At 62.7% G+C, this 50292-nt stretch carries 48 protein-coding genes; 19 read left to right on the top strand and 29 right to left on the bottom strand.

Annotated features, from left to right (window positions below):
- On the bottom strand, window positions 1–653 hold a 653-nt coding region (locus BMW76_RS35990), incomplete at its 3' end, for a CoA transferase (protein WP_177200596.1).
- Between the two features lie 317 nt (window positions 654–970).
- Here BMW76_RS35990 and sucC point away from each other — a divergent pair.
- Both sucC and sucD read left to right on the top strand, forming a co-directional pair.
- The gene (gene sucC / locus BMW76_RS35985; RefSeq protein WP_090873573.1) at window positions 971–2194 is read left to right on the top strand and encodes an ADP-forming succinate--CoA ligase subunit beta; all 1224 of its coding nucleotides are present in this window, start codon (window positions 971–973) and stop codon (window positions 2192–2194) included.
- A gap of 1 nt (window position 2195) precedes the next feature.
- Window positions 2196–3068: a succinate--CoA ligase subunit alpha gene (gene sucD / locus BMW76_RS35980; RefSeq protein ID WP_090873572.1), complete on the top strand. Its 873-nt coding sequence runs from the start codon at window positions 2196–2198 to the stop codon at window positions 3066–3068.
- 84 nt (window positions 3069–3152) lie between these two features.
- On the opposite strand, the gene BMW76_RS35975 is transcribed toward sucD, so the two are convergent.
- Complete coding sequence (locus BMW76_RS35975) at window positions 3153–3854, bottom strand: GntR family transcriptional regulator (protein WP_407669073.1); 702 nt, start codon at window positions 3852–3854, stop codon at window positions 3153–3155.
- Between the two features lie 3 nt (window positions 3855–3857).
- On the bottom strand, window positions 3858–4073 hold the full coding sequence (locus BMW76_RS35970) for a hypothetical protein (RefSeq protein WP_090873571.1): 216 nt from the start codon (window positions 4071–4073) through the stop codon (window positions 3858–3860).
- Between the two features lie 592 nt (window positions 4074–4665).
- On the opposite strand from BMW76_RS35970, the gene BMW76_RS35965 reads away from it, so the two are divergent.
- Complete coding sequence (locus tag BMW76_RS35965) at window positions 4666–6069, top strand: L-lactate MFS transporter (protein WP_090873570.1); 1404 nt, start codon at window positions 4666–4668, stop codon at window positions 6067–6069.
- Between the two features lie 22 nt (window positions 6070–6091).
- The gene (locus BMW76_RS35960; RefSeq protein WP_090873569.1) at window positions 6092–6217 is read left to right on the top strand and encodes an MFS transporter small subunit; all 126 of its coding nucleotides are present in this window, start codon (window positions 6092–6094) and stop codon (window positions 6215–6217) included.
- 114 nt (window positions 6218–6331) lie between these two features.
- Here the strand turns inward: BMW76_RS35960 and BMW76_RS35955 are convergent, their stop codons facing one another.
- The 14 genes from BMW76_RS35955 to BMW76_RS35890 form a co-directional block, all read right to left on the bottom strand.
- Window positions 6332–7093, bottom strand: coding sequence for an ABC transporter permease (locus BMW76_RS35955; RefSeq protein WP_090873568.1), 762 nt, complete (start codon window positions 7091–7093; stop codon window positions 6332–6334).
- Complete coding sequence (locus BMW76_RS35950; protein ID WP_090873567.1) at window positions 7093–8034, bottom strand: ABC transporter ATP-binding protein; 942 nt, start codon at window positions 8032–8034, stop codon at window positions 7093–7095. The genes BMW76_RS35955 and BMW76_RS35950 overlap by 1 nt, the downstream gene beginning before the upstream one ends.
- 85 nt (window positions 8035–8119) lie before the next feature.
- On the bottom strand, window positions 8120–8485 hold the full coding sequence (locus tag BMW76_RS35945; protein WP_177200597.1) for a Rieske (2Fe-2S) protein: 366 nt from the start codon (window positions 8483–8485) through the stop codon (window positions 8120–8122).
- Complete coding sequence (locus BMW76_RS35940) at window positions 8485–9390, bottom strand: intradiol ring-cleavage dioxygenase (protein WP_090873565.1); 906 nt, start codon at window positions 9388–9390, stop codon at window positions 8485–8487. Before BMW76_RS35940 ends, BMW76_RS35945 begins: the two co-directional genes overlap by 1 nt.
- Window positions 9391–9397: 7 nt before the next feature.
- Entirely contained in the window at window positions 9398–10492 is a 1095-nt protein-coding gene (locus BMW76_RS35935) for a branched-chain amino acid ABC transporter permease (protein ID WP_245763533.1), read from the bottom strand.
- A 10-nt stretch (window positions 10493–10502) separates the two neighbouring features.
- Entirely contained in the window at window positions 10503–11366 is an 864-nt protein-coding gene (locus BMW76_RS35930) for a branched-chain amino acid ABC transporter permease (RefSeq protein WP_090873564.1), read from the bottom strand.
- A complete protein-coding gene (locus tag BMW76_RS35925) occupies window positions 11363–12070 on the bottom strand; it encodes an ABC transporter ATP-binding protein (protein ID WP_090873563.1) in 708 nt (235 codons plus the stop codon). The genes BMW76_RS35930 and BMW76_RS35925 overlap by 4 nt, the downstream gene beginning before the upstream one ends.
- A 1-nt stretch (window position 12071) precedes the next feature.
- The gene (locus tag BMW76_RS35920; protein ID WP_090873562.1) at window positions 12072–12794 is read right to left on the bottom strand and encodes an ABC transporter ATP-binding protein; all 723 of its coding nucleotides are present in this window, start codon (window positions 12792–12794) and stop codon (window positions 12072–12074) included.
- Between the two features lie 33 nt (window positions 12795–12827).
- Window positions 12828–14117: an ABC transporter substrate-binding protein gene (locus BMW76_RS35915; RefSeq protein ID WP_245763532.1), complete on the bottom strand. Its 1290-nt coding sequence runs from the start codon at window positions 14115–14117 to the stop codon at window positions 12828–12830.
- A 62-nt stretch (window positions 14118–14179) separates the two neighbouring features.
- Window positions 14180–15238: a maleylacetate reductase gene (locus BMW76_RS35910; RefSeq protein ID WP_090873561.1), complete on the bottom strand. Its 1059-nt coding sequence runs from the start codon at window positions 15236–15238 to the stop codon at window positions 14180–14182.
- A 23-nt stretch (window positions 15239–15261) separates the two neighbouring features.
- Entirely contained in the window at window positions 15262–16725 is a 1464-nt protein-coding gene (locus BMW76_RS35905) for an aldehyde dehydrogenase family protein (protein ID WP_090873560.1), read from the bottom strand.
- Between the two features lie 96 nt (window positions 16726–16821).
- Window positions 16822–17817 (bottom strand): hydroxyquinol 1,2-dioxygenase, encoded by a 996-nt coding sequence (locus tag BMW76_RS35900; RefSeq protein ID WP_090873559.1) that lies wholly within the window; start codon window positions 17815–17817, stop codon window positions 16822–16824.
- 32 nt (window positions 17818–17849) lie between these two features.
- Window positions 17850–18341: a cupin domain-containing protein gene (locus tag BMW76_RS35895; protein WP_090873558.1), complete on the bottom strand. Its 492-nt coding sequence runs from the start codon at window positions 18339–18341 to the stop codon at window positions 17850–17852.
- Window positions 18342–18511: 170 nt separating this feature from the next.
- The gene (locus BMW76_RS35890) at window positions 18512–19477 is read right to left on the bottom strand and encodes a LysR family transcriptional regulator (protein WP_090873557.1); all 966 of its coding nucleotides are present in this window, start codon (window positions 19475–19477) and stop codon (window positions 18512–18514) included.
- Window positions 19478–19781: 304 nt separating this feature from the next.
- Here BMW76_RS35890 and BMW76_RS35885 point away from each other — a divergent pair, with 304 nt between their 5' ends.
- On the top strand, window positions 19782–20129 hold the full coding sequence (locus tag BMW76_RS35885; RefSeq protein ID WP_090873556.1) for a DUF3564 family protein: 348 nt from the start codon (window positions 19782–19784) through the stop codon (window positions 20127–20129).
- A gap of 138 nt (window positions 20130–20267) precedes the next feature.
- Here the strand turns inward: BMW76_RS35885 and katE are convergent, their stop codons facing one another.
- A complete protein-coding gene (gene katE, locus BMW76_RS35880) occupies window positions 20268–22376 on the bottom strand; it encodes a catalase HPII (RefSeq protein ID WP_090873578.1) in 2109 nt (702 codons plus the stop codon).
- A 339-nt stretch (window positions 22377–22715) separates the two neighbouring features.
- Between katE and BMW76_RS35875 the strand changes: the two genes are divergently transcribed.
- The 4 genes from BMW76_RS35875 to BMW76_RS35860 all read left to right on the top strand — a co-directional run bounded on the left by BMW76_RS35875 (window position 22716) and on the right by BMW76_RS35860 (window position 26840).
- The gene (locus BMW76_RS35875; protein ID WP_090873555.1) at window positions 22716–23111 is read left to right on the top strand and encodes a hypothetical protein; all 396 of its coding nucleotides are present in this window, start codon (window positions 22716–22718) and stop codon (window positions 23109–23111) included.
- 265 nt (window positions 23112–23376) lie between these two features.
- Window positions 23377–24480 carry a ligase-associated DNA damage response exonuclease gene (locus BMW76_RS35870; protein ID WP_090873554.1) on the top strand — a complete coding sequence of 368 codons (1104 nt, stop codon included), beginning with the start codon at window positions 23377–23379 and terminating at the stop codon, window positions 24478–24480.
- A complete protein-coding gene (locus tag BMW76_RS35865) occupies window positions 24477–26156 on the top strand; it encodes an ATP-dependent DNA ligase (protein ID WP_090873553.1) in 1680 nt (559 codons plus the stop codon). The genes BMW76_RS35870 and BMW76_RS35865 overlap by 4 nt, the downstream gene beginning before the upstream one ends.
- 102 nt (window positions 26157–26258) lie before the next feature.
- The gene (locus BMW76_RS35860; protein ID WP_090873552.1) at window positions 26259–26840 is read left to right on the top strand and encodes a TetR/AcrR family transcriptional regulator; all 582 of its coding nucleotides are present in this window, start codon (window positions 26259–26261) and stop codon (window positions 26838–26840) included.
- Between the two features lie 75 nt (window positions 26841–26915).
- Here BMW76_RS35860 and BMW76_RS35855 read toward each other — a convergent pair whose 3' ends face one another.
- A complete protein-coding gene (locus tag BMW76_RS35855) occupies window positions 26916–27290 on the bottom strand; it encodes a hypothetical protein (protein ID WP_245763531.1) in 375 nt (124 codons plus the stop codon).
- A gap of 218 nt (window positions 27291–27508) precedes the next feature.
- Between BMW76_RS35855 and BMW76_RS35850 the strand changes: the two genes are divergently transcribed.
- On the top strand, window positions 27509–27835 hold the full coding sequence (locus BMW76_RS35850; protein WP_090873551.1) for a DUF190 domain-containing protein: 327 nt from the start codon (window positions 27509–27511) through the stop codon (window positions 27833–27835).
- A 151-nt stretch (window positions 27836–27986) separates the two neighbouring features.
- Window positions 27987–28376, top strand: a complete 390-nt coding sequence (locus tag BMW76_RS35845) for a hypothetical protein (RefSeq protein ID WP_090873577.1) — start codon at window positions 27987–27989, stop codon at window positions 28374–28376.
- A 78-nt stretch (window positions 28377–28454) separates the two neighbouring features.
- Here the strand turns inward: BMW76_RS35845 and BMW76_RS35840 are convergent, their stop codons facing one another.
- Window positions 28455–28760: a hypothetical protein gene (locus BMW76_RS35840; RefSeq protein ID WP_322789342.1), complete on the bottom strand. Its 306-nt coding sequence runs from the start codon at window positions 28758–28760 to the stop codon at window positions 28455–28457.
- A 234-nt stretch (window positions 28761–28994) separates the two neighbouring features.
- Between BMW76_RS35840 and BMW76_RS35835 the strand changes: the two genes are divergently transcribed.
- A complete protein-coding gene (locus tag BMW76_RS35835) occupies window positions 28995–29807 on the top strand; it encodes an SDR family oxidoreductase (RefSeq protein ID WP_090873550.1) in 813 nt (270 codons plus the stop codon).
- Between the two features lie 84 nt (window positions 29808–29891).
- A complete protein-coding gene (locus tag BMW76_RS35830; protein WP_090873549.1) occupies window positions 29892–31307 on the top strand; it encodes an MFS transporter in 1416 nt (471 codons plus the stop codon).
- Window positions 31308–32082: 775 nt separating this feature from the next.
- On the opposite strand, the gene BMW76_RS35825 is transcribed toward BMW76_RS35830, so the two are convergent.
- From BMW76_RS35825 to BMW76_RS35820, 3 genes are all read right to left on the bottom strand, one after another.
- Window positions 32083–32889: a hypothetical protein gene (locus tag BMW76_RS35825; protein ID WP_143062410.1), complete on the bottom strand. Its 807-nt coding sequence runs from the start codon at window positions 32887–32889 to the stop codon at window positions 32083–32085.
- Between the two features lie 240 nt (window positions 32890–33129).
- Window positions 33130–33789 carry a hypothetical protein gene (locus BMW76_RS40740; RefSeq protein WP_143062409.1) on the bottom strand — a complete coding sequence of 220 codons (660 nt, stop codon included), beginning with the start codon at window positions 33787–33789 and terminating at the stop codon, window positions 33130–33132.
- Entirely contained in the window at window positions 33786–36647 is a 2862-nt protein-coding gene (locus tag BMW76_RS35820) for a glycoside hydrolase family 108 protein (protein ID WP_090873575.1), read from the bottom strand. Before BMW76_RS35820 ends, BMW76_RS40740 begins: the two co-directional genes overlap by 4 nt.
- A 417-nt stretch (window positions 36648–37064) precedes the next feature.
- On the opposite strand from BMW76_RS35820, the gene BMW76_RS35815 reads away from it, so the two are divergent.
- A complete protein-coding gene (locus BMW76_RS35815) occupies window positions 37065–37649 on the top strand; it encodes a peroxidase-related enzyme (RefSeq protein ID WP_090873547.1) in 585 nt (194 codons plus the stop codon).
- Between the two features lie 7 nt (window positions 37650–37656).
- Here the strand turns inward: BMW76_RS35815 and BMW76_RS35810 are convergent, their stop codons facing one another.
- Window positions 37657–40491: a sensor domain-containing phosphodiesterase gene (locus BMW76_RS35810; protein WP_090873546.1), complete on the bottom strand. Its 2835-nt coding sequence runs from the start codon at window positions 40489–40491 to the stop codon at window positions 37657–37659.
- Window positions 40492–40795: 304 nt separating this feature from the next.
- On the opposite strand from BMW76_RS35810, the gene BMW76_RS35805 reads away from it, so the two are divergent.
- The 4 genes from BMW76_RS35805 (at window position 40796) to BMW76_RS35790 (ending at window position 44333) form a co-directional block, all read left to right on the top strand.
- Window positions 40796–41332: a cupin domain-containing protein gene (locus BMW76_RS35805; RefSeq protein ID WP_090873545.1), complete on the top strand. Its 537-nt coding sequence runs from the start codon at window positions 40796–40798 to the stop codon at window positions 41330–41332.
- A gap of 362 nt (window positions 41333–41694) precedes the next feature.
- Window positions 41695–42141: a hypothetical protein gene (locus BMW76_RS35800; RefSeq protein WP_090873544.1), complete on the top strand. Its 447-nt coding sequence runs from the start codon at window positions 41695–41697 to the stop codon at window positions 42139–42141.
- Between the two features lie 272 nt (window positions 42142–42413).
- Window positions 42414–43565 carry a porin gene (locus BMW76_RS35795; RefSeq protein WP_090873543.1) on the top strand — a complete coding sequence of 384 codons (1152 nt, stop codon included), beginning with the start codon at window positions 42414–42416 and terminating at the stop codon, window positions 43563–43565.
- A gap of 390 nt (window positions 43566–43955) precedes the next feature.
- A complete protein-coding gene (locus BMW76_RS35790) occupies window positions 43956–44333 on the top strand; it encodes a hypothetical protein (protein ID WP_090873542.1) in 378 nt (125 codons plus the stop codon).
- Between the two features lies 1 nt (window position 44334).
- On the opposite strand, the gene BMW76_RS35785 is transcribed toward BMW76_RS35790, so the two are convergent.
- Entirely contained in the window at window positions 44335–45156 is an 822-nt protein-coding gene (locus BMW76_RS35785; protein ID WP_090873541.1) for a DUF72 domain-containing protein, read from the bottom strand.
- 18 nt (window positions 45157–45174) lie between these two features.
- On the bottom strand, window positions 45175–45963 hold the full coding sequence (locus tag BMW76_RS35780) for an SDR family NAD(P)-dependent oxidoreductase (protein ID WP_090873574.1): 789 nt from the start codon (window positions 45961–45963) through the stop codon (window positions 45175–45177).
- A 374-nt stretch (window positions 45964–46337) separates the two neighbouring features.
- Between BMW76_RS35780 and BMW76_RS35775 the strand changes: the two genes are divergently transcribed.
- Window positions 46338–47450 carry a porin gene (locus BMW76_RS35775; protein WP_090873540.1) on the top strand — a complete coding sequence of 371 codons (1113 nt, stop codon included), beginning with the start codon at window positions 46338–46340 and terminating at the stop codon, window positions 47448–47450.
- Between the two features lie 67 nt (window positions 47451–47517).
- On the opposite strand, the gene BMW76_RS35770 is transcribed toward BMW76_RS35775, so the two are convergent.
- From BMW76_RS35770 to BMW76_RS35760, 3 genes are all read right to left on the bottom strand, one after another.
- On the bottom strand, window positions 47518–48540 hold the full coding sequence (locus BMW76_RS35770) for a 2-dehydropantoate 2-reductase (RefSeq protein WP_090873539.1): 1023 nt from the start codon (window positions 48538–48540) through the stop codon (window positions 47518–47520).
- Window positions 48541–48707: 167 nt separating this feature from the next.
- Entirely contained in the window at window positions 48708–49508 is an 801-nt protein-coding gene (locus tag BMW76_RS35765; protein ID WP_090873538.1) for a fumarylacetoacetate hydrolase family protein, read from the bottom strand.
- A 94-nt stretch (window positions 49509–49602) separates the two neighbouring features.
- The coding region (locus BMW76_RS35760; RefSeq protein ID WP_177200595.1) for a CoA transferase at window positions 49603–50292 on the bottom strand (690 nt) is incomplete at its 5' end.

Genomic DNA, 50292 nt, shown 5'->3' with positions numbered 1-50292 from the left:
TCGAGGCGCTGCTGGTCGCGCAGCTTCACGCGGCACAGGTTCAGCACGCCGTCCTGCATCGCCGCGAGCACCTTCTGGCCGCGGCCCGTCATCGTCCGTTGATAGAGCGCCGTGACGATGCCCAGCGCCAGATGCAGGCCCGTGCCGCTGTCGCCGATCTGTGCGCCCGTCACCACGGGCGGACCGTCGTCGAAGCCCGTCGTCGACGCCGCGCCGCCCACGCACTGCGCGACGTTCTCGTACACCTTGCAGTCCTCGTACGGCCCCGGACCGAAGCCCTTCACCGACGCGACGATCATCCGCGGATTGAGCTCCTGGATGCGCTCCCACGTGAAGCCCATGCGGTCGAGCGCGCCCGGCGCGAAGTTCTCCACCAGCACGTCGCACTTCTGGATCAGCGCTTCGAGCACGAGCTTGCCTTCGGGATTCTTCGTGTCGATCGTCACCGAGCGCTTGTTGTGGTTGAGCATCGTGAAGTACAGGCTGTCGGCGCCCGGCACGTCACGCAGCTGCTCACGCGTGATGTCGCCCGCGCCGGCACGCTCCACCTTGATCACATCCGCGCCGAACCACGCCAGCAGCTGCGTACACGTCGGCCCCGACTGCACATGCGTGAAATCGAGAATGCGCACACCGTCGAGTGCTTTGCCCATGTTGTCCCCTCCGAGCAATTCGCCTGACTATCTGTTGCAAGTCCGGTTTGGTTCATCTGTGTTCAATACGGTATGTGATATATCAAAACGCCGCAAGCGCTTTCAGCCGCGTAAGGATAATCCCCGAGAAGCACCGTAAGCCTTTAAAAACAAGACTCTTAGCGTGGACAGCGAAACCGGCGCGTATTTCACAAAGGGAAAACCCCGATCAATTTAGTCGCTTGAGAATCTCTGATATATCACATACCATATTTCCACCCTGAGCCGACCGCCACTTTTGCGCCGTCAGGCGCCGAATTCAACCAGCGAGGAGACAGGTGAATATTCACGAATATCAGGCGAAAGAGCTGCTGAAGGGCTACGGCGTCGCCGTGCCGAACGGGCGCGTCGCGTTCACGCCGCAGGAGGCGGAAGACGCGGCACTCGCGCTCGGCGGCGCGGTGTGGGTCGTCAAGTCGCAGATTCACGCCGGCGGGCGCGGCGCGGGCCGCTTCGCGAACGATCCGGGCGGCAAGGGCGGCGTGCGCGTCGTCAAGACGGTCAGCGATGTCGGTTTGCACGCTTCACAGATGCTGTCGCATGTGCTCGTCACGAAGCAGACGGGGCCGGCGGGCCGCGAAGTGAAGCGCGTCTATGTCGAAGAAGGCTGCGCGATCGAACGCGAGCTGTATCTGGGCATGCTGATCGATCGCAGCACGTCGCGCATTACGGTGATGGCGTCGACGGAAGGCGGCATGGAGATCGAAGAAGTGGCCGCGCGCACGCCGGAGAAAATTCTCAAGGTCGCGATCGATCCCGCGACGGGTCTGCAACCGTTTCACGCGCGCCAGATCGCGTTCGGCCTCGGGCTGACGGGCAAGCAAATCAAGTCGGCGACGCAGTTCATCGCCAACGCGTACCGCGCATTTGTCGAGCTGGACGCGTCGATCGTCGAGATCAATCCGCTCGTCGTCACGCAGCAAGGCGATGTGATCGCGCTCGACGCGAAGATCAATTTCGACGACAACGCCCTCTTCCGCCATCCCGCCATCGAGGCGTTGCGCGACGAAGCGGAAGAAGACGCGGCCGAGCTCGAAGCCGCGAAGCACGGCCTCAACTACGTGACGCTCGACGGCAACATCGGCTGCATGGTGAACGGTGCCGGCCTCGCGATGGCGACGATGGACATCATCAAGCTCTATGGCGGCGAGCCGGCGAACTTTCTGGACGTGGGCGGCGGCGCGACCAGAGAGCGCGTCGCGACTGCATTCCGGCTGATTCTGCGCGATCCGAAAGTCGAAGGGATTCTGGTCAACATCTTCGGCGGCATCATGCGCTGCGATGTGATTGCGGAAGGCGTCGTGAGCGCCGCGCGCGAAGTGGATCTGCGTGTGCCGCTTGTCGTGCGGCTCGAAGGCACGAACGTCGAACTCGGCAAGCAGATCCTGCGCGATTCGGGACTGCCCATCGTCTCCGCCGATCATCTCGCCGATGCGGCCAGCAAGGTCGTCGCGGCAGTCAACAACAAGGCCAAGGTGGCTGCAACGTCGGAGGCGAACTGACATGGCCGTTCTGATCGATCGCAATACCAAAGTGATCTGCCAGGGCTTCACGGGATCGCAAGGCACGTTTCACTCCGAGCAGGCGCTCGCCTACGGCACGCAGATGGTGGGCGGCGTCACGCCCGGCAAGGGCGGCGCGACGCATCTTGGACTGCCCGTCTTCGATACCGTCGCCGATGCCGTCGATGCGACGGGCGCAAACGCGTCCGTGATCTACGTGCCGCCGCCGATGGCCGCCGACGCTATTCTCGAAGCCGTCGATGCGGAAATAGCGCTGGTCGTCTGCATTACCGAGGGCATTCCCGTCATCGACATGGTGCGCGTCAAGCGCGCGCTCGCCGGCTCGGCGACGCGCCTGATCGGGCCGAACTGTCCGGGCGTCATCACGCCGGGGCAATGCAAGATCGGCATCATGCCGGGGCACATTCACCGTGCGGGCAAGATCGGCGTCGTGTCGCGCTCGGGCACGCTGACCTATGAAGCCGTCGCGCAGACCACGGCGGCGGGTCTCGGCCAGACGACGTGCATCGGCATTGGCGGCGATCCCGTCAACGGCACGAACTTCATCGACTGCCTGGAAATGTTCCTCGCCGACGACGACACGGAAGGCATCATCATGATCGGCGAAATCGGCGGCTCGGCCGAAGAGGACGCGGCGCAATTCCTCAAGGACGCGCGCACGAACAAGCCGGTGGTGGGCTTCATCGCCGGCACGAGCGCGCCGCCCGGACGGCGGATGGGTCACGCGGGCGCGATCATTTCGGGCGGCAAGGGGACGGCGGGCGCGAAGATCGACGCGATGCGCTCGGCGGGGATTCATGTCGCGCAATCGCCGGCGGCGCTCGGCGAGACGATGCTGCACGCGATGCGCTGACAGTACACGCGGGGCCATGAAAAAGGCCAGCGGACATTCAGGTCCGCTGGCCTTCCGGCTCAACGCATTTCACGAGCGCTCAGTTCAGTCGAGAAAATCGCAATTCGCTTCGACGAACGCCGCAAGCCCCAGCGAGTGATCGCGCACCAGGCGTTCGGCGAGTTCGGTGTCGCGCTTTTCCAGCGCCTCGATGATCCGCAAGTGGTCGACGATCGAGCGCGACGCGCGGTCGCTCTGCGAAATCGTCATCCGGCGAATCGCGCGCACGTGAATGAAGATGTTCTTGATCGTGTCGAGGATGATCCGCGACTTCGACAGCTCGACGATCGCCTGATGGAACGCGATGTTCGCGTTTGAATATTCGGCGATATGTTCGGCGGGCGTCGAATCGCGGAACTGGTCGAACATGCGACGCAGCCGCGCGATCTCTTCGTCCGTCGCGTGCAGTGTCGCGAGACGTGCGGCCATGCTTTCGAGCGCAGCCCACATCTGGATCATCTCGACGATCTCGCGCTTACTCTTGCGCACGATATAGATGCCGCGGCGCGGCACCATGCGCAGAAAACCTTCCTGCTCCAACAGCGTCATCGCCTCGCGCACGGGCGTGCGGCTCACGCCGAGCGTCTCGCTCAGCACGCGCTCGTCGAGACGGATCTCTTCGCGCGACGCGTAAATGTCAGCATCCGCGATCGCCTGACGCAACATTGCGTAGGCCTGGTCGCGGAGGCTGGCGTTGTTGCCGATGGGCTGCAACGCCAGGGGCAGGTTCAGTGCAGGTGTAGCCACAGCTTAGTTCGACGAGCCGACGGCGTTCATCGCCGCTTCGACACGCGCACGGTACGGCGTGGCTTCGCGAACGGCAGCGGCCTCGAGACCGACATAACGGCCGTGCTTCGATGCGAGCTCAGCCACATGTTGCGGCACCCAGCGAGTCATCAGCACGGTTGCGGCCGAACCGAGGCCCACGACAGCGACGGCAAAGAAAGCAAGCGAGACGAAATCCATTTGTTGCTCCGGTCATTGAGTGATTGGATGACTCAATTATATGCTGCGTCGCGACAAAAATCAAGTATCTTGTATGTGATATACCAAATACTGTTGTTCAAAGGCAGCAACAGTTCAAACGTAGCACGGCGACCGCAAACCTAAGCGGATAAAGCTTCGGACGAATACTGTGCTTCGCGCGGCATCGGCAAACTGTACTTGTGGAAGAGCTCTTAAATAAAACGGCGGCGCTTTCAAAAAGCGCACGATCGTCGTTTCATGTGCAATTGCAGCAAGGATCATGTCGGTGCGTCATCTTTTGCATCACCGATGCACGCGACCGCTGCGTCAGCTGTCGGCTGCGGCGTCATGTCGCCTGAAACTGCTGCATCCCGCTCCGCACAACGCTGCCAGCGATTTCTATATGCACTCAATTCTCATATTGCCAACCCGCATCGGGCCGCCTATCGTCTCGCCAATTGCCGAACTCGCCTGACAAGCGGGTAATTGTCAAATATGTTGCAGGCCAGCATATCCGTTTGAACAGGTGCCGCTCCAGTTTCGGCAATTGCAACCGATAACTACGTACGTTCAGCCTGATCGGAGACCGACCATGAGCAGCATTACTGAGCCCGGCGGCAACGCCCGCTCGCCGTCCTTCTTTTCAAAGCAGGCAACGATCGCCCAACCTGGCTTTTCCCGCTGGATGGTGCCGCCTGCCGCCCTCGCCGTGCATCTGTGTATCGGCCAGGCCTATGCGTTCTCCGTGTTCAACGGACCGCTGACCAAGGTGATCGGCATCAGCCAGTCCGCGCCCGACGACTGGTCGCTGACCACGCTCGGCTGGATCTTCTCGCTCGCGATCGTGTTTCTCGGCCTGTCGGCGGCGTTCGCCGGCAAGTGGCTCGAAAAAGTCGGCCCGCGCCGCACGATGTTTACAGCCGCGTGCTGCTTCGGCGGCGGCTTCATCGTGTCGGCGATCGGCGTGTGGACACACCAGATCGTGCTGCTCTATCTCGGCTATGGCGTGATCGGCGGGATCGGGCTGGGGCTCGGGTATGTGTCGCCCGTCTCGACGCTGATCCGCTGGTTCCCCGACCGCCGCGGCATGGCGACGGGCATGGCGATCATGGGCTTCGGCGGCGGCGCGATGATCGCCGCGCCGCTCTCCGTCGCGCTGATGAACCACTTCAAGAGCGCAACGAGCATCGGCGTGGCGGAAACGTTCGTCGTGCTCGGCATCGCGTACTTCATCTCGATGTCGATCGGCGCGCTCGCGATCCGCATTCCGCGCGCCGACTGGAAGCCGGCCGGCTGGACCCCGCCCGTCGAGACGAAGCAGAAGATGATCACGCGCAATCACGTGCACATCGATCAGGCGCTGAAGACGCCCCAGTTCTATCTGATCTGGCTGGTGCTGTTCCTGAACGTGACGGCGGGCATCGGCATTCTGGGCCAGGCGTCGGTGATGATTCAGGAAAGCTTCAAGAACACGGTGAGCGCCGCTGCCGCCGCGGGCTTCGTCGGTCTGCTATCGCTCTTCAACATGGGCGGCCGCTTCGTTTGGGCATCGGCATCGGATTACGTGGGCCGCAAGAATACCTACTACATCTTCTTCGCGCTGGGCGCCGTGCTGTACTGGCTCGTGCCGACGTTCGCATCGGCGGGCAACATCGCCTTCTTCGTGCTGTGCTACTGCGTGATCCTGTCGATGTACGGCGGCGGCTTCTCGACGGTGCCCGCGTATCTCGCGGATATGTTCGGCACGGCGTTCGTCGGCGGCATTCACGGACGTCTGCTGACGGCATGGGCGGCCGCGGGCGTCGCGGGCCCAGTGCTCGTCAACTACATCCGCGCGTATCAGGTGGCGAACGGCGTCGCGAAAGCGGATGCGTACACGATGACGGTCCACATCATGACCGTGCTGCTCGTGATCGGCTTCATCTGCAATCTGCTCGTCAAGCACGTGCACGAGAAGCATCACATGACGGAAGCGCAACTCGCGGCCGGCAACTGAAACCAGACAACGGAGAACCGCAATGTCGACGCAAACCGCTCATCCGACGAACAAAGGGCTGCTCGTCGTGTTCTGGCTGTACGTGCTGATTCCGCTGACGTGGGGCGTGGTGAACACACTGCTGCAGGCGATCAAGCTGTTCAGCTAGACTCTCAAGCTGATCGCACCTGCAACGCAGGTCGAAAAGAAAAGCCGGGCATTGCGCAAGCAATGCCCGGCTTTTTTAACGCCTGCGCATCGCGCGCCGGCGGCATTCATCGCACTACGACTTCAGCCGATAGCCCGTTTTGAAGATCCAAGCGATCACGGCAAGAAAGACGCACAGAAAGATCGCCGTCATGCCGAGGCTGATGCCGACGCTCACATCCGCGAGCCCGTAGAAACTCCAGCGGAAGCCGCTTATCAGATAGACAATCGGGTTCAGCAGCGTCACGACTTTCCATCCGGGCGGCAGCATCGAGACCGAATAGAAGCTGCCGCCGAGGAAAGTCAGCGGCGTGATGATGAGCAGCGGCACGAGTTGCAGTTTCTCGAAGTTGTCGGCCCAGATGCCGATGATGAACCCGAGCAGACTGAACGTGACGGCCGTCAGCACGAGAAAGAGAACCATCCAGAACGGATGCTGGACCTGCAGCGGCACGAAGAGGCCCGCCGTCGCGAGAATGATCAGGCCGAGCACGATCGACTTGGTCGCGGCCGCGCCCACGTAGCTGATGACGATCTCCACATACGATACGGGCGCCGACAGCAGTTCGTAAATCGTGCCCGTAAAGCGCGGGAAATAGATGCCGAACGACGCATTCGAAATGCTCTGCGACAGCAGCGACAACATGATGAGCCCCGGCACGATGAACGAGCCGTAGCTGATGCCCTCCACTTCGCGGATGCGCGAGCCGATCGCCGAGCCGAACACGATGAAATAGAGCGAAGTGGAAATGACGGGCGCGATAACGCTCTGCATCAGCGTGCGCCCCGTGCGGGCCATTTCGAAGCGATAGATAGCGCGGATAGCATGGAGGTTCATCACGCGTTCTCCTCCTGTTTGCGGTGCACGAGACTCACGAAGATGTCTTCGAGCGAGCTTTGTGTCGTGTGCAGGTCCTTGAAGCGGATGCCTGCTTCGCTGAGATCGTTGAGCAGCGCGACGAGGCTGTTGCTCTTCTCGCGCTCGGCGTCGTAGGTATAAATGAGCTCGCTGTTGTCGTTCGCGAGGTCCAGCCCGTACTCCGCAAGCGCGGCCGGCACGCTTGTGAGCGGCGCTTCGAGTTGCAGCGTCAGCTGCTTCTTGCCGAGCTTGCGCATCAGCTCGGCTTTCTCTTCGACGAGCATGATCTGCCCGCCGTTGATCACGCCGATGCGGTCGGCCATCTCTTCGGCTTCGTCGATATAGTGCGTGGTCAGGATGATCGTCACGCCGCTCGCGCTCAACGATCTGACGAGCTTCCACATGTCGCGGCGCAGTTCGACGTCGACGCCCGCCGTCGGTTCGTCGAGAAACAGCACGCGCGGCTCGTGCGACAGCGCCTTCGCGATCAGCACGCGCCGCTTCATGCCGCCCGACAGTTGAATGATGCGGCTGTTGCGCTTTTCCCAGAGCGAGAGATCGCGCAAGACCTTTTCGACGTAGGCCGGGTTCTTCGGCTTGCCGAACAGGCCCCGGCTGAACGAGACGGTTGCCCAGACGGTTTCGAACGCATCCGTGGTCAGCTCTTGCGGCACGAGGCCGATCAGCGAACGCGCGGCGCGATAGTCGCTGCGGATATCGTGACCGTCGACCGTCACGCTGCCTTCGCTCGCATTGACGATCCCGCAGATGATGCTGATGAGCGTGGTCTTGCCCGCGCCGTTCGGCCCGAGCAGTGCAAAGATTTCGCCTTTGCGAATGGAGAGGTCGATACGCTTGAGGGCCTGAAAACCCGATGCGTACGTCTTGGATAGATTCGAAACCGAGATGATGGGTTGCATACACGCGACGATAGCAGATGCCGCTGCGAAACGCCGCTACTCTGCCCAATCTGCCGCTCTTGCGCGGTCAATCGACGTCGAATTGTCAAACACCGTCGCTGTCGTCCGCATCTTCCTCGACGACCATGCGCGCTTCGATGCGCACGGGCACGCGCGTCAACGCGGCACCGAGACACGGCCCGTCGACGCACACGCCGTCCTCGAAGCGAAACATCGCGCTGTGATGCGCGCACATCAGGTGCTCGGCTTCGTATGTCCAGAACGTGTCGGCTTCGTAGTTCAGCGGTATCGAGAAATGCGGGCACACGTTGCGATATGCCCATACGTCGTCGCCGCGCCGCAGCACGACGATCGCGGGCCTACCCGCCCGTTCGTCGGCGCCGCCGCATGCGATTTCCTTGCCGCCGCCATCGGGAATGTCATCGAGCGGACACAACACCGTGGCCGTCATCATCGCGCCGCTTCCTGCGAGCGCACGAGCACGAAATCGCGCTGCACGTCGAAGAACGGGCACGGCAAGTCCCACTCTTTAGCATCGGCCGCGCTTTCATTCTTCACATACTCGACGACCAGCGATGCCTTCACGCCGAACACCGCATCCGATTCGACGTAACGATCATCGGAGCTGAAGAGCGCCGTCGTGACGGTCTCATAGCCCGGCGCCTGGATCAGGAAGTGCACGTGCGCGGGCCGCATCGGATGACGGCCGACGGCGAGCAGCATCTGCCCGACGGGGCCATCCGTCGGAATCGGATACGGGGTCGGCTTGATCGAACGGAACGCGTATTCGCCGTTCGGTCCCGAGCGGAAACGACCGCGCAGATTGCTCTCCGGCTGGTCCGGGTCCTGGCCTTCGTACATGCCGTTGTTGGCCGTCTCCCATACTTCGATCAGCGCGTCCGGCACGGGTCTGCCCGACTCGTCGATGAGCCGCCCGCGAAACAGCGCCGGCTCGCCTTCCGTGCGCGCGATGTTCGCACCGTAAGCTTCGTCGTGCGCGCCTTCGCGGTAGAACGGACCGAGCAGACTGTTCTCCGTCGCCGCCGACTCCGTCACGTCCTGCTTGCGATGAATCGCATCGAGCATGATCGACAGGCCCAGCGTGTCCGACAGCAGAATGAACTCCTGGCGAATGCCGTCGCACTTCTTGCCCGTGCGCGTGAGGAAGTCGATGCCGCGCCGCCATTCGTCGCCCGTCAGCTGCACCTCTTCGGCGAACGCGTGCACATGCCGGATCAGCGCCGACATGATTTCCTTCAGGCGCGCATCGCCGCAACCGGAAAGCGTTGCGAGCACCGTTTCGGTGACGGGATGAAGCGCGCGATCAGCCGCGCGCTGAGTGGTTGTCTCGCTCATGATGTCCTCACGCTCGATGGGCGTTGGTCGATTGCGGATCGAGCGCCTGCGCGATCTCATCCGCCTGTGGTTGCTGACGCGGCGCGGCGGCATCGCGGAACACGACGCGCCGCCCGACGGGAAAGAGCTGCAGATGCAGGCGCTGCGACACGTAGCCCCACAATCCCTGCGGAAAACATATCGTCACGACGATGGCCAGCGCGCCGAGACCGATCAGATACCAGGTGCCATAGTCCGACAAAAACTTGTTCAGCACAAAGAAAATCAGCGCGCCGACAATCGGCCCTTCGAGCGTGCCGAGCCCGCCGATCAGCACGATGAAGATGCCGAACGCCGTCCAGTTGACGGAGAACGCCGCATCCGGTGAGATGCGCAGATTGCCGACGAAGTACAGTCCGCCCGCGAGCGCCGCGCCGCACGCGGACGCCAGATAGACGATGAGCCGCGCGCGCTTCACATCGACGCCCTGGCTGCTCGCCGCCACCGCGTTGTCGCGCATCGCCGTCAGCGCGAGGCCCGCACGCGAACGCAGGAACAGATACAGCAGACCGATCGCCGCCGCGACGATCGCAAGCGCGAGCCACAGCGTCAACGATTCGCGCAGCGCGCGCGGAATGCCGCGCAACGCAATGAGGCTCGTGCCCGAGCCGCCGCCCAGCGCGCTGATGTTTGCAAACGTGAGCCTGAACACTTCTGCGATCACCCACGTGCCGATCGCGAAGTAGCCGCCTTCGAGACGAAACGCGATCATCGACACGGGCACGGCGGCCAGCGTCGCGATCAGCGCACCGAGCGGCACGGCGAGAAACGGCGACACGCCACAGTAGTTCGACAGCACGAGCATCGCGTAGCCGCCCAGCCCGAAGAACGCCTGCTGCCCGATCGACACCATGCCGCCATAGCCCGCGAGCAGATTCCACATCATCGCGAACACCAGATACGCGGCGAGCTGCACGAAATCGTGCAACGCTTCGCGCCCCGCCCACCACGGCGCGCTCGCGGCCGCGACGGCGAATGCGAGCAACGCGAACAGCGTGACCTTGCTCGCGCGCGTCGCGCGATGGACTTCGAACGCGCGCGCCTGATTCGGATGCATCGTCATGACAACCCTCTCATGCCGTTTTCGGCAACAGGCCTTGCGGCCGCACGACCAGCACGCACAGGAACACGATATGGCCGAACCAGATGCCCCAGCCCGGATCGAAATAGACGCCGATCTGCTGCGCGATGCCGAGCGCCATGCCGCCCGCGAACGTGCCCCAGAACGATCCCATGCCGCCGATGATCACGGCCTCGAACGCGAACAGCAGCAACGCAGGACCATCCGTCGGCGAGACGGCCGTGCGCATCGAATAGAGCGCCGCCGCCACCGCGATCAGCACGAACGCGATGCCCATCGCGAGCGCGTAAGTGCGCCGGTACGACACGCCCATCAGCTGAACGATCTCGCGGTCGTCGGAGGTTGCGCGAAAGGCGCGGCCAAGCGGCGTGCGTCCGAACAGCCACTGCATCGCGAACGCGAGCGCCACTGTCGCGCCGAGCGTCACGAGGGGCAGATAGCCGGCCGTGATGCCCGCGAACGTCACGCTCTGCGCTTCGAAGCTGCCCGTCGCGATCGAGCGCGGATCGGCGGAGAACAGCTGCTGCAGCACGTTCTGAATGACGATCGATAGCCCGAACGTGACGATCAGCGAAGGCAGCGGATCGCGGCTGCTCACGCGGTTGAGCACCGTGTACTGCACCGCGTATCCCGCGCCGAATGCAATGACGAGCAACAGGACGAGCGACAGCGCAAGCGGCACATGGAGCAGGCTCGTCAGCGCGAACAGCACGAACACGAGCAGCACGATGAAGTCGCCGTGCGCCGTATTCGTGAGCCGCATCACGCCGAACACGAGCGACTGCCCCATCGCGAACAGACCATACAGCGCGCCGAGCAGCACGCCTTGCACGACGATATTGGCGAGCGTATTCATGCGGCCACTCCGAAGTAGGCTTGCGTGATCGCTTCGTCCGAGACATCGGCGGACACGCCCGAGAGCGACACGCGCCCTTCCTGAAAGCAATAGAAACGCGACGACACGCGCCGCGCGAGCTGCACGTCCTGCTCGACGACGATCGCGCTCATGCCGTTCGACACGATGTCCGGCAGCGCCGCATAGATCTCGCGGACGATCACGGGCGCGAGCCCCAGCGACAGCTCATCGCACATCAGCAGATCGGGATTGCTCATCAGCGCGCGGCCGATCGCGACCATCTGCTGCTGTCCGCCCGACAGCGCCGTGGCCGCATGATGCCGCCGCTCGCGCAACGCCGGAAAGAGTTTGTAGACGGCATCGAGATTCCAGCGTCCGGGCCGCCCGCTATACGCGCCGAGCAGCAGGTTCTCCTCGACGGAAAGACTCGCGAAGAGCCTGCGCCCTTCGGGCACGAGCGCGATGCCCTTGCCGACGATGCTCGCCGCCGGCGTGCCGCCGATCGCTTCGCCGCGATAGACGATCTGCTCGCGCTTCGCTTTCGTCAGCCCCGCGAGCGCTTTCAGGAACGTCGATTTGCCCGCGCCGTTCGAGCCGATCAGCGCGACGATTTCGCCGGGCTGCACGTCGATGTCGACGCCGAACAGTGCCTGAAAATCGCCGTAGAACGCCGTGAGCCCATGCGTTTCCAGTAGTGCCGCCATGTCACGCCTCCAGTCCGAGATACACGCGCCGCACTTCGGGGTCGTCCATCACGGCAGCGGGCTGACCCTCGGCCAGCTTGCGGCCGAAGTTGATGACGAGCAGCCGGTCGGCCACCGCGAGCAGCGCATGCACGACATGCTCGATCCACACGATGGTCACGCCGTGCTCCTTCACGCGGCGGATCTCGTCGACGAGTTCGTGCGTCTCGCCCTGCGTCAAGCCGCCCGCGATTTCGTCGAGCAGCAGCAATTGCGGCTGCGTCGCGAGCGCGCGAGCGAGTTCGAGCCGCTTGCGGTCGAGCAGAGCGAGCGTGCCCGCTAGCTGGTTTGCGCGACGCTTCAGGCCCGTGCGCTCCAGCACGTCGACGCACACGTCGCAGGCCGCGCGCTCGTCCAGTTCGCCGCCGAACCGCGCGCCGACCAGCAGGTTCTCGAACACCGTCATGCCGCCGAACGGACGCGGCACCTGATACGAACGGCCGATGCCTACCGCGCAGCGCCGATGCGGCGCGAGATGCCCAACGTCGGCGCCGTCGAACTCGACCGTGCCCTCATCGGGCTTCGCATCGCCGCTGACGAGATTGAACAGCGTCGTCTTGCCCGCGCCGTTCGGCCCGAGAATGCCGTACGTCTCGCCGCGCCCGACTTCGAAGCTGATCGCATCCGTCACCGTCAGCGCGCCATAGCGCTTCGATACGTTCGTGAGTCTGAGCAATGCGCTCATCGCGACTCTCCTCGTGATGCCGCTTGCGCGCTGTCACGCGATCAGCCTGAGCGGCCCGCTGACGGGCACGGCAGGCGCAAGCTGGTTGTTGACGATGGCGAGATCGAAGCGGTGCTTCTGCCCCTTCACCCATTGCCCGCCGACGAGCGGCGTCTTCGCGACGTTCTTCACGGGCCCGTTGCCCCACTCCACGTGACCGACGAGCGTGTCGAGCTTCGTCGACGCCACCGCATCGCGGATCGCTTCGTTCGAGTCGATGTCTTTCGCGCGCCTGAACGAATCGATGGCGATTTCAAAGAGCGCGTGTGCGAAGCCGATCGGCTGCGTCCATTGCTTCGACGTGACGCGTTCGTATTCGTCGGCGACCTGGCGCGCATTCTGCCCCGTCAGCGACGATCTGAACGGATGCGACGGCGACCACCACACTTCCGTCGACAGCCCTTCGCCGAGATCGCCGAGCGCTTCGATCGATGTCGGAAAGAGCAGCGCCTTGCCGATTGAAATGACCTTGGGCTTCAAACCCTGCTGACGCGCCTGCACGAGAAAGTTCTTCGCGTCGGGCGGAATCACGACACCCGTCACGATCTGCGCATTCGACTGCCTGAACGCGGAAATCTGCGCGGAGAAGTCCTGCGTCATGCTCTGAAAGCGCCCCGGGTCTTTCAACGCGAAGCCCTTTTGCGCGAGCACGGGCGGAAAGCCGAGCTTCGCATCGCCCCATGCGTTGCCGTCGCCGTCGTTCGGAAAGAGGCCGCCGACGCTCCTGTTCGTCTGCACCGACTGCCACATGCCCGTATACACGGCGATCACGTCTTCGAGGCCCCAGAAGAAGTGATACGTATAGCTGAAGCCCTTCTTCGGATCGCCCTTGCGTCCGAAGAACCACGGCTGCCACGGCACGACCGTCGACACGCACGGCGTCTCGTTCAGCTCGCACGCGTCGCTGACGGGGTTCGCCGTTTCGGGCGTGCCCGAGACCAGCATGATGTCGACCTTGTCCTTCAGGATCAGATCGTTCGCCACTTCGCTCGCGCGATTCGGATTCGACTGGCTGTCCTTCACGACGATCGACACGGGGTACGTCTTGCCGGCTATCGACACGCCGTTCTTCAGCGCGCCCTGCATCTGCTGGATCGTGAAGCGGTCGGCCTCGCCGAACGGCGCGAGCGGCCCCGTCTGCGGCGACACATAGCCGATCTTCAGCGTGCGCGTGCCCGTCGCGAACACGAGCGGCGAGAACATCGGCGCCGCAGCGGCCAGCGCGCCGCCTGCCGCGAGGCTCATGAAGCGGCGCCTTCGTCCGTCGATGAGATCTCCATCCATTGCTGTCTCCTGCTTTTATAGCTGTGCGTATCGCTGTGTGTATCGTTCTACGTATTGCCGCGCTATCCGGGCCTGCGCCCTTCGAATGCATCGCGCAGCAACGCGCGAAGCGGCTCGCGTTCCACCGGGCGCGGATTCCAGTAGGGACTCGTCAACGCGAGTTCCAGCGCGACGTCGATATCCGCCTCCTTCAGGCCGATGTCCTTCAGCGCAGTCGGCGCGCCGTGATCGCGCGCGAGATCGAATACGGCTTGCGCGGCATCGTTCGCGTGCAGTGCACGCGCGATCCGCTGCATCGCGTGAGGCGCCGCGTCGCGGTTGTACGCGAGCGCGTGCGGCAAGACGATCGTGTGCGTCTCCGCGTGCGGCAGGTTGAACGTGCCGCCGAGCGTATGGCACAGCTTGTGATGCAACGACATGCCGACGCTGCCCAGCACCGCGCCACACAACCATGCGCCATAGAGGCACGCAGCGCGCGCATTGAGATCGTCCGGCTTGCCGATCACACCCGGCAGCCCATCGCCCAACGCGCGGATGCCCTCTTCCGCCATCAGGCTTGTGATGGGATTCGCGTCTTGCGCATAGAGACCCTCGGCGGCGTGCGCAATTGCGTTGATGCCGCTCGTCAGCGAAAGCGCGGACGGCAGCGATACGGTCAGCGACGGATCGTAGATCACCGTCTTCGGCAACACGCGTATATCGCGGCCCGTCTTCTTGACGCCGCCGTCCGTGAGGCCGTAGATCGGCGTCATCTCCGAACCGGCATAGGTGGTCGGAATCGCGATGATGGGCAGCGCCGTTTCGAGCGCGATCGCCTTGCCGAGGCCCGTCGTCGAGCCGCCGCCGATCGCGATCGCGCAATCGGCGCCGAGCCGCGCCGCAACATCGCGTGCGGCGCGCGCCGTTTCGACGGGCACGTGCATCACGGCTTCCGCGTACACGCCCGCTGCGCGCGGGCCGATGCGCGCGGCAAGCTGCTCGGCCTGCGCGCGCTGTTGCGGCGTCGCGAGCACGAGCGCGCGTTGCGCGCCGAGCAGTTCGATCTCGCGATCCAGTTGATCCAGGCTGCCCACGCCGAACACGACGCGCGAAGGCAAGCCCTGATAGACGAACGGTTCCATGGCGTGTGCGTGCAAGTGCACTTTTAGCGCGGGAAATAAGGGGGAATCTGCGCATCCACGTTGACCCACACCGACTTGGCCTGCGTGTATTCGCGCATCGCTTCGAAGCCCATCTCGCGTCCATAACCGCTCGCGCCGACGCCGCCGAACGGCGAGCCCGGGCTCACGCGCTTGTAGCAGTTGACCCACACCATGCCGCTGTGAATCTCGCGCGCGACCCGATGCGCGCGTTGCAGGTCGCGCGTCCACAGGCCCGCGCCGAGGCCGTATTCGGTGCCGTTCGCAATCGCGAGCGCTTCTTCGTCGGTGCGGAACGTCGTCACCGTCATGAATGGGCCGAACACTTCTTCCTGCGAGACGCGGTCAGTCGGCTTCGCTTCGACGATGGTCGGCTCGACATAGCAGCCGTTCGCGAGCGCCGCATTGTCCGGCGACTTGCCGCCCGACAGAACACGGCCGCCCTGCTCGCGCGCGACGTCCACATACGACAGCACGCGATCGCGATGCTGGCGCGACGTGAGCGGGCCCATTTCCGTCGACGGATCGAGCGGATCGCCGATGCGGATCGAGCGGGCAAGCGCGACAAATTTTTCGAGCACTTCATCCGCGACCGATTCGTGCACGATCATTCGCGACGCAGCGATGCACGCCTGGCCCTGGTTGTGGAAGATGCCGAACGCCGAGCCCTGCACGACGGCATCGACATTCGCGTCGCCGAACACGATGTTGGCGCCCTTGCCGCCCAGTTCGAGCTGCACTTTCTTCAGATTGCCGCTCGACGCCTGCACGATCTTGCGTCCCACGGCCGTCGAGCCCGTGAACGCGACCTTGCCGATCTCCGGATGCTCCGCGATGTATTGGCCCGCCACGTGCCCGAGCCCCGGCAGGATGTTGACGACGCCTGCAGGAAAGCCCACTTCGGCCATCAGCTCCGCGATTGCGAGACTCGACAGCGGCGTGAGTTCAGCGGGCTTCATGATCACGCAGTTGCCGGCGGCGAGCGCGGGCGCCATCTTCCAGCTCGTGAACATCAGCGGGAAATTCCACGGCACCACCTGTCCGACGATGCCGACGGGCTCGCGCGTCAGGTAGTTCAGAAAGCCCTGCTCGACGGGAATCACGGAGCCCTCGAACTTGTCGGCCATGCCGCCGAAATAGCGGAACGTGGCGGCCGTGCGCGGCACGTCGAGATAGCGGGTGTCGCGGATCGGATGGCCGGTGTCGATCGATTCGAGATGCGCGAGCCTGTCGGCGTTCGCTTCGATCGCATCGGCGAGCTTCAGCAGCAGACGGCCGCGCTCGGCAGCCGCGAGGTTGCTCCACTTCGGAAACGCCGCTTTCGCCGCGGCCACTGCGCGATCGATGTCGGCATGGTTCGCCATCGACACGTCGGCGATCACGGAGTTGTCGTGAGGGTTGAGCGTCGCGAGGGTTTCGCCGCTGAGCGATGGTACGAAGCGGCCGTCGATGAAGAGTTGCGTTTGCATGTGAGTCCTGCTCGATGAGACGTTTGGGCGTGAGCGTCCCCGCGGCGCCAGTTGTCCGGCGCCGTCCGCTGCATGATCGGGGACAGTCGGAGGTGCTTAGAACTGGATCGGGTAAGGCGGCAGTTCGCCGCTCTCATACCGCTTCGGCAGATCGGGCGTCGCGTTCTCCCACACGAGCAGCATCGAACGCTTCTGCGAATAGCCCTTGTGACGGATGTCGGCGGGCATCGCGGCGATGTCGCCGGCGTTCATCGTGATGCGCGCGCGCGGCTCGCCCGTGTCCTTGTCGGCCACGTCCCAGACGATCTGATCCGACAGTTGCAGGAACCACTCGACGCGATCGTTGCCATGAAACACGGGCAGCACGAATTCTTCCGTAGTCGGGCAGAAGAGGCTCTGCTTGCACACCGACGTGACGGACGGATTCCACGTGACATCCGAACGCGACAGGTACTTGAAGAGATTGAACGCGTGCAGTTCCTTTTCGAAGCCCGGCGCGGCGTGAATCTCGGGCTCATCCTGCACGACGTCGGCGAACTGGCGGTTGATGGGGAAGTCGTCGCGCAGCGGCGAATCGCCTTCGAGTCCGGGCATACGCTTCGTCGCGATGCGGGTGCGCTCGATCGCGGCCACGTTGTCGCCATGCTTCGTGCCGAATGCGGAACCCGTTTCTTCCGGTGCCGCGAACGGATCGAAGCCTTCGTTGACCCAATCCTTCAGGATCGCCTTGAACGTCGCCATGATGACGGGCGTGTCGAACTGCTGCGTATGATCGACGCCTGCCTCGCGGAAGCTCGCGTTATAGGCGCCCGCATACATGTCGACCTTGCCGTAGTGATTGCGCGTGCCGATCACTTCATCGAAGTTCACCCAGCCGTAGAAGAAGCCCCACGCGACGTCGCGCATCATCGCGCGCAGGAAGTCGTCGGCGTGCATCTGATGCGAGCGCTGCTGGCCTTTCGCGGGCCACTTGAGGGTGACGAAATACGCGTCGCGCGAGAACTCGAAATCGCCGAGCTTGAACGTGCGATAACCCGTGACGGCATCCGGCTCGCTCGCGCAAATGTTTTGCAGTGTGTTGACGTTGCTCATGACCTGCTCCAGAAAGAGAATGTGCGCGAAGGTTATTGAATGCAGATGTCCTGCCATTTCTCGACCGAGTAGCTGCCGAGAATGGTCTGTACGAGCAGCACGCCCTTTCCTGCCGTTTCGAAACGATATGCAGCGCCTGCGGGCAGCAGCGCCTGATGGCCGCGGCGCAGCCTCACGAAGCCCATGCTCTTGCCGGACGGCGTGCCTTCGAGGCGCACGCTGCCTTCCGTCTCTGCATCGACGAGGGGACCGTCCGAAGGCTTGATGAAGTGCACGTCGATCTCGCCGTCCATCACGACGCAGAACTCGTCGTGCGAGGCCGTGAACCACGGCGACGTGCCTTCTGCGCGCAGCGTCTCGATCACGTACTTGAGGTTCTTGCCGACGACGATCTTCTCGTACGGCGCGGCGCGGCTCGCGACTTCGAACACGTTCGACATCGCATAGTGTTCGGGCTTGCCCTTGATGATTTCGATCGAGCCTTTACGGTAGCTGTCGAGACTCGCCAACCAGGTCTGCTGCATGATTGCCTCCTTGGATCTCCGTTGATCTTCGACACGTCGTGCGTGTTTCCATGGACGCAAGAGTAAGTGCCGGAAAGCGCAACGGCAATGATCCGAGGTTCGGCAAATCAGAACGCCGGGTGCGGGCAATGGACCCCAGGGGAAGTACCTGGGGCACCCTGGAGCATCCGCTATTGGTCGGCCAGTTCTTCGCCGACGCTCTTCATGTCGTCGTCATCGGGGACGATGCCGAGCGCCCTGTCCCATTGCGGCTCGCGCAGATAGCGGGCGCGCAGGAAGTCGACGAACGCCTTCACCTTCGCGGTCGAGCGATGCGACGCGGGGTATACGGCCGACAGCCACAACGGCGGCGCTGCATAGTCGGGCAGCACGCGTTCGAGCCGGCGCTCGAGCAGATCGACGGCCGCGACCATCGTCGGCAGATAGACGACGCCCGCGCCGGCGCGCGCGAACTCCAGCAGCAGATGCACGCTATTGGTCTTGAGCACCGGATTCAGCGCGATCTCGAAGCATTCGTTGCCCTTCATCAGCGGCCACTTGTCGCCCCACGGATAGTACGAGTAGCGCGCGAAGTCGTGCCGCAGCAGATCGAGCGGCGTCTCGATCACGGGCTCTTCCTTCAGGTAGCCGGGCGCCGCGCACAGCACGCCGCGCACGGGAAAGAGCCTTCTTTCGACGAGCAGGTTCGAGGCGGGCGGATAGATCTGCAACGCGAGATCGAAGCCTTCCTGCACGGGGTCGATCACGCGGTCGTTGACGGTCACGACGAACTCGATGCGCGGATGCTTCTCGCGAAACTCGATCAGCGCCTGCGAGAAATGCCCGAGCGCGAAGCCGGGCAGAACGTGGACATTGAGCGTACCCGCGAGCGACTCGTGCTGCTCGATCGAGCGGCCTGACAGGTCGTGGACCTTGTTGACGAGTTCGGCGCACTCGCGATAGTACGTCTCGCCGACCTCCGACAGACGCACGGCGCGCGTCGAGCGATGAAAGAGCGGCACGCCGAAGTGCTCTTCGAGCTGCTTCACGCGCGAAGTGACGACGGATTTCGCCACGCCGAGCTGGCGCGCGGCGCTCGCGAAACTCTGGGCTTCGGCGGCCCGCACGAACGCCTCCATCGACATGAAAAGATCCATGCTGTCTCCTGACCTTATGGGCGGACCGTCGCTCCATTGCTGCGATACACGACGGACCGCCCTTTCTGATAGCCCAAGTGTACGTTTTTTTGCGCAACGAATCGCCCGAGGTGCCCGGTTCAAGGCGCCGCGTAAAAACGATCACCGCGCTTGCACTTTGTACAGATGCGGCGGCGCGCGCCATTCTGCGCACCGGGCCGCGCTGCCTTGCTGCGGCGCAATCGCGTGCGTCGCGTGCGTCGCGTGCGTATTGGAACAGGCGTTGCTTGAAACGGCGAAAGCCATTGGCTTGACGGGAGGCTACATGCGTCTGTCGATCCTGATCAATACGTCCGATCCCACCGTCAATCACGACTACGCGGTGTTGTGGCTCGACACGCTCAGCCACGCATGGACGTCGCACGATCGTCGCGGCGTCGAATTGCCGTCGTCGGGCGAGATGCGCGAGGACGGGCACATCGTCTCGTTGTGCGCGCGCGGCGCCGACGAGCCGCTCGTGACGCTGTACGGCGTGCGCGTCGACCGGCACGGCAACATGACGTCGGCGCAAGGTCAGGCGACGTGGATCTCACACTCGCGCACCGATCCCGTCGCGGGCTTCTGGCGCTTGCAGGCCGTCGAGCGCGAGGATTCGCGCGCGACGCGACGCTAGCACTCGCGCGCGTGTGCTTTGTTTGCCGCATACGAATGCGGTCGAATGCGGTCGACTGAAAATCGAAGCGCCGTTGCTGCAACAGTCACAGCAACGGCGCTTTACTTCGAACGCACGCTCAACACGCGCTGATGTCCATCAAGCCGGCACCGACTCCGCCAACTTTCTGCGCGACCACACACGATGCTGGCCGACAGCATCGATGAACGGCTTCAACACCGCATCGACGTCATCGCCCGTCGACACGCCATCGGCGTTGTCGGGCAGATGCGCGGCGTTCAGCAGTTCCTTGCCCGCGCCGAGCGCCGCAATCGCCTTCAGATGCCGGAACGCTTCGAGCACGAAGTGGCGCGCATCGCCCGATTGCACGAGTGTCTTCGCGCCCTGCTCGCCGCCGCAGATCACGACGCCATCGAACATGACCGACGGCATGCCGGCGATCGTCGCATCGGGGTTCATATCGTCGATTGCGGCAAGCGTCGGCGCGACGAGCAGCGGCGTCGCGCCTTGCGCCTTCAACGTGGACTGCACGCTCCTGATGGCCGCGCCGTCGCTGCCCGGCGCGGCGACCACGGCGATCTTGCGCGTCTTGACGCCGGGCTTCACGCGATTGAGCAGGCTCAACGCAGGCGAAGGCGTCTGCTTGCCGGCCGCACGCGAGCCCTTGGCCGGCTTCGGCAGGCCGAGACCTTCCGCCACCGTCGCCGCGAGATCCGCATCGAAGTTCGCGAGAATTTCGTTGACGACGCGCGCGCGAATCTCGGGCTTCGTCACCTTGCCGAGTTCGAACTGGTACGCGAGCGCGATATGTTCTTTCTCGACATCGCTCATGCTTTGATAGAAGAGCGCCGCCTGCGAGAAGTGATCGGCGAACGACTCGCTGCGCACGCGGATCTTCGTGCCTTCCATCGGCTCGGGAAAGCTCTCGAAGCCGCCGTCGGCTATGGACGGCTTCGTTTCGACGGGCCAATCGTCGTTCAGCGAGTTCGGCTGATACGACGCCTGTCCGACGTTGATCGTCTGTCGATGCATGCCGTCGCGCTGGTTGTTCACGTTCGGGCTGACGGGACGGTTGATCGGAATCTCGTGGAAGTTCGGGCCGCCGAGACGGCTGATCTGCGTATCGGTGTACGAGAAGAGGCGCCCTTGCAGCAGAGGGTCGTTCGTGAAATCGATGCCCGGCACGATATGGCCCGGATGAAACGCGACCTGCTCGGTTTCGGCGAAGAAGTTGTCCGGGTTCCGGTTCAGCGTCATCTTGCCGATGATCTTCACGGGTACGATTTCCTCGGGCACGATCTTGGTCGGATCGAGCAGATCGAAGCCGAACGAATCCTGGTCCTTCTCTTCGATGATCTGCACGCCGAGTTCGAACTCCGGATAATCGCCGCGCGCGATCGCTTCCCATAGATCGCGCCGGTGAAAGTCCGGGTCCTTGCCCGCGAGCTTTTGCGCTTCGTCCCACAGCAGCGAATACGAGCCGAGCACAGGGCGCCAGTGCAACTTCACGAGACGCATCACGCCCTTCGCGTTGACAAAGCGGAACGTATGGACGCCGAAGCCTTCCATCGTCCGCAAGCTGCGCGGAATCGCGCGATCGGACATCGTCCACAGCACCATGTGCGTGGACTCGGGCACGAGCGACACGAAGTCCCAGAACGTGTCGTGCGCCGATCCGCCCGTCGGCATTTCATTCGGCGCTTCCGGCTTCACCGCGTGCACGAAGTCGGGAAACTTGATCGCATCCTGAATGAAGAACACGGGCATGTTGTTGCCGACCAGATCGTAGACGCCTTCCGACGTATAGAACTTCGTTGCGAAGCCACGCACGTCGCGCACGGTATCGGCGGAACCGCGCGGCCCCTGCACCGTGGAAAAGCGCACATACACGGGCGTTTGCACAGACGGGTCCTGTAAAAAGGCCGCTTTCGTGTATTCCGCCATCGACTCGTAGACCTGAAACACGCCATGCGCCGCCGAACCTCGTGCGTGCACGATCCGCTCCGGAATCCGCTCGTGATCGAAGTGCGTGATTTTTTCACGCATGATGAAATCTTCGAGCAGCGACGGACCACGTGCGCCCGCGCGCAAGGTGTTCTGGTTATCCGCGATCTTGACGCCCTGGTTCGTGCGCAGCGCCTCGTTTTGCGGCCGCGCGCGCGAACGTTCGAGCTCCTGCGATTTCAGGTCTGCCGCCGGCCCCGAGGGCTGTCCGTTGCGCGGCTTGCTCGTGGACTTGCTTGTCATCGGTTTGACTCCTTGCATGAGTGAATTGCGCGCGACGGCTCGGCGCGCGCGCATCAACTATTCACTTTCGCAAGCGATGTTCCTGAAAGCCTTGGGCCCTTCGGTGGTTTTTCGCTGGCCCTTTCCTTGTCCCTTTTGCCGGGCATTTTGTCGGCTATTCATTGGGCCTTTCGTTTCATTGGGCCTTTCGTTTGATCTTTCGTCGATGACGCCGCGTGCATATGGCACGCAATGCACGCACGTGCAACGGCACTGCGCGGCACAGGGTTTGCGCAATAAAAGTACGGGCGGGTCGACAGCACCGACTCGGAATCATCAATCCAACCTCTGGAGGTTACGATGAAAAGCACGACGAAGAAGGTACTTGCTACTGCCCTGATCATGGCTCTATCCGGCGGCGTGTATGCGCAGACAGGCGCTGGCGGTAACGGAACCGCAGGCGCAGGCGGCGCGGCCGGCAATGGCGTCGGCGCGGGCGACGGCAACACGGGCGGCGCAGGCGGCGTCGCATCCCCTGGCGCGGACGTCAACCGCATGCCGCGCGGCACCACCAACGACAGCGGCTACGGCTCGCCAGGCGTAACGGGCACGGGCGGCGGCATGGGCACGGGCACGGGCGCATCGCCGCAAGACTCGGGCATGAACCGTTCGTACAACGGCTCGCAGAGCAACGGCACGATGTCCCAGCCGGACACGATGCAGCAGCCGGGCACCGGCTCGCAGGGCAGCCAGTAACAGCTATCGGCACGCGATCCACACTCGATGGATCGTACAGGCGCCCCGACGTCATCGCGATGTCGGGGCGCTTCGTTTGCAGCGTTGTCTCTCGCCGGTGCCTCTCCGCTACCTCGCTGGATCATCGTGTGCGGCAAAGCGCGCTACGATGCAGTCGCACCCATCGCGCTAGTGCGCCGATGCCGACGCGCACGCCCTTCGCTCAAGCGAGCCTCGCTTTCCGGTAGACGATGCGAAACAATGCGGAAACAACGCGGAGACAACCTTGACTCAACAAACGGATCTGATCGTCGCGCGTCCCGAGGGCCTGTACTGCCCTCAAGGCGACTTTCATATCGATCCGTGGCGACCCGTCGAGCGCGCGGTCATCACGCATGCGCACTCGGATCACGCGCGTGCCGGGCATGCGCACTATCTGGCGGCCGAACCCGGCGCGCGCGTGCTGCAATCGCGCCTGCCCGACATCTCGTTGCGCACGCTGCCGTATGGCGAGCGCATCGCGATCGGCGGCGTGCAGGTGTCGCTGCATCCGGCGGGACACGTGCTGGGCTCGGCACAGGTGCGCGTCGAATATCGCGGCGAAGTGTGGGTCGCATCCGGCGACTACAAGCTCGACCGCGATCCGACCTGCGCGCCATTCGAGCCCGTGCGTTGCGACACGTTCATCACGGAGTCCACATTCGGTCTGCCCATCTATCGCTGGGACGCGCCGCAAGCCGTGTTCGACGGCATCGATAGCTGGTGGCGTCACAACGCGGCGACGGGCCGCGCATCCGTGCTGTTCTGCTATTCGTTCGGCAAGGCGCAGCGCATTCTGGCGAGCGTCGATGCGGGCATCGGGCCGATCTTCTGCCATGGCGCCATCGAGCCGCTGAATCGCGCGTATCGCGCGGCGGGCGTCGCGTTGCCGCCTGTGCGGCTGGTCGGCGAGATTCCCGCGCGCAACAAGGAAGTGTTCCGCCAGGCGCTCATGATCGCGCCGCCATCGGCGCAGGGCAGCGCGTGGCTGCGGCGCTTCGGCGACTATAGCGATGCTTTCGCGTCGGGCTGGATGCGTCTGCGCGGCACGCGCCGTCGACGCGGCGTCGATCGAGGTTTCGTGCTGTCCGATCATGCCGACTGGCCTGCGCTGCAAACGGCCATCGCCGCGACGGGCGCGCGCCGCGTGATCGTCACGCACGGGCAAGTCGAGCCGATGGTCCGCTGGCTGCGCGAACAGGGCCTCGAAGCGGATGCGTTCGCAACGGAGTACGGCGACGATGCAGTTGAAGCAGACGCAGCCGCCGGCAACGAAGCGGACACTGCCGTAACCGCGGATGTCGCGAGCACAACAGGCGCAACGAATACAGCGGAGCGCGACGCATCATGAAGCGCTTCGCCTCGCTCTATGCGGCGCTCGACGCGACGACATCGACGCGCGACAAGCTCGACGCGCTGATCGCCTATTTCTCCGCTGCGCCGCCCGAGGACGCCGCGTGGGCCTCGTATTTTCTCGCCGGCGGCAAGCCGCGCCAGTCCGTGCCGACGCGGCTGCTCACCGAGATCGCGCGTACGCGCGCGGGCTTGCCCGAGTGGCTGTTCGAAGAGTCGTACCAGGCCGTCGGCGATCTGGCCGAGACCATCGCGCATGTGCTGCCGCCTGCCGAACGCACGTCCGAGCTCGGCCTCACGCAATGGATCGAAGAACGCATTCTGACGCTGCGCGGCGCGTCGCCCGAAACGTTGGGCGAACGGCTCCCCGCGTACTGGGACGAGCTCGACTGGAGCGGGCGCTTTCTGTTGACGAAGCTGATCGGCGGCGGGTTTCGCGTCGGCGTCGCGCGTCAGCTCGTCGTGCGCGCGCTCGCGGATGTCGCGGGCGTCGATCACAAGCTGATCGCGCAGCGCATGGTCGGCTGGACCGATTCGAGCCAGCCGCCCGATGCTGCGCGCTATCTGCGGCTGATCGCGCCCGAGCGCGGCACGCACGACGACGCCGAGGCCACGCGCGTGCTGCACGAAAGCGAACGCGGGCTGCCGTATCCGTTCTTTCTCGCGCATCCGTTGCAGGCCGATCCATCGACGCTCGGCGACCCTTCGTCGTGGTTCGCCGAATGGAAGTGGGACGGCATCCGCGCGCAGGTCGTGAAGCGCGATGGCCGCGTGTGGCTCTGGTCGCGCGGCGAAGACCTGATCACCGACCGCTTCCCCGAAGTCGTCGCGTTGGGCGAAGCGCTGCCCGATGGCTATGTGCTCGACGGCGAGATTCTCGCGTGGGAACCCGACGCGCTCGCGCCGCTGCCGTTCGCGCGGCTGCAACCGCGCATCACGCGCAAGTCGCTGACGAAGCGCGTGCTCGCCGAATCGCCCGCCGCGTTCCTCGCCTACGATCTGCTCGAAGCGAACGGCAACGATCTGCGCATGCAGCCGTTGCAGCAGCGGCGCGAGCAACTCGACGCGCTCGCGGCCCGTCTCGCGAATACGCTCGCGAAGGATCTGCTGCGCGTGTCGCCCCTCGTCGTCGCGAGCGACTGGACTGCCCTCGCCGCGCTGCGTGACGAAAGCCGCGAGCGCGGCGTCGAAGGTCTGATGTTGAAAGATCGCGCGTCGATGTACGGCGTGGGCCGCACGAAAGCGTCGGGCACCTGGTGGAAGTGGAAGATCGATCCGTATTCGATCGATGCCGTGCTGATCTATGCGCAGCGCGGCCACGGTCGACGCGCGAGCCTCTACACCGATTTCACGTTCGCCGTCTGGGACGAAGCCGATGGCGTACGCACGCTCGTGCCGTTCGCGAAGGCGTACTCGGGGCTCACCGACGAAGAGATGCGCGAGGTCGATGCGATCGTGCGCAGGACGACCGTCGAGAAGTTCGGCCCCGTCCGCAGCGTCACGCCGACACTCGTGTTCGAGATCGGCTTCGAAGGCATTCAGGCGAGCCCGCGCCACAAATCGGGTGTGGCCGTGCGCTTTCCGCGCATGCTGCGCTGGCGCACCGACAAGCACATCGACGACGCCGATACGCTGACGATGCTCAAAGGCTTCATCGACGAGCGCGCGCGCTGATCGCATCCACGGCAGCATGCCGGACGCGTCTTTTTGTGCATTCTAGCCATTGATGTCAAAATAACGTCTCGAGCCATTCCACGACTGAGATTGAGGGAAAACATGGCAGGAGTTCGTCAATTCAACGAAGACGACGCGTTCGTGCACGCGCTGGACGTCTTCTGGCGCAAGGGCTATCGCGCGACATCGATGCTGGATCTCGCCGAGGCCACGGGCGTGCAGCGCGGCTCGCTGTACAACGCATACGGCGACAAGGAAGAGATCTTCATGCGCGTATTCGAGCGCTACGCAGAGCGTTTCGTTGCCGATGCGCGCAAGGCGCTCGACAAGCCCGATCTGCACGACGCGCTGACGTCGTTCTTCACGTTCGCGATCCGTTCGATCACGCAAGGCTCGCCGACGCGCGGCTGTCTGTCGACGAAGACGGCCGTCGAGATCGAGCCGGAGTCGCCGCGTCTGCGCGAGGCTTTGCAGACCATGCTCGACGCGCTCGAGGCGGCGCTGCTGTCCGTGCTCGACACGAAGGAAGCGCGCGCGCAGCTGACGCTGCCGCCGCAGCAGGCGGCCAGCCTGATCGTGACGACGACGCGCGGCATCGCCGTGATGGAGCGCGTCTACGGCGACCCGAAGAAGCTCAGGCAGACGGCGTTCGCGCTCGTCGATGCGCTCGTGCGCAAGCACTAGGCAGCGCGTTTCGCGCCGCCCGCAAGCGCCTGTTTCTGTCGATCGCGTCGTGGTCGATGCCTTCAGCCGAGCCCTTCAGTTAAACCGCGTCGCGCGAACCGCACGGGTCACGTAGGGCACCGTCACGACATCGCGTGACGCCAGCGCGGGCTCCGATGCGATCAGCGCGCGCACCTCACCTTCCACTTCGGCCCATTCGTCGGGCGGCAACGCGAGAATGAAGCTCGTCGAATGCACGCGCTTCACGATTACATCCTCGATGGAGCCTGTGTGTCCATGGGGCATGTGCCGCTCTTCGAGTTCCGTGAAGCCTTCGAACGGGAACGCGTTGCGCCACTTGCCTGTGTGATAGCGCGGCACATCGCCCTCGTGCACGCTGACGATCGCATCGAGCCGCGCAACCCAATCGACGCGCGCATCGCGCACGTCATCCGTTTTGTTGTCGGTCATGTCGGCAACCCGCAGTATCGAAGCGCTTCATTGTGAACGACGCGCTCGCGCACGAGTAAATGCGCGGGTCGGAGAACACGGCGATGGATGACGCGCTGCGGCATCCGCTTGCGTGCGTCAACTGCTGCAATGGGCGTCGCTCTTGCAGGACTGTCGCGCCGCCGCGCGCAGCGCGATAATGTTTTGCATCCGTCAGCGCGACGCGCAGGGAGTCGGCGATGCAAGGCAGCCAGCTAACCGTCTACGCGGCAACCACCGGCCCGTGCAAGCACCACAAGAATACCGTCGACTGGATACTCGACGAGGCGCAGCAGGCGGGCCTTCACGGCGCGACGGTCATCGAAATCAGCGAATGCATCGACGTGCACGGCAAATATCACGCCGCGCGTTTTCTCGAACTCGCCGACCAGCCGCGCGCCGTCACGCTCGCGGGCGACGACGCGCGCGTCGATGCGCTGCTCGATCGCTTGCGGCACGGCGGCGTGCCGCTCTTCTATACGCGCTGCCCCGTCGAATTCGAGGTGCTCGGCGGCGACGTTCCGTGAAAGCGCGTAATCTGCTTTACGCTGGCGCACGGGCCGCACGACGGTGTGCAAACAGACGCGAACATACAGAACAGAACACGCGGACGCTTTTCGACAGGCGATGCGGCGCGACAGCAGTTTCGCGCTGCATGCCGATATCAGGAGAATCGCGATGAAAACAGAGCCAAGACTCTTGCACGATGTCGGACTGTTCGAAGCGGTGTTCGCATGCGTCCACGACAAGGACCCTTCCGTGCGCAAGGGCGCGATGTTCGGCTGCCCGGCTGTGTTCGTCGGCTCGCATCTGGCGTGTTGTGTGTACGGCAGCGGGATCGGCATCAAGCTGCCCGCCGAACGCGCCGCGATGCTCGTCGACGCGGGACGCGCATTCGCGTTTCAACCGTACGGGCGCTCGGCGATGCGCGAATGGGTCGAGATACGGATTCCGCGCGAACGGGTCGGCGAGATCGCGCCTGTGCTGATCGAAGCGATCGAATATGCGCGGCATCACATCGGTCATGCGGACAGCAAGCGCTCGTCCGCTTCGGCGTCGCGCGCATAGCGGACCATTCGGGGCTTCGTTCGCAGCGCAGGAAATGCGCACTTGAATTCGCGTAGGTCTTCCGTCCGGCACGGATTTTCACTGCGACGCGCCCTTGGCCTTATTCGCGCCCTCATTCGCTGCCGCGTTCGCCGCCGCGGCCGCTGCGGCCACGGCCGATGCAGCAGACGCCGTCACAGCCGCGGAATTATCGAGCTTGTAACCACGCTTTTCGGTGATCGAGTTGTACAGGATCGTCGCAATCAGCAACCACACGACGACGACGATAAATACGGTGATGCCAAGCGTCTCGTTTCGCTTCTCGCGCAGATCGTTCATGATGCACTCCGCCGGGCTCACGCCCTCATCGACAGGCGTGCCACGGTGGGCGATGCCGCGCTGCACGACCCATCAGCGCCCTTTCCCGGCCACGGCAGCCCGCATCGGCAACGCCGTCTCATGTTTGATCCATTACGTCCGCGCAAAATCCCCGATGATGGGATGCCAGCACCCCATTCAGGCCACGTGCGCGCCGCGAGCCGATGCCGCGCACGCTGCATCGCAGCGGACTATCGCGTTATCCTGCGGGATCACCCCCTCGCCTCATCGCCCCATCACCCTATGCAGGAAGGAACCCGCATGCCGTCACTTTTCGATCTCGATGGACGCACGGCTCTCGTGACGGGCTCGACCCGCGGCATCGGCCTTGCGCTCGCCGAAGGACTCGCGCAGGCGGGCGCGCGCGTGATCATCAACGGCACGCGCGAGCAGGCCGTCGCGGATGCCGTCGCCGCGCTCAATGCGAAACTGCCCGATACGCAGCGCGCGAGCGGCCGTTCAAATGGCGGCACGACCGATCGAGTGATCGGCCGCGCATTCGACGTCACCGACGAAGCCGCCGTCAGCGCCGCATTCGAGCACTGGGACAGCGAGGGCATCGACGTCGACATTCTCGTCAACAATGCGGGCATCCAGTTCCGGCAGCCGCTCGTCGACCTGAAGCTCGCGGACTGGCAGCGCGTGATCGACACGAATCTCACGGCGGCGTTCATCGTCGGAAGAGAGGCGGCGCGGCGGATGATCGCGCGCGGCGCGGGCGGCAAGATCATCAACATCGGCTCGCTGACGAGCGAAGCGGCGCGCGCGACGGTCGGCGCGTACACGGCGGCCAAGGGCGGCATCAAGATGCTCACGCGCGCGATGAGCGCCGAGTGGGCCGCGCACGACATTCAGGCGAACGCGATCGGCCCCGGCTACATCCTCACCGATATGAACGCGCCCCTCGTCGCCAATGCATCGTTCGATGCGTGGGTGAAGAGCAGCAACCCCGCGCAGCGCTGGGGCAAGCCGGAAGAACTGGTCGGCACGGCCGTCTATCTGGCGTCGGCGGCATCGAGCTATGTGAACGGGCAGATCATCTACGTCGACGGCGGCTGGCTTGCCGTGTTGTAAGCCGCATCGTTGCAACTGCAACGTCGTGGCGTTTGCGGGACGGGCTATGCAATAATCAGCGGTCACTTACATCGCTCGCCGCCCGTGCCGCCTGCCCTCAAGGCTTTTACCGCTCCCATCATCGTCGCCTGCGCGATGTTCATGGAGAGCGTCGATGCTAATGTCATCGTCACTGCGCTGCCGGAAATGGCGCGCGCGTTCGGCCGGGACCCCGTCACGCTGAAAATCGCCGTCACCAGCTACGTGCTCGGGCTCGGCGTGTTCATCCCCGTCTGCGGATGGCTTGCCGACCGCTTCGGCGCGCGCTCGGTGTTCCGCACGGCCATCGGCATCTTCGTCGTCGGCTCGCTGCTGTGCGCGGCGTCGACGTCGCTCGCGCCGTTCACGGTGGCGCGCTTCATTCAGGGCGTGGGCGGCGCGATGATGGTGCCCGTCGGGCGCATCATCATCTTCCGCGTCGTGGACCGCTCCGAGTACGTGCGCGCGATGAACTATCTGAGCGTGCCCGCGATGCTCGGGCCCGCGGCGGGGCCGCTGCTCGGCGGCTTCATTACGACGTATCTGCACTGGCGGCTGATTTTCTTCATCAACATTCCCGTCGGCATTCTCGGCATCTGGCTCACGAACAAGTACATCGCGAACACGCGCGAGCCGCATCCCGGACCGCTCGACTGGACGGGCTTCATTCTGTCGGCGGGCGGCGCGTCGCTGTTCCTGCTGGGGCTGTCGCTCACCGACGGCGAGCTCGTGACGGGCACCACTGCCGTCATGATGACGCTCGTCGGCGCGGCGATGCTCGGCATCTATGTGCTGTATGCACGACGTGCCGAGCGTCCGCTGCTCGATCTGCGTTTTTTCCGCGTACCGACGTTCCAGGCGAGCGTGCTCGGCGGATCGCTGTTTCGGATCGGACTGGGCGCCGTGCCGTTTCTGCTGCCGCTCGTGCTGCAGGAGGGGCTCGGCATGAGCGCGTTCGAATCGGGGCTGATCACCTGCGCGTCGGCGTTCGGCGGCATTTTCATGCGCACGCTTGCGGCCACCGTATTGCGCCGCTATGGCTTTCGCACGGTGCTGATGTACAACGCCGCCTGTTCGGGCATCGCGATTGCCGCGTGCGGCGTGTTCTTTCCGGGCACGCCGACGTGGCTCATCTGGGTCATCGTGCTGCTTGGCGGCTTCTTCCCGGCGCTGCAGTTTACGAGCCTCAATTCGATGACTTACGCCGAGATCGAAAGCCGCGACGTGGGCCGCGCGACGAGCCTCGGCAGTGTCGTGCAGCAGATTTCGCTCGGTCTCGGCGTGACGGTTGCGGGCATCGTGCTGCAGATCACGCGGGCGTTGCACGGTCATTCGGCGCTGCAGTGGTCGGATTTCTGGCCGGCGTTTCTGGTGGTCGGGTTGTGTTCGTTCGCATCGATTCCCGTTACCAGGCGGTTGTCGCCGAATGCCGGCGATGAGATCGTGCGGGGCAAGCGGGAAGTGACGACTAAGGCGTATTGAGAGTTACGCAATTGATGACTGATGTTGACCCGCGAAAACGGACATCTCCTCTTGAAAAGAAGGTGTCCGTTTTCGCGGATCAAACATCAGTATTCGCCCAAAATACCACCCTCAAAAGGTGACGCTCTCCGGTTCATATCAAACAAGAGTTCACTGGAAATCTTAGTTCGGCTTTGGGTCGTGCCACGTTTGGAATAACTGAATTAGCCTTTCGACACGCTGTCGCGTTCGATTAGAGACGCGTCCCGAAAAATGGGCTCTGTCGGTAGCCCTCACGGTCCCCGCATTGGTATCCAATCGAACACCATCACTCGATGTGCTCAAATACGTAACGTCGTAGCAATCGGAAGCACCAGACTCACCCGGTCGCTTATCCAGTAGCACGAATGCGCTCGTATGTAGTTTCTCCACGTTCGCTGGGGTGCAAACTGGCACACTGCCAAACTTGTCAGGTACCGATGTCGCGGGGTTTTGTTGCAGGAAGCTGATTTTTACGTAACGACCATAGTTCAGGCCCACAACGTCGCGCCCATTGATTAGATAGTTCACGTTGTCTTCTTGATCAGTCGCGGAACTCACGCACTGCAATAAAAGGGCCCTGGAATCCTTTACCCATGCCACAGATGCGGTCCGCTCGCCACAGAGCGCTTTCACTTCCGGCAATGAGCGGTTGAAAATGGCGGAGCACTCACCGTCGCTGTCGCAACTTCCAAATAGCGATGGCGTTACCGCGAATGCACTAGTTGATGCAGCCAAAGTAAATATCGCAACGAGCCTAGATTTTACAAACATATGCATGCGCATCCTGAGAAATGAGATTGAAATTCACGTTCGTTCTTTGGCTCGTTTGCCCATAGGCGGTGTACGAGAATGGCGATTGCTGAATAATTCCGATCCGCCCACTCATGCAATCTGCCACATATACGTGCTTTGCCGCCTTCGCTCGCTCTTCGACTGCAATGCGGACAAGAGCAGATTGACTTGTCGGATGGTCGCTCGCCACTCTGGACTTTATTGCCTCAGCGGCTGGCTTAAGCGATTGCTGCTGAACCGCGACATCGAACAGCGCGCAATATGAAACGAGTTCGACATTCTTCATCAAATCGGATGACAAGGATCGCAGAAACTCAATCATAGCCATAACATGCTGGTGTCTTTCACGCACGGCAGTCGCGACCTGTATGTCTTTGAACGCCTGAATCCGGGCCAAGTTCTGGAAAGGCGCCTTCCAGCCGCTCGCATTTGTAGCTTGCTGATTGACTGCCCAATTATATAAATCCCCACTATTACCCTTCGTTAGTGCGCTATCCAGTGCGTTGTAGTTCGATGACGCTGGGAACGCAGCCTTGAAGGACGTAGGATCGGCACTTCGCATTGCTGATAGAACTGGGGCTAATGTTCCGGAACCTGCGTTCCATTGAATCACGCCATACGACATGCCGCCCCCAAGTGCACGCGAAACGCGGCGTGCCGTATTTTTTGCATCCCAGATTGCCATGACGACAACGCTGCGCTTGGCGTTGCCGAGTGCTGCAGCTAGGCAAAGCGCCGCCCCAAGACCGCCGGAGAAGGCCGGTTCCACGTACCGCATCGCCCAAGGGGCCGGAATTACAACACGGCTTGCATCGCGTAGTGTTAGGAAGAGGACTTCTCGCGTGACATACAGAGGACGCAAACAGCGCCCCCCTCAGGTGTCACCTTGCGTAAGCTGAAAGGCTAGGTCGATTTCGGAACGGTGCAACACGCCGCCCGATGATGCAACAGTGGGCGGCGCATTTGTACGGTTGAATGAGTAATTGTAAGCCTCCGAGACTACGGTGGCTCAAGGACAGAAATTGATGGCGCTGCAATCGATCCAGCGCTCTATGGTGACGCCATTTTTCTCGGAATATGAAATTTTCCAGAACTTCAAATCATCTGAAATAGTTATTAACCTGACATACTCCCCTTTTACAACATATGTTTTAACCTTCGTTTCTGAAGACGTAGGATACAAGAATGCTTTATCCACAACTACCTTACGCTGACCTTGGCGGGCATCGGCTCGTTTTTGTGTGAGATTTACCGAGTAAGGACCATAAAAAAAATCACCCTTCGGATTTTGTGTAACCTTCCACGTCAGTGTGTCGTCATAGCTAGTCAAGTCTGCAAATCCATCTTTTGCTCCGAAAAACGAGTAAAAGCGAACTTCCGCATGCCGCCCGTCCTGTTGCACGTGCCCTGAAATATTTTCAGTTCCGTCCACGTCACAATCAATTCGATTTCCATTCTCCGTGATAAAGCAGTATGAGCCTGTCACTGTGCCATCACGTGCTTCGTGGAGCTTTATCTCAAAGGTCAGATATGGCTTAGTTGCTCCCGCCACACGTTCCACATATTCCCAATCGCCTGAAAATTTGGCATCCGCCGCCCATGACATCGAATGAAAGAGCAAAATGCCTACTAGGGGCATAAAAAGGGTAGCGCATCTACGCATGCTCATACTTGCACCTGTAGGCAATCATTAACTCTATTCAGCCACCCCTTAAGGTTGCCAATCTGACCAGGATCCTTGATTGTGAGATTCGTGTAATATCGACGCCTAATCGATGCTATGTCTTGAAGCAACGCCTCCTGATCGGGAATGGCATTGATGGCATTGACCGTTTGTTTTCCCATGCCGCCATCCTCTACGAGATTTGAATGATACTTCTGGTTTAGCAATTTTTGAATCTGCAATGCGGCTCCGCCAGAAGTTATACTCCAATCGTAAGACATTAACGCCACACGCTCATCCTTAAATCCGCAATAACCTTTTGGCTGCCAATAGCGCTTCAGATAAATAGCCTCGGCTTGCTGTTCCATTAACTTTTTCAAGTTATCAAGCGTGGGTGCTACGCCTACATCTTCTTCCGCATACTTTTGCCATGTGGACCACGCAATACCGTGGTTCGTAGGACCGCCCTTGTCGTCGCTCCTATTCACGTATCCGCCTTCATGTCGAAGAATGATTTTTGAGATTTTCTTGAACGGGGCAGCACAATCACAACTTTCCGTACTGTTTTGGAAAAAATTCCCCAACAACCCAATCGGGTGCATGTGCCACACGTCAGGATCAGCCGGGAAGTCCTTGACGGCCTTCACCTTGTCCCACCATTGCAACTTCTTGATGCGTTCCATTTCGGTGGTCCAGGTGGGCTTACCGAGTTCCCCCATAAGCGGCAGGAATTTTTCCCACTTGCCCATATCGCCGCCCCATTCACTTTCGTAGCGAAAGATCACATGCGAGACGGCTTCTGCCAGCCACCGCACGGTTAGCGCGTTCCTCAGGTCAGCCGGAACCACGTTCCCCTTGCCGTCGCCCTGGCGCTTCGCGGCCTTCTCCAGCTTGCCGATGAATTGCCCCGCATTGACCGTCGCGGCAACGGTACTGAATTCCTTCTCATCGTCACCTTCGATCAGGCGTTTCGCTTCGAAGAGGTTGCGCCGGTACATATCGAGCAGCGGAATGCTGGTGGTATCGACCGTATCAAACCCGGGCCATGCCCACGGACTTTCCCAGAGCGTATCCGGGTGGTTTTTCTCGCACACCCATCGCGTAATCGTCCTGCCCTCATCGTCGCCCGCCGTAATTGACCACCATTGCGTACCCTGATCGTCGGTCGCCCGGTCGATCTCGCGCCCCTCGTCAAGCTGGGCGCGCGGAAACACCTGCTGGTATCCGACAGCCGGACCTTCGGCGTTGGCAAGCTGCAACGGAAATGCTGCCCAGGTCGGCACCGGCCCACTGGCAACCTTGCCCGCATACTTGGTGCGCTCAACCCAGAGCGGATCGCCTACGGGCGTACCGCTGGCGGGATGGTTATGGTTGTGCCCGCGGCCGTGTGTTGACGGCTGCGCCGCAAGCTTCGTTGGCTGAACCTTCGCCCATAACCCCTTGCCCGGATCGCCCTGTTTGCCAGTTGCAAGAGCAAGCGTCAGCCCTTTGAGCCCGTCATTACTTTGCGGATCGGCCGGTTTCACAAGCTTCGCGCCTTGCTGGATCAGCAGCAGCGGTTTATCCGGCAGCTTCTTCGCCCGTTCCTGACTCTTGCCAATAAAGTTCTTGATCTGCGCACCAGCAAAAACCTCGACGTGCAGCAGCGGATGCTCCCGCTTCGGCGGCAGCATGCTCGCTTCTGTGGGATCCTGGTACTCGCCCAGGTAGCCCACCACGTCGCCCGCCTTGACAGGGAACGGCTTGTCAAGCACGACCACCGCATCAAGCGGCTTCGGATCGATCACCGCGTCGAGTTCATCAAGATTGACCCAGCCCGTCGCAGCGCGCGGATCGGGTGTCCCGCCAGCGATGGCGGCCACTGGGATACCCTTCGTGATAGTCGCGATCAGCGCCCAGCCTTTCGCGACATTGCCGACGACGCTCAATTCGCCGCCTCGTGGCAATAGTCCGATTACCGTCCCATTGGCGTGGTCGCAGATGTGGACGCCGGTCTGGGGCGTACCGGCATTCTGCGAAGCGTCTGCCGGGCTGGCTGGCGGCACGGTATAGCGCACCTTGTCGGGATACGTTGATAGCGTATCCATGCTATCCGGGGCCGGGCCTGACAGCGTGCCGCCAGCCAGGGTGGCCTCATTCAGCAGGCCCGAAGGTGAACCAAAGTTCAGCGTTGGATCGAGTTGCCGGAGCTGGGCCTGGCGGTCGTTCGCCTTGCCGCCTACACGAAAATGCTTGTCGCCTTGCCAGAATGGCAGAGAATGGATCGACGATGCAGACGCGTTGCCGCCCCCCGTCCGCGCGTCCTGATATCCCTTCCAGTCAAGCTGATGCATGTACAGGCTGTAGAACTCCAGCACCTCATCGGCGGGCGGCTGGTAAGCCTGCGGGCTGCTGGCCGTCGTTGCGGACGCACCCGAAGCCGCGGTTGCTGCCGTTGATGATGTGCCTTGCTTGTCTGGTTCAGGCGGTAACACAAGCCTATGGCGGATCAGCACGAATCCCGTCGAGTACAGCGCGTAACGCGGCGGCGTGGTCGGATATGTCAGTTCGGGATAAGTGGAATCCAGGCGGTACGCCACTACCTCGCCATCGGCGATGGCCCTGACGCCATCGCCCTGCTTGAGCTTGCCGCCCGTGCCCGCGTCAAAGTGGATGCCGCCGTGATACATGCCGTTCGAACCGAGCGGATAGAACCCGCCATCCGAATTCGCCAAGGAACTGAGCCAGGTTTGCGGATCGGCTTCATTGCCGCTAACAGGAGCAAAAGGAAAGCTCCAGTTAAGGGGTTGCCATTGTGGCGGCGGCGGGCTTGCGGGCGCTGCTGGCGCGGCAGGGTGATGCGGATGACCGTGATGTGTCGCCATGAATAGGCGCGCCTCCTTGCTGTCTTTCGTGGGAGACGCGGCCCGAAGGGCTAGGAGCAAAGCCGACGCGGGCCGCGATGTGGACCCGTTACGAGCCATCTCGCCTTATAACCTCGCTGCGAGGCGCGGATCAATGGCTTCCGGCCCGAAAAACTGTCATTTATTGTCACAACACAAAACCGAGCGTGGCGGAACATTTGTCTCTCTTCCGTCACGCCCGCTCGGGCCGATTCGTTTGCACAACGATTTGCATTGTCCGCGCGCCCAACCGGCCCGCGTAGCAAGTGGGCGTCGGGGAGATGCGAACTCCTTGCGTAGTGCGGACACCGCAGACATAAACCGCATACGCGCATGCCTGCGGCAACCGAGAAACGCCGACAATAGAGCGTCGCAGACAGAACAGAAAGGAGACACGCCATGACAAACCCCATCCCCATCAGCCGCTACCCGGTCCCCGCACCGGCCGAATGGCCCGACGACATCCGCGCGCGGATTCTCGAAGTCCAGGACAAGGCCGGCTTCGTGCCCAACGTGTTCCTGACGCTCGCGCACCGGCCCGACGAATTCCGCGCGTTCTTCGCCTATCACGATGCGTTGATGCTGAAGGAAGGCAACCTCACGAAAGCCGAGCGCGAAATGATCGTCGTCGCGACGAGCGCCATAAACGAGTGCCTGTATTGCGTCGTCGCGCACGGCGCCATTCTGCGCATCTACGAAAAAGCGCCGCTGCTCGCGGATCAGATCGCAGTCAATTACCGCAAGGCCGACATCACGCCGCGCCAGAAAGCGATGCTCGATTTCGCAGTCAAGGTGTGCCGCGATTCGGCGTCGGTGAACGAAGACGATTTCGCCACGCTGCGCGGCCACGGATTCAGCGATGCCGACATCTGGGACATCGCCGCGATCACCGCGTTCTTCGGCTTGTCGAACCGGATGGCGAACGTGATCTCGATGCGGCCCAACGACGAGTTCTATCTGATGGGTCGCGTCCCCCGCACATAAAACGGCACTACTGTTCGAGCGCCTTCGAGCACGGCGCAAGCGGCGACGACATCAGGTCTTCCAGCGACATCGGCCGCGCGAGATGATAGCCCTGCCCGTGCGCCGCGCCGATCGTGCGCAGCAATTCGAGCGTCGGCTCGTCTTCGATGCCTTCGGCGACCACCGTCAGTTCGAGCGATTCCGCCATCCGCACGATCGCACGCACGATCGCGCGGCTGCGCGTGCTCTGCGTCAGTTCGAGCACGAACGACTTATCGATCTTCAAGCCGCTAAAGCGATACTGATGCACATAGCTCAACGACGAAAAGCCCGTGCCGAAGTCGTCGAGCACGACGCACATGCCGTTGTCCGCGAGACTTTGCATCGTGTTGCGCGCAAGGTCCGGCTCCGCGATCAGCGCGCCTTCCGTCAGTTCGAGCGAGATGCGCGACGGGTGTACGTCGTAGCGCCTGAGCAATTCGAGCAGCTCGTTCGCGAACTCGGGGCGCGTGATGCTGTAGCTCGACAGATTGACCTGCACGAGCGGCCAGTCGACATGCTCGCGCTGCGCCAGAATCTCGGCCACGCGCGTGAGCATGTACATGTCGAGCCGGCCAATTAGTTTGAGCCCTTCGACGGCGGGCAAAAAGCGGCCCGGCGCCCAGATTTCGCCATTCGGCTGCCGCCAGCGGATCAGCGCTTCGAGCGCGACGAGTTCGCCCGTCGCGATGTCGACGATCGGCTGGAAATACGGCACCAGTTCGTCGTCGCGCTTGAGCGCGTTGCGCAGCGCGCCTTCCGTTTCGATCTGATCCGACAGCTCGCGGCGCATCTGCTGGTTGAACACCGCAAAGCTGTCGCGGCCGCGATTCTTCACGCGATACATCGCGGCATCGGCGTCGCGCAGCAGATCGGCGGGCTTCAGATGGAACGCGCTGTCGGCGCTCACGACGCCGACGCTGCAGGACGTGAACACCGTCTGCTCGTCGATGCTGAACGGCGCATCGAAGGCCGTGAGGATACGCTCCGCAAGCAACATCACCGTTTGCAGACTCGCGCCCGGCACGATGACGGCAAACTCGTCGCCACCCAGCCGCGCCAGCAGATCGTCGCGCCGCAGGCATTTGCGCAGGCGCGCCGCCACTTCGACGAGCAATGCATCGCCGAACAGATGGCCGAGACTGTCGTTGATGACCTTGAAGCGGTCGAGGTCGATAAAGAGCACCGACAGCGGCTCGCCGCGCCGGCTGTAGCCATGCCACGCCGCTTCGAGCCGCTCGTACAGATGCGTGCGGTTCGGCAGGCCCGTCAACGCGTCGTGATAGTTCTCGTGCAGCAGCCGCGCGTTGGCCTCGTCGAGTTCCTGCGTGCGCGCGAGCACGCGCGCTTCGAGTTCGAGATTCGCCGCGTGCTGCGCTTCCGCGACGCGCCGCCGCGACAGCGCGGTATCGATGTGGCGCGAGACAAACGTCAGCAGCTCCTGGTCGCGCCCGTCGTAGCGCACGCTCGACGAATAGCTCTGCACGACGAGCACGCCGCGTACGACATCGCCGTCGAACATCGGCACGCCGAGCCACGAGCGCAAGCGGATGTTCTCGCTGTCCAGGCTGATCTCGCCCGCGTTGACGAGATGCACGGCATCGTCGGTATCGAACAGGCACGCCACGCGCCGACGGATCACGTATTCGGTGAGGCCGCGCTCGCCACGGCGCGGCGCAGGCACGTCGCGCAGCGTTTCGTCGATGTAATACGGAAACGACACTTCGGCCGTGATGGGATCGAACAGCGCGATATAGAAGTTCTTCGCATACAGCAAGCCGCCGACGATCTCGTGCAGGCTGCGAAAGAACTTGCCGATCTCGACGGATTGACTCGACAGTTCCGCGATTTCGAAGAGCGCCGCCTGCAAATGCTGCGCGCGCTCACGCTCGGCGATTTCGGCGCGCAGCGTATCGTTCAGACGCGACAGCTCGGCCGTGCGGCGCGCCACTTCGGCTTCGAGTCCGACGCGATGCAGAATGCGATCGAGCGCCATCGCCACGTGCCGCGCGACGACGAGAAAGAGCGCACGGTCCTCCGCGCTGTAGATGCGCGACGCGTCGTAGACCTGCATCGTCAACATGCCGAACACTTCGTCCGATGCGTTCTTCAGCGGCGCGCCCATCCAGAACTTCGGCCGATGCCCGACACAGTGAAAGCGCCCCACCGCGGCCGCCTCGATAATGCCGTTCTCGTCGATCAGGAGCGGCTGGCCCGTGGTCAGCACATAGCCCGTCAGCGACAGCCGCTCGGGGTCGACCATGTCCATATGGTTCGTATCGACGGTCTCGGTGTCGATCAGGTCGACGTAGTACGGGTACGTGACGGCGCCCGTCTCGCGGTCGTATAGCGCGAGATAGAAGTTCTCTGCGTCGATCAGCGTGCCGAGCCGCTCGTGAATCGCCTGCAGGAATTCGGTGCGCTCGCTGATCGAACTCGCGAGATACGCGATGTCGTACAGCACGCGCTGCACGTTCTGCGCGCGCAGCAGCGCATCTGTCTGCATCTGTTCGCCGATCGCGCGAGCGAGCGCGGCAAGCCGCGCATCGGATGCGAATGCGGCAGGCGCGAGCAGCCAGCCGAGCGCAAGCTCGCTGCGCCCCGTGGGCCACGCGACCCATTCATACTCGGCGCACGCATCGTGCAGCATCGCGGGCACGATCGTGCGCGGCCAGTCAAAACGCGTCGCGCCCTCGCGCACCAGTTCGAGCTGCTGGCCCGCGCGATACCACGCCCACGATGCGCCGAGCGCGTCGACGGCGCGCGCCGCATCGTCGATCGATTGCGCCTCCGTTCCGCTTACCGACAGACCGGCATTCCACATAAATCAGCCCTCGCGCCGTCCAGAATTGTTATTCGTCGTTGGTGTCGACGGGAATTTGCTCTTTCGCGCTTGCTCCCATCCCATGCAAGCCTGTTATATCGACGAAAGCGAAAGCAAACTTGATATATCTGACCCGCAAATACCATCGGCGACACAGCCCGGAAACGTTTGCACAAAGGTCTTCGCGATTCGGTTTTGCCCTGATTGCTGCGGAACGGCACTTGCTGTTTAGCTAACGTCCGTGCCGCTCAGGCGACTGATCGTTTCCGTTCGCTTGCGCGGCGCACCGTTTCGAGGAGCAGACATGCAAGCACATTCGAGGGGCGCGGTGCATGCCGACGCATTCAGGCTCGGCCCGCGCGACTGGGTGCCGAACAACGGGCATCTGCCCGTCATCCTGTATCGCGACGTGCGGGACGATCCGGGCGACGGCGACAAGCTCGCCTCCACGTTCGAAGCGATGTTCACGCGCAACGGCTGGCCGCCGAAATGGCGCAACGGCATCTTCGACTATCACCACTTTCATTCTTCGGCCCATGAGGTGCTCGGTATCGCAGGTGGCACCGCCGATGTGATCGTCGGCGGACCGGGCGGGCGCGTCGTGCATCTGGAAACAGGCGACGTGATCCTGCTGCCCGCAGGCACGGGCCATTGCCTCGAATCGTCGAGCGGGCCGCTGCTGGTCGTCGGCGCGTATCCGCCGGGGCAGCAATGGGACATCCGGCGCGAAGCGCTGACTGAAAAGGAACGCATCGCGATGGAGGCGCTGCCGTTTCCGCACAGCGATCCCGTGCTCGGCACGCAAGGGCCGCTGATGGAGAACTGGCTGAAGGCCGCGTGAATCCCGCGGCTGTCGTTGCCGGCGAAAACCCTCGCAGGCGATTCGATACGCCGCCATCGCGCTGAACGTCCGTTGCAGGCCGGTTCGTCGCAGCCTGGCGACGCTAACATCCACATCGACCGAGCCGGCTCATCTCGCGCACTGCATTGCGCGCACGCTGCTGGCCCAAAGCGCAGGCACGGCCCGGCGCACGCCTCGCGCGCGGCCGATGTGCGTCCGACGCATCGTTGATTAGCACATGTGCAACGCCGCGCAACGATCGCTACCGTACAGACGTCAGCTGATGTTCGCTGACGTTCGCCATGGGTTCGGGCTAACATCCCGTAACGGCGTCCGCCGGTGCAGGGTCTCGCGCCAGTACCATGACAAAGGACTTCATCCATTCGCTTGCCGTACTGACCGCAGTGGCAACGGGGCTCTGCGCACTACCCGCGCGCGCACTCGAACTCGATGCGCAACTCGTCTGCAAGACCGACGCGCACACTTTCATCCAGGCCCTGCTCGACGATCAATACATCGATCCGAAACCGATGCGCGTCGAAGCGAATTCCGTCAATGCATTTCGTCCGATGCACGGCCGCGATCTCACGGCCTTCGGCTTTCACGTCTACGCAATACTCGGCTATCAGCGCGACGACGCGATCTTCCGCAAAGGCAACGGAAAAGCGGAAGCGGATTCGATTTATGGCGCCGTCGTGTCGGGGCCTTCGGAGTCCGTGCGCGTGCGCGTGCAGCAGGCGGGCAGCGGCGCGACCGTCAAGCAGGTGCTGCCTTTCGTCCTCACGGCGATCGTGTGCAGCGACGGCTGAGAGCCGAAAGTCAAGACCGTTGTAATTCCCCACATGGTGCACGCTGCCATCAAACGGCCATCCCCCCGCCGCTAATCTTCCTCGCGCAATTCCATGCGCTGCGGGTCAATCGCGTGCGGCTCTTCATCGCGATTGTTTCGGCTTGATGACGCATTACCGCGTCGCCGTGCAAGAGTCTCCTCCCGTCACACGGCGTTAAATCGAGCCCCGCATTTTCCTATACTCGCCAGGCTGTTTTTTCACTCACTGTCTGGACTAGCTGGAGCTCAACCATGAAAAGAATTCCCGCCGCGGTCGCGGTGCTCGGCCTGTTTGCCGCATCGGCTGCGCACGCGCAAAGCTCGGTCACGCTGTATGGCCTCATTGACGCGGGCCTCATGTACACCAACAACGTGCAGAAGAGCGGCACGAGCGGTGCACTGTGGCAGGCGACGAGCGGCACCATCAACGGCAGCCGCTTCGGCGTGCGCGGCGCAGAAGACCTGGGCGGCGGCTACAAGGCGCTCTTCGTGCTCGAAAACGGCTTCAACGTGCAGAACGGCACGCTCGGCCAGCATAGCCGCCTATTCGGCCGCCAGGCGTATGTCGGTCTCGGCAGCAGCACGTACGGCACGCTCACGCTGGGCCGCCAGTACGACTCGCTCGTCGACTACGTCGCGCCGCTGTCGGGCACGGCCGGCACGTTCGGCGACACGGGCTTCGCGCACCCGTTCGACAACGACAACCTGAACCACTCGGTGCGCATGAGCAACTCGGTCAAGTACGCGAGCAACAACTACGCGGGCTTCAAGTTCGGCGCGCTGTACGCGTTCTCGAACAGCACCGACTTCGCCATGAACCGCGCGTATAGTGCGGGCGCGAGCTATCAGTGGGGTCCGTTGAACATCGCGGCCGGCTATCTGCAGATCAACGGCTCGAACAGCACGACGAACACGGGCGGCGCGATCGATACGGCCGAATCGGCTGCGAACGGCACGGGCGGCTTCCAGGTCGGCGCGGGCGTCGAGCGCGTGTTCGGCGCGGGCATCAACTACGCGTTCGGTCCCGCCGTGGTCGGCTTCGTGTACACGAACAGCCACTATCAGCAGTCGTCCGCATTCGGCATGGCGAACGGCTCGATGCACTTCGACAACTACGAACTGAACGCCAGGTACGCGTTCACGCCGGCCATCTCGTTCGGTATTACGGACACGTACACCGACGGCCATACCAGCGGCTCGCGTACTTTCGGCTCCGATCCGAAGTTCAACCAGGTCAACGCGCAGGCTGTCTATTCGTTCTCGAAGCGTACGGACGTGTACGCGGAAGCGATGTATCAGCACGCGATCGGCCACGGCTATGTCGCGTTCATCAATACGTCGGGCGGCGCTTCGTCGACGGCCAATCAGGTGGTCGCCACGATCGGCATGCGCCATCGCTTCTGATCGCTCTGCTTTCGTCTGCTGCAAATCATCCGGACTTTGCTTTTCAAAGCCTGCCGCATTTTTGTGCGGCGGGCTTTTTTTCGCGCGTCGTCGCGCATTGTTCGAACGATCCGCTGCATCGCCGCATTTCACGCGTGGCAGCGCGCTTTCTTTAACCGTTGTCTAACGTTTGACGCCGCGACGTGACATGCGATTGACGCCAAAACAACGATTAAACCGCCAGTTCGACGTGCGTTTGTGCAACGCACCATGATTTTGACTATAGTGAGGGGTGTACATGTCTTTCGCATTCGCGGAAGCGCTAACTATTGACGGAGAATCCGCCGCGACGCGGATGCCAGCCCGCCGCAAGTCATCGTGCTTGCGGTGCTCAGGCGAGGAGAGATCACGATGTTCGATGCCGAAATCGCCGCGAAACTGTTGAACCGATGGACGGTGAAACCGCCCGCCGCGCAGCACGATACATCGCAGCACGACGCCTATCTGGATCTGCTGCGCGAAGGGAAGCTCGACTTCACTCATCAAAAGGGTCGCGTGACACTAGGAGACGTCAGCGCGGATGGTCTGTTCGATCTCGAATCGCTCGTATTCGTCGACGGGTCGCGTGCGCTGCGCCTGAGAACGCCGGGCGCCGTGCCCGACTGGACGCAGTGGGCCGCATTCGAGCCGCCCGTCGCGCGCGGCGCGGAGAACTCGACGTTCCGCACGCAGTCCGACGCGCCCAGCGACGACGAATCGTCGTGCACGCTGGAGGCGCCCGAGCGCTGAGTCACCCGCCCGCGTTGATCCGCTCGATCAGCGCCATCGCGGCCGCGGGATTGTGCGCCTTGTGGCCGCTGATCACGTACAGATACACGTCGCGCGCTTTCTTTGCCGCGGGACGGCCGTAGCTGTCCAGATCGTCGGGCGCGCCGCCCGAGGCCCAGGCCTGCGCACGCTCGACCCATCGATCGAGCGCATGGTCCGCATAGCCGAGCGGGTTCGCCTCTTCCGTGCCCATGACGCGCGCATAGACGAACGAGGCCGTCGGATCGGCGATCTGCGGATACTTCGAATCGCCCGCGACGATGATCGCGACATCGCGCTTGCGCGCGAGCGCGACGAAGGCCTCGTCGCAAAAGCTCGCGTGCCGCACTTCGACGGCGTGGCGCAATGCGTGTCCGTTCACTTCCGCGGGCAGCAGTTCGAGAAAGTTGCCGAAGTCGTCGGCATCGAACTGCTTGGTCGGCGCGAATTGCCAGTTAATCGGGCCGAGCTTGTTCTTCAACTCCAGCACGCCGCTCGCGAGAAAGCGTTCGACGGAATCGCGCGCTTCCGCGAGCACGCGCCGATGCGTCGCGAAGCGTGGCGCCTTCAGCGAAAAGACGAAGTCGTCGGGCGTTTCGTCGTGCCACTTCGCAAACGTCTCGGGCTTTTGCGAGCCGTAAAACGTGCCGTTGATTTCGATCGTCGTCAGTTGCTGGCTCGCGTATTCCAGTTCGCGTTTCTGCGCGAGCCCTTCCGGATAGAACACACCGCCGCGCCACGGCTCGAACGTCCAGCCGCCAATCCCGACGCGAATGCGCGTTGCCGTCTTTTTTCGAGTGGCCATCGGTGACGCCTCTATGAATCAGAAAGCCGAGCGCACGACGCCGCCGTCCACGCGCAACGCCGCCCCATTGGTCGCCGACGAGAGATCCGAGCATACGTACACGACCATGTTCGCCACTTCCTCAGGCGTCGTGAAGCGCTTGAGGATCGAGCTGGGCCGCGCTTCTTCGAAGAACTGCTTCTCGAAGGCCTCGAAGCTTTGTCCGCCCGAGAGCTTCGCGACGAATTCCTCGACGCCGTCCGAACTCGTCGGCCCCGGCAACACCGCGTTGACCGTCACGGCCGTGCCCGCGCATGTCTCTGCCAGGCCACGCGACAACGCGAGCTGCGCGGTCTTGGTCAAGCCATAGTGAATCATCTCGGTCGGAATCTGAATGCCGCTTTCGCTGCTGATGAACACCACGCGCCCCCAGTTCTTTTTCTTCATGCCCGGCAGATATGCGCGCGACAACTGCACGCCCGACAGCACGTTGACGTTGAAAAAGCGCTGCCACTCTTCATTCGAGATTTCTTCGAACGGCTTCGGGTCGAAGATGCCCATGTTGTTGACGAGAATGTCGACGTGCGGAAAGCGCTCGACGAGACGGGCGACTTGCGCGGGATCGGACACGTCGCCTGCAAAACCTTGCACATTCGCACCCGGCACGTTCGCGCGCAGCGCTTCGATCGCCTGATCGACCGACTGCTGCGAGCGCCCGTTGACGATGACCTGCGCGCCTTCGCGCGCGAGTCCGGCTGCGATCGCGTGGCCAATGCCCTTCGTCGAGCCGGACACGAAAGCGAGCTTGTCCTTGATCTTGAGATCCATTTGACGATGTCCTTTGAAGTCGAACGGGAGATGCATCGCGTGCAAGCGGCGTGGCATCGCGCATGCGCTCGCATCGCGTAGCTGCATTCGCGAGTGTAGAACCGCGGCAAAAATCGTGCAGAAGGACAGACATGAATTGGCCGGAGCGATGATGCAATGACATCGGAGCCGCTGCAATATCGGCGAACGACGCTACGTCGACGATCACGCGTCAGCATGAAAAAGCCAACGGCGCTAGCATTCGACAGACGTTCGCCCAGCCTCGTCGACATGCGGGTTCATTGCATCCGAATCTCGTATGCAAACCGGGTAGTGCATGAACCCGATGTCGAATAACAAGCTATCCATCCGATCATGGATACGCGGAGACGCCAATGAATCGACGCACCCAGCTTGCCACGCTGCTCGCGCTCGCCTGCCCCGCCGCGTTTGCGCAGAACAGCGTGACGCTCTATGGTCGCCTCGACGGCGGCCTCCAGTACCTCAATCACATCGCCACGCCTTCGGGCGGCAGCACCTCCAGCTGGACCGCGGAAGGCGGCGACTGGGGCACGAGCATGCTGGGCTTCAAGGGATCGGAGGATCTGGGCGGCGGCCTGTCGTCGGTATTCGATCTGGAAACGGCGCTGCAGGTGATGAACGGCACGACGGGCGGCGGCCGGCTCTTTTCGCGCCGCGCTTACGTCGGGCTCGCCGACAAGCGCTTCGGGCAGATTCAGGCGGGCCGCAATCTGTTCATCGATAGCGACGGCGTGTGGGAATTCGATCCGTTCGTGCAGCAGGCGTTCTCATCGGCATCGCTGGTGCGCGGACGGAACTGGCAGCAGACGAGCAACAACGTCGAATATCACAGCCCGGTCTTTTACGGCTTCGACGTGCAGGCGCAGTACGCATTCGGCAATCGGACGAACGGGTTCAACCAGGGCGCGCCCGGCGAGTTCGGCCGCTCGGACGGCATCATGCTCACGTACCACTCGCAACTGTTCGACGTGCGCGGCATCTACGACGAACTGCGCAATGCGGATGGACGCATGACGAATATCTTCACGAGCTCGCGTGAGTATTTCGTCGGCGCGAATGTGCGCGTGTCGAAAGTGAAGATCCAGGGCGCCTATACGCACTTCTCCGCACCCGACACGCCCGCCGGTCTGTCCGACAGCGCCGACTACTACTGGCTCGGCGCAACGTGGGATGCGACTCATCAGTTCGCGGTCACGGCCGCAGCCTTCTATGTGCACGTGAACGAAGGCTCAGGCGACGCGACGCACGACCCCGCCGGACACGCGACGATGTTCACGCTCGGGTCGACCTATCACCTGAGCCAGCGCACGTTTCTATACGGCACCGTCGCGTATGTGCGCAACAGCAGCCAGTCAAACTTCTCGCTGCTCGCGACCTCGCGCGATGCGACAGGCAATGCGAACACGAACCCGTTGCCGGGCGAATCGCAGACGGGCGCCTACGTCGGCTTGATGCATATCTTTTGAGCGCGCGCGGGCCGTCTCATCCGCTTGCGCGAATGAGACGGCCCGCGCGCGTGAGTGCTGCGCTTTGTTACGCGGCTTTCGCCTGTTCCGGCTTCGCAGCGTGGGTCGCGCCCGTGTCCTTCTGCTGTGCAATCTGCTCGCGCAACTTGATGAGCGCGAGCACCGTGTCGATGGTCGGCGTGTCGTGATTGACGAGACGCCCCATCTCTTGCACGACGGTCAGCAGCGGGTCAATCTCCATCGGACGTCCGGCTTCGAGATCCTGCAGCATCGAAGTCTTGTGCGCGCCGACGGCACCCGCGCCGTCGATACGCCTTTCGACATCCACACGGAAATGCACGCCGAAGCGGTCAGCCACTGACTTCGCTTCGAGCATCATCGTCTTCGCGACGGCGCGCGTGCCGACGTGGCCCGTGATGACGTCGAGTGTCGCGTGCGTCAGCGCGCTGATCGGGTTGAAGCACAGATTGCCCCACAATTTCAGCCAGATTTCGTCGCGGATGTTGTCGCGGATAGGCGCTTCCAGGCCTGCGGCTACCATGATTTCGGAGAGCGCCTCGACACGCGGCGACCGCGTGCCGTCGGGTTCGCCGATCGGAAACTTCTTGCCGTACACGTGCTTGATCACGCCCGGCTCGACGATCTCCGCTGCGGGATAGACGACGCAGCCGATCGCGCGCTCCGGTCCGAACTTCTTCCATTGCGTGCCGCCCGGGTCGATGCTTTCGAGCGTCGTGCCCGCGAACTCGCCGCCATGCTTGTAGAAGTACCAGTAAGGGATGCCGTTGACGGCCGTGACGATCGCCGTGTCCGGTCCGAGCAGCGGCTGGATCGCATCGACGACACCCGGCACCGAATGCGCCTTCAGCGCGATGATCACGTAGTCCTGCGGACCCAGCTCGCCCGGGTCCGACGAACAGCGCACATTGACCAGACGCTCGGTATCGTCGATCAGCAGACGCACGCCGTTGCGTTGCATCGCGGCCAGATGCGGGCCGCGCGCGACGAAACTGACATCCGCGCCCGCAAGCGCCAACTGTGCGCCGACATATGCGCCAATCGCGCCGGCTCCATAAACACAGATCTTCATCTATCTGCTCCCATTCCAAGAAGTGATCAGTGAGATCGAGCCGGGGCGTCCAAAGACGCGGCGCGCGCTCGTCATCGTCGGTTCATCGTTGCCGACTCATGCACCCGCTCGTTGACGGGCATATTGACGAAACGCGCGGCCGACTCGTCCGCATACCCAATGCGCGTTTATTGCGCGGCCGCCTCCGCTGGGCGAGCAGCCGCAAGCTGGTTCGGCAAGGCGCCGATGCCTTCGATCGACACCACGACAGTCGAGCCGTCCTTGATCGAACCGACGCCGATCGACGTGCCGCACGCGATCACGTCGCCGGGCATCAGCGTCATGTCGTGCGAGATCATGCTGACCTGTTCTGCGGGCGTGAAGATCATGTCCGAGAGCGGATAGTTCTGGCGTTCGACATCGTCGAGACGCGTGATGACACTCGCGTTGCGCCAGTCGAATTCGCGTTCGATGACGGGACCGATGCAGCTGAACGTATCGAAGCCTTTCGAGCGGCACCATTGCGCGAAATTCGGGTCTTCGTTCAGCAGGTCGACGGCCGTGACGTCGTTGATGCACGTGTAGCCGAAGATGTAGTCGTCGGCGACTTCGGGTGACACGTTCGTGCAGCGCTTGCCGATCACGATGCCGAGCTCGCCTTCGTAGGCGATCTTGCCGCTGTAGCCTTTTGGCCGGCGAATCGGCGCGCCGGGGCCGATCACCGACATCGGCGGCTTGATCAGAAAAAGGGGATGCGACGGCGCCGCCTTGCCGAGCTTCTGCGACAGCGCATGAAAGTTGTTCCAGAGCGCGACGACTTTGGTCGGCATGCACGGACTCAGCAACTCGACTTCATTCAGCGGCCAATGCTTGCCGCTGGGTGTCGCGTCGCCGAACATGTCGCCGTCGTATTCGGCAATGCTTGCGTTATCGAGCACGCCGAAACCTATATGGCCTTGCGGCTGCCGAAAGCGTATCCACGATGTCATCGAACCGTCTCCACAATGTTTTTTTATTGACCGACACGGTGAATACGCCCGCGTCACGAGTTCAAGCGTGTTTGTGTCTTCGTTCGAGCCTGGCTCAAATGGCGCCAGCCGTTCTGAGTGCGTCGATCTGCTCGCGTGAATAACCGAGCTCGGCCATCACTTCGTCCGTGTGCTCGCCGAGCAGCGGCGAGCGCGTCACTTCCGTCGGGCTGTCCGACAGCTTGATCGGATTACCCACGGTCAGATACTTGCCGCGCACGGGGTGATCGACCTCGACGATCGTGCCTGTTTTGCGCAGCGATTCGTCTTCGGCGATCTCCTTCATCGACAGGATCGGGCCGCACGGAATGTCGTATTTGTTGAGGATTTCCATCGCCTCGAACTTGGTCTTCGTCATCGTCCAGCGTTCGACTTCCGCGAAGATGTCCTTCAGGTGCGGCAGGCGCGCGTCGGGCGTCGCGTAGTCCGGATGCGTGGCCCACTCCTCCCGGCCGATCACGTTGCAGATCTTGACCCACACGGGGGCCTGCGTGATGAAGTAGATGTACGCGTTCGGATCGTGCTCCCAGCCCTTGCACTTGAGAATCCAGCCCGGCTGGCCGCCGCCCGACGCATTGCCCGCGCGCGGCACCGCCTCGCCGAACGTGCCGTTCGGATACTGCGGATATTCCTTCATCACGCCCGTGCGTTCGAGGCGCTGCTGGTCGCGCAGCTTCACGCGGCACAGGTTCAGCACGCCGTCCTGCATCGCCGCGAGCACCTTCTGGCCGCGGCCCGTCATCGT

Origin of the sequence: Paraburkholderia diazotrophica (genome assembly GCF_900108945.1) — a bacterium.
Classification (GTDB): domain Bacteria; phylum Pseudomonadota; class Gammaproteobacteria; order Burkholderiales; family Burkholderiaceae; genus Paraburkholderia; species Paraburkholderia diazotrophica.
Note: the sequence above shows the minus strand (reverse complement) of the source record. Positions and strands in the feature narration are given on the sequence as shown.

What these genes read in the sequence shown, in the direction of transcription:
- BMW76_RS35865 (WP_090873553.1), top strand. Translation starts at nt 24,477, where the DNA reads ATGAAGCGCTTCGCCTCGCTCTATGCGGCGCTCGACGCGACGACATCG.
- BMW76_RS35950 (WP_090873567.1), bottom strand. Translation starts at nt 8,034, where the DNA reads ATGCAACCCATCATCTCGGTTTCGAATCTATCCAAGACGTACGCATCG.
- BMW76_RS35920 (WP_090873562.1), bottom strand. Translation starts at nt 12,794, where the DNA reads ATGAGCGCATTGCTCAGACTCACGAACGTATCGAAGCGCTATGGCGCG.
- BMW76_RS35770 (WP_090873539.1), bottom strand. Translation starts at nt 48,540, where the DNA reads ATGAAGATCTGTGTTTATGGAGCCGGCGCGATTGGCGCATATGTCGGC.
- BMW76_RS35775 (WP_090873540.1), top strand. Translation starts at nt 46,338, where the DNA reads ATGAATCGACGCACCCAGCTTGCCACGCTGCTCGCGCTCGCCTGCCCC.
- BMW76_RS35785 (WP_090873541.1), bottom strand. Translation starts at nt 45,156, where the DNA reads ATGGCCACTCGAAAAAAGACGGCAACGCGCATTCGCGTCGGGATTGGC.
- BMW76_RS35815 (WP_090873547.1), top strand. Translation starts at nt 37,065, where the DNA reads ATGACAAACCCCATCCCCATCAGCCGCTACCCGGTCCCCGCACCGGCC.
- BMW76_RS35965 (WP_090873570.1), top strand. Translation starts at nt 4,666, where the DNA reads ATGAGCAGCATTACTGAGCCCGGCGGCAACGCCCGCTCGCCGTCCTTC.
- BMW76_RS35930 (WP_090873564.1), bottom strand. Translation starts at nt 11,366, where the DNA reads ATGAATACGCTCGCCAATATCGTCGTGCAAGGCGTGCTGCTCGGCGCG.
- BMW76_RS35765 (WP_090873538.1), bottom strand. Translation starts at nt 49,508, where the DNA reads ATGACATCGTGGATACGCTTTCGGCAGCCGCAAGGCCATATAGGTTTC.
- BMW76_RS35925 (WP_090873563.1), bottom strand. Translation starts at nt 12,070, where the DNA reads ATGGCGGCACTACTGGAAACGCATGGGCTCACGGCGTTCTACGGCGAT.
- BMW76_RS35800 (WP_090873544.1), top strand. Translation starts at nt 41,695, where the DNA reads ATGACAAAGGACTTCATCCATTCGCTTGCCGTACTGACCGCAGTGGCA.
- BMW76_RS35910 (WP_090873561.1), bottom strand. Translation starts at nt 15,238, where the DNA reads ATGGAACCGTTCGTCTATCAGGGCTTGCCTTCGCGCGTCGTGTTCGGC.
- BMW76_RS35945 (WP_177200597.1), bottom strand. Translation starts at nt 8,485, where the DNA reads ATGACGGCCACGGTGTTGTGTCCGCTCGATGACATTCCCGATGGCGGC.
- BMW76_RS35940 (WP_090873565.1), bottom strand. Translation starts at nt 9,390, where the DNA reads ATGAGCGAGACAACCACTCAGCGCGCGGCTGATCGCGCGCTTCATCCC.
- BMW76_RS35845 (WP_090873577.1), top strand. Translation starts at nt 27,987, where the DNA reads ATGAAAACAGAGCCAAGACTCTTGCACGATGTCGGACTGTTCGAAGCG.
- sucD (WP_090873572.1), top strand. Translation starts at nt 2,196, where the DNA reads ATGGCCGTTCTGATCGATCGCAATACCAAAGTGATCTGCCAGGGCTTC.
- BMW76_RS40740 (WP_143062409.1), bottom strand. Translation starts at nt 33,789, where the DNA reads ATGAGCATGCGTAGATGCGCTACCCTTTTTATGCCCCTAGTAGGCATT.
- BMW76_RS35955 (WP_090873568.1), bottom strand. Translation starts at nt 7,093, where the DNA reads ATGAACCTCCATGCTATCCGCGCTATCTATCGCTTCGAAATGGCCCGC.
- BMW76_RS35860 (WP_090873552.1), top strand. Translation starts at nt 26,259, where the DNA reads ATGGCAGGAGTTCGTCAATTCAACGAAGACGACGCGTTCGTGCACGCG.
- BMW76_RS35805 (WP_090873545.1), top strand. Translation starts at nt 40,796, where the DNA reads ATGCAAGCACATTCGAGGGGCGCGGTGCATGCCGACGCATTCAGGCTC.
- BMW76_RS35970 (WP_090873571.1), bottom strand. Translation starts at nt 4,073, where the DNA reads ATGGATTTCGTCTCGCTTGCTTTCTTTGCCGTCGCTGTCGTGGGCCTC.
- BMW76_RS35915 (WP_245763532.1), bottom strand. Translation starts at nt 14,117, where the DNA reads ATGGATGGAGATCTCATCGACGGACGAAGGCGCCGCTTCATGAGCCTC.
- BMW76_RS35790 (WP_090873542.1), top strand. Translation starts at nt 43,956, where the DNA reads ATGTTCGATGCCGAAATCGCCGCGAAACTGTTGAACCGATGGACGGTG.
- BMW76_RS35855 (WP_245763531.1), bottom strand. Translation starts at nt 27,290, where the DNA reads ATGACCGACAACAAAACGGATGACGTGCGCGATGCGCGCGTCGATTGG.
- BMW76_RS35890 (WP_090873557.1), bottom strand. Translation starts at nt 19,477, where the DNA reads ATGGATCTTTTCATGTCGATGGAGGCGTTCGTGCGGGCCGCCGAAGCC.
- BMW76_RS35895 (WP_090873558.1), bottom strand. Translation starts at nt 18,341, where the DNA reads ATGCAGCAGACCTGGTTGGCGAGTCTCGACAGCTACCGTAAAGGCTCG.
- BMW76_RS35875 (WP_090873555.1), top strand. Translation starts at nt 22,716, where the DNA reads ATGAAAAGCACGACGAAGAAGGTACTTGCTACTGCCCTGATCATGGCT.
- BMW76_RS35780 (WP_090873574.1), bottom strand. Translation starts at nt 45,963, where the DNA reads ATGGATCTCAAGATCAAGGACAAGCTCGCTTTCGTGTCCGGCTCGACG.
- BMW76_RS35850 (WP_090873551.1), top strand. Translation starts at nt 27,509, where the DNA reads ATGCAAGGCAGCCAGCTAACCGTCTACGCGGCAACCACCGGCCCGTGC.
- BMW76_RS35810 (WP_090873546.1), bottom strand. Translation starts at nt 40,491, where the DNA reads ATGTGGAATGCCGGTCTGTCGGTAAGCGGAACGGAGGCGCAATCGATC.
- BMW76_RS35935 (WP_245763533.1), bottom strand. Translation starts at nt 10,492, where the DNA reads ATGACGATGCATCCGAATCAGGCGCGCGCGTTCGAAGTCCATCGCGCG.
- BMW76_RS35960 (WP_090873569.1), top strand. Translation starts at nt 6,092, where the DNA reads ATGTCGACGCAAACCGCTCATCCGACGAACAAAGGGCTGCTCGTCGTG.
- BMW76_RS35900 (WP_090873559.1), bottom strand. Translation starts at nt 17,817, where the DNA reads ATGAGCAACGTCAACACACTGCAAAACATTTGCGCGAGCGAGCCGGAT.
- katE (WP_090873578.1), bottom strand. Translation starts at nt 22,376, where the DNA reads ATGACAAGCAAGTCCACGAGCAAGCCGCGCAACGGACAGCCCTCGGGG.
- BMW76_RS35905 (WP_090873560.1), bottom strand. Translation starts at nt 16,725, where the DNA reads ATGCAAACGCAACTCTTCATCGACGGCCGCTTCGTACCATCGCTCAGC.
- BMW76_RS35820 (WP_090873575.1), bottom strand. Translation starts at nt 36,647, where the DNA reads ATGGCGACACATCACGGTCATCCGCATCACCCTGCCGCGCCAGCAGCG.
- BMW76_RS35795 (WP_090873543.1), top strand. Translation starts at nt 42,414, where the DNA reads ATGAAAAGAATTCCCGCCGCGGTCGCGGTGCTCGGCCTGTTTGCCGCA.
- BMW76_RS35835 (WP_090873550.1), top strand. Translation starts at nt 28,995, where the DNA reads ATGCCGTCACTTTTCGATCTCGATGGACGCACGGCTCTCGTGACGGGC.
- BMW76_RS35885 (WP_090873556.1), top strand. Translation starts at nt 19,782, where the DNA reads ATGCGTCTGTCGATCCTGATCAATACGTCCGATCCCACCGTCAATCAC.